This is a genomic window from Glutamicibacter bergerei (assembly GCF_054495185.1).
The window spans coordinates 461,372-518,741 of the sequence record NZ_CM137131.1 but is presented as its reverse complement, the minus strand read 5'-3'; the positions used below and the strand labels follow the sequence as shown (position 1 = coordinate 518,741).

Annotated in this window: 51 protein-coding genes and 5 tRNA genes (2 of these 56 cut by a window edge); 23 read left to right on the top strand and 33 right to left on the bottom strand. The window is 56.4% G+C overall.

The features are described 5' to 3' along the window. On the bottom strand, positions 1-1,427 hold the 5' portion of the coding sequence (locus ACX5K5_RS02450; RefSeq protein WP_229677219.1) for a carbon starvation CstA family protein. 808 nt of this gene lie to the left of the window's left edge; only the first 1,427 of its 2,235 coding nucleotides appear in the window; it begins with the start codon at positions 1,425-1,427; the stop codon falls past the left edge of the window. Between the two features lie 110 nt (positions 1,428-1,537). Beyond that, complete coding sequence (locus ACX5K5_RS02445; protein ID WP_096256220.1) at positions 1,538-2,515, bottom strand: NAD(P)H-quinone oxidoreductase; 978 nt, start codon at positions 2,513-2,515, stop codon at positions 1,538-1,540. 62 nt (positions 2,516-2,577) lie between these two features. On the opposite strand from ACX5K5_RS02445, the gene ACX5K5_RS02440 reads away from it, so the two are divergent. Then, positions 2,578-2,665, top strand: a tRNA-Ser gene (locus tag ACX5K5_RS02440). 49 nt (positions 2,666-2,714) lie between these two features. On the opposite strand, the gene ACX5K5_RS02435 is transcribed toward ACX5K5_RS02440, so the two are convergent. Next, complete coding sequence (locus ACX5K5_RS02435; RefSeq protein WP_459174988.1) at positions 2,715-4,724, bottom strand: FAD/NAD(P)-binding protein; 2,010 nt, start codon at positions 4,722-4,724, stop codon at positions 2,715-2,717. 138 nt (positions 4,725-4,862) lie between these two features. Here ACX5K5_RS02435 and ACX5K5_RS02430 point away from each other — a divergent pair, with 138 nt between their 5' ends. Further along, positions 4,863-6,953: a prolyl oligopeptidase family serine peptidase gene (locus ACX5K5_RS02430; RefSeq protein ID WP_346059174.1), complete on the top strand. Its 2,091-nt coding sequence runs from the start codon at positions 4,863-4,865 to the stop codon at positions 6,951-6,953. 63 nt (positions 6,954-7,016) lie between these two features. Next, positions 7,017-7,108 (top strand) — tRNA-Ser (locus tag ACX5K5_RS02425). 132 nt (positions 7,109-7,240) lie between these two features. Here the strand turns inward: ACX5K5_RS02425 and ACX5K5_RS02420 are convergent. From ACX5K5_RS02420 to ACX5K5_RS02410, 3 genes are all read right to left on the bottom strand, one after another. Further along, a complete protein-coding gene (locus ACX5K5_RS02420) occupies positions 7,241-7,399 on the bottom strand; it encodes a hypothetical protein (protein ID WP_170947847.1) in 159 nt (52 codons plus the stop codon). Positions 7,400-7,490: 91 nt separating this feature from the next. After that, the gene (locus ACX5K5_RS02415; RefSeq protein ID WP_459174987.1) at positions 7,491-8,417 is read right to left on the bottom strand and encodes a hypothetical protein; all 927 of its coding nucleotides are present in this window, start codon (positions 8,415-8,417) and stop codon (positions 7,491-7,493) included. A 30-nt stretch (positions 8,418-8,447) separates the two neighbouring features. Beyond that, positions 8,448-10,568 (bottom strand): RecQ family ATP-dependent DNA helicase, encoded by a 2,121-nt coding sequence (locus ACX5K5_RS02410; RefSeq protein ID WP_459175416.1) that lies wholly within the window; start codon positions 10,566-10,568, stop codon positions 8,448-8,450. A gap of 145 nt (positions 10,569-10,713) precedes the next feature. On the opposite strand from ACX5K5_RS02410, the gene ACX5K5_RS02405 reads away from it, so the two are divergent. The 4 genes from ACX5K5_RS02405 to ACX5K5_RS02390 all read left to right on the top strand — a co-directional run bounded on the left by ACX5K5_RS02405 (position 10,714) and on the right by ACX5K5_RS02390 (position 14,383). Continuing rightward, positions 10,714-12,138 (top strand): phosphomannomutase/phosphoglucomutase, encoded by a 1,425-nt coding sequence (locus tag ACX5K5_RS02405; RefSeq protein WP_346059175.1) that lies wholly within the window; start codon positions 10,714-10,716, stop codon positions 12,136-12,138. Between the two features lie 12 nt (positions 12,139-12,150). Next, entirely contained in the window at positions 12,151-12,624 is a 474-nt protein-coding gene (locus ACX5K5_RS02400; protein WP_096256211.1) for a hypothetical protein, read from the top strand. A gap of 9 nt (positions 12,625-12,633) precedes the next feature. Beyond that, entirely contained in the window at positions 12,634-13,086 is a 453-nt protein-coding gene (locus ACX5K5_RS02395) for an RrF2 family transcriptional regulator (protein WP_096256212.1), read from the top strand. 121 nt (positions 13,087-13,207) lie between these two features. After that, positions 13,208-14,383 (top strand): globin domain-containing protein, encoded by a 1,176-nt coding sequence (locus tag ACX5K5_RS02390; protein ID WP_096256213.1) that lies wholly within the window; start codon positions 13,208-13,210, stop codon positions 14,381-14,383. Positions 14,384-14,456: 73 nt separating this feature from the next. On the opposite strand, the gene ACX5K5_RS02385 is transcribed toward ACX5K5_RS02390, so the two are convergent. Together ACX5K5_RS02385 and ACX5K5_RS02380 are read right to left on the bottom strand one after the other, a co-directional pair. Continuing rightward, positions 14,457-15,443: an alpha/beta fold hydrolase gene (locus tag ACX5K5_RS02385; RefSeq protein ID WP_443459348.1), complete on the bottom strand. Its 987-nt coding sequence runs from the start codon at positions 15,441-15,443 to the stop codon at positions 14,457-14,459. Then, positions 15,440-15,967, bottom strand: coding sequence for a PadR family transcriptional regulator (locus ACX5K5_RS02380; RefSeq protein ID WP_096256215.1), 528 nt, complete (start codon positions 15,965-15,967; stop codon positions 15,440-15,442). Before ACX5K5_RS02380 ends, ACX5K5_RS02385 begins: the two co-directional genes overlap by 4 nt. Before the next feature lie 161 nt (positions 15,968-16,128). Here ACX5K5_RS02380 and ACX5K5_RS02375 point away from each other — a divergent pair, with 161 nt between their 5' ends. Both ACX5K5_RS02375 and ACX5K5_RS02370 read left to right on the top strand, forming a co-directional pair. Next, complete coding sequence (locus ACX5K5_RS02375) at positions 16,129-17,052, top strand: EamA family transporter (RefSeq protein WP_188687318.1); 924 nt, start codon at positions 16,129-16,131, stop codon at positions 17,050-17,052. Between the two features lie 30 nt (positions 17,053-17,082). Further along, positions 17,083-18,291: a multidrug effflux MFS transporter gene (locus tag ACX5K5_RS02370; protein WP_459174986.1), complete on the top strand. Its 1,209-nt coding sequence runs from the start codon at positions 17,083-17,085 to the stop codon at positions 18,289-18,291. 69 nt (positions 18,292-18,360) lie between these two features. On the opposite strand, the gene ACX5K5_RS02365 is transcribed toward ACX5K5_RS02370, so the two are convergent. Next, entirely contained in the window at positions 18,361-20,193 is a 1,833-nt protein-coding gene (locus ACX5K5_RS02365; protein ID WP_096254175.1) for a phosphoenolpyruvate carboxykinase (GTP), read from the bottom strand. 319 nt (positions 20,194-20,512) lie between these two features. Between ACX5K5_RS02365 and ACX5K5_RS02360 the strand changes: the two genes are divergently transcribed. Both ACX5K5_RS02360 and ACX5K5_RS02355 read left to right on the top strand, forming a co-directional pair. Beyond that, positions 20,513-20,586 (top strand) — tRNA-Arg (locus ACX5K5_RS02360). Positions 20,587-20,861: 275 nt separating this feature from the next. Next, a tRNA-Arg gene (locus tag ACX5K5_RS02355) sits at positions 20,862-20,938 on the top strand. Positions 20,939-20,992: 54 nt separating this feature from the next. Here ACX5K5_RS02355 and ACX5K5_RS02350 read toward each other — a convergent pair. The 6 genes from ACX5K5_RS02350 to ACX5K5_RS02325 form a co-directional block, all read right to left on the bottom strand. Continuing rightward, a complete protein-coding gene (locus ACX5K5_RS02350) occupies positions 20,993-22,015 on the bottom strand; it encodes a LacI family DNA-binding transcriptional regulator (protein ID WP_459174985.1) in 1,023 nt (340 codons plus the stop codon). A 79-nt stretch (positions 22,016-22,094) separates the two neighbouring features. After that, on the bottom strand, positions 22,095-23,513 hold the full coding sequence (locus ACX5K5_RS02345; protein WP_188687316.1) for a GH1 family beta-glucosidase: 1,419 nt from the start codon (positions 23,511-23,513) through the stop codon (positions 22,095-22,097). Next, entirely contained in the window at positions 23,513-24,328 is an 816-nt protein-coding gene (locus ACX5K5_RS02340; RefSeq protein WP_229677221.1) for a carbohydrate ABC transporter permease, read from the bottom strand. The genes ACX5K5_RS02345 and ACX5K5_RS02340 overlap by 1 nt, the downstream gene beginning before the upstream one ends. Positions 24,329-24,389: 61 nt before the next feature. Beyond that, on the bottom strand, positions 24,390-25,439 hold the full coding sequence (locus ACX5K5_RS02335; RefSeq protein ID WP_096254184.1) for a carbohydrate ABC transporter permease: 1,050 nt from the start codon (positions 25,437-25,439) through the stop codon (positions 24,390-24,392). Positions 25,440-25,608: 169 nt separating this feature from the next. Continuing rightward, the gene (locus ACX5K5_RS02330; RefSeq protein WP_096254167.1) at positions 25,609-26,940 is read right to left on the bottom strand and encodes an ABC transporter substrate-binding protein; all 1,332 of its coding nucleotides are present in this window, start codon (positions 26,938-26,940) and stop codon (positions 25,609-25,611) included. A gap of 381 nt (positions 26,941-27,321) precedes the next feature. After that, positions 27,322-29,247, bottom strand: a complete 1,926-nt coding sequence (locus ACX5K5_RS02325) for an ExeM/NucH family extracellular endonuclease (protein ID WP_459174984.1) — start codon at positions 29,245-29,247, stop codon at positions 27,322-27,324. Between the two features lie 219 nt (positions 29,248-29,466). Here ACX5K5_RS02325 and ACX5K5_RS02320 point away from each other — a divergent pair, with 219 nt between their 5' ends. Genes ACX5K5_RS02320 through ACX5K5_RS02310 form a run of 3 tightly spaced genes read left to right on the top strand, consistent with a single transcriptional unit; the run spans position 29,467 to position 33,401 of the window. Further along, positions 29,467-30,456: an ABC transporter ATP-binding protein gene (locus ACX5K5_RS02320; protein ID WP_441664453.1), complete on the top strand. Its 990-nt coding sequence runs from the start codon at positions 29,467-29,469 to the stop codon at positions 30,454-30,456. Positions 30,457-30,459: 3 nt separating this feature from the next. Then, a complete protein-coding gene (locus ACX5K5_RS02315; RefSeq protein ID WP_459174983.1) occupies positions 30,460-32,790 on the top strand; it encodes a YhgE/Pip family protein in 2,331 nt (776 codons plus the stop codon). Then, on the top strand, positions 32,787-33,401 hold the full coding sequence (locus ACX5K5_RS02310; protein WP_459174982.1) for a TetR/AcrR family transcriptional regulator: 615 nt from the start codon (positions 32,787-32,789) through the stop codon (positions 33,399-33,401). The genes ACX5K5_RS02315 and ACX5K5_RS02310 overlap by 4 nt, the downstream gene beginning before the upstream one ends. Positions 33,402-33,428: 27 nt before the next feature. On the opposite strand, the gene ACX5K5_RS02305 is transcribed toward ACX5K5_RS02310, so the two are convergent. From ACX5K5_RS02305 to ACX5K5_RS02290, 4 genes are all read right to left on the bottom strand, one after another. Continuing rightward, positions 33,429-35,084, bottom strand: coding sequence for an ABC transporter transmembrane domain-containing protein (locus ACX5K5_RS02305; RefSeq protein ID WP_459174981.1), 1,656 nt, complete (start codon positions 35,082-35,084; stop codon positions 33,429-33,431). Positions 35,085-35,092: 8 nt separating this feature from the next. After that, positions 35,093-36,229 carry a P-loop NTPase family protein gene (locus ACX5K5_RS02300; protein WP_229677218.1) on the bottom strand — a complete coding sequence of 379 codons (1,137 nt, stop codon included), beginning with the start codon at positions 36,227-36,229 and terminating at the stop codon, positions 35,093-35,095. Positions 36,230-36,464: 235 nt separating this feature from the next. Beyond that, complete coding sequence (locus ACX5K5_RS02295; RefSeq protein ID WP_459174980.1) at positions 36,465-36,986, bottom strand: SixA phosphatase family protein; 522 nt, start codon at positions 36,984-36,986, stop codon at positions 36,465-36,467. 83 nt (positions 36,987-37,069) lie between these two features. Continuing rightward, on the bottom strand, positions 37,070-37,861 hold the full coding sequence (locus tag ACX5K5_RS02290) for a winged helix-turn-helix domain-containing protein (protein WP_096254155.1): 792 nt from the start codon (positions 37,859-37,861) through the stop codon (positions 37,070-37,072). 614 nt (positions 37,862-38,475) lie between these two features. Between ACX5K5_RS02290 and ACX5K5_RS02285 the strand changes: the two genes are divergently transcribed. Next, complete coding sequence (locus ACX5K5_RS02285; protein WP_096254153.1) at positions 38,476-39,216, top strand: response regulator transcription factor; 741 nt, start codon at positions 38,476-38,478, stop codon at positions 39,214-39,216. Beyond that, positions 39,213-40,700: a sensor histidine kinase gene (locus ACX5K5_RS02280; RefSeq protein ID WP_096254151.1), complete on the top strand. Its 1,488-nt coding sequence runs from the start codon at positions 39,213-39,215 to the stop codon at positions 40,698-40,700. The genes ACX5K5_RS02285 and ACX5K5_RS02280 overlap by 4 nt, the downstream gene beginning before the upstream one ends. 11 nt (positions 40,701-40,711) lie before the next feature. Here the strand turns inward: ACX5K5_RS02280 and upp are convergent, their stop codons facing one another. After that, positions 40,712-41,359: a uracil phosphoribosyltransferase gene (upp, locus tag ACX5K5_RS02275; RefSeq protein WP_459174979.1), complete on the bottom strand. Its 648-nt coding sequence runs from the start codon at positions 41,357-41,359 to the stop codon at positions 40,712-40,714. 199 nt (positions 41,360-41,558) lie between these two features. Between upp and ACX5K5_RS02270 the strand changes: the two genes are divergently transcribed. After that, positions 41,559-42,035, top strand: coding sequence for a nucleoside deaminase (locus ACX5K5_RS02270; RefSeq protein WP_096254147.1), 477 nt, complete (start codon positions 41,559-41,561; stop codon positions 42,033-42,035). A 94-nt stretch (positions 42,036-42,129) separates the two neighbouring features. Beyond that, positions 42,130-42,220: transfer RNA gene (locus ACX5K5_RS02265), tRNA-Ser, on the top strand. A gap of 154 nt (positions 42,221-42,374) precedes the next feature. Here ACX5K5_RS02265 and ACX5K5_RS02260 read toward each other — a convergent pair. Both ACX5K5_RS02260 and ACX5K5_RS02255 read right to left on the bottom strand, forming a co-directional pair. After that, positions 42,375-42,920: a YaeQ family protein gene (locus ACX5K5_RS02260; protein WP_459174978.1), complete on the bottom strand. Its 546-nt coding sequence runs from the start codon at positions 42,918-42,920 to the stop codon at positions 42,375-42,377. 54 nt (positions 42,921-42,974) lie between these two features. After that, positions 42,975-43,130 carry a hypothetical protein gene (locus ACX5K5_RS02255; protein ID WP_459174977.1) on the bottom strand — a complete coding sequence of 52 codons (156 nt, stop codon included), beginning with the start codon at positions 43,128-43,130 and terminating at the stop codon, positions 42,975-42,977. A gap of 48 nt (positions 43,131-43,178) precedes the next feature. Between ACX5K5_RS02255 and ACX5K5_RS02250 the strand changes: the two genes are divergently transcribed. From ACX5K5_RS02250 to ACX5K5_RS02240, 3 genes are all read left to right on the top strand, one after another. Next, positions 43,179-44,480 carry a sensor histidine kinase gene (locus tag ACX5K5_RS02250; RefSeq protein WP_459174976.1) on the top strand — a complete coding sequence of 434 codons (1,302 nt, stop codon included), beginning with the start codon at positions 43,179-43,181 and terminating at the stop codon, positions 44,478-44,480. Beyond that, complete coding sequence (locus ACX5K5_RS02245; protein ID WP_459174975.1) at positions 44,477-45,160, top strand: response regulator; 684 nt, start codon at positions 44,477-44,479, stop codon at positions 45,158-45,160. Before ACX5K5_RS02250 ends, ACX5K5_RS02245 begins: the two co-directional genes overlap by 4 nt. A 142-nt stretch (positions 45,161-45,302) precedes the next feature. Further along, on the top strand, positions 45,303-46,169 hold the full coding sequence (locus tag ACX5K5_RS02240; protein ID WP_459174974.1) for a CPBP family intramembrane glutamic endopeptidase: 867 nt from the start codon (positions 45,303-45,305) through the stop codon (positions 46,167-46,169). A 51-nt stretch (positions 46,170-46,220) separates the two neighbouring features. On the opposite strand, the gene ACX5K5_RS02235 is transcribed toward ACX5K5_RS02240, so the two are convergent. From ACX5K5_RS02235 to modA, 5 genes are read right to left on the bottom strand one after another with little or no spacing between them, the layout of a single operon-like run. After that, positions 46,221-47,099, bottom strand: coding sequence for an NTP transferase domain-containing protein (locus ACX5K5_RS02235; protein ID WP_459174973.1), 879 nt, complete (start codon positions 47,097-47,099; stop codon positions 46,221-46,223). After that, complete coding sequence (locus ACX5K5_RS02230) at positions 47,096-48,346, bottom strand: molybdopterin molybdotransferase MoeA (protein WP_459174972.1); 1,251 nt, start codon at positions 48,344-48,346, stop codon at positions 47,096-47,098. The genes ACX5K5_RS02235 and ACX5K5_RS02230 overlap by 4 nt, the downstream gene beginning before the upstream one ends. Next, positions 48,343-49,092: an ATP-binding cassette domain-containing protein gene (locus tag ACX5K5_RS02225; RefSeq protein WP_459174971.1), complete on the bottom strand. Its 750-nt coding sequence runs from the start codon at positions 49,090-49,092 to the stop codon at positions 48,343-48,345. Before ACX5K5_RS02225 ends, ACX5K5_RS02230 begins: the two co-directional genes overlap by 4 nt. Beyond that, on the bottom strand, positions 49,089-49,895 hold the full coding sequence (locus tag ACX5K5_RS02220) for an ABC transporter permease (RefSeq protein WP_096254133.1): 807 nt from the start codon (positions 49,893-49,895) through the stop codon (positions 49,089-49,091). The genes ACX5K5_RS02225 and ACX5K5_RS02220 overlap by 4 nt, the downstream gene beginning before the upstream one ends. After that, positions 49,888-50,667 carry a molybdate ABC transporter substrate-binding protein gene (modA, locus tag ACX5K5_RS02215; RefSeq protein ID WP_459174970.1) on the bottom strand — a complete coding sequence of 260 codons (780 nt, stop codon included), beginning with the start codon at positions 50,665-50,667 and terminating at the stop codon, positions 49,888-49,890. Before modA ends, ACX5K5_RS02220 begins: the two co-directional genes overlap by 8 nt. A gap of 136 nt (positions 50,668-50,803) precedes the next feature. On the opposite strand from modA, the gene moaA reads away from it, so the two are divergent. Then, positions 50,804-51,844 carry a GTP 3',8-cyclase MoaA gene (moaA, locus tag ACX5K5_RS02210; RefSeq protein WP_441664467.1) on the top strand — a complete coding sequence of 347 codons (1,041 nt, stop codon included), beginning with the start codon at positions 50,804-50,806 and terminating at the stop codon, positions 51,842-51,844. On the opposite strand, the gene ACX5K5_RS02205 is transcribed toward moaA, so the two are convergent. After that, positions 51,841-52,386, bottom strand: coding sequence for a DinB family protein (locus ACX5K5_RS02205; protein WP_459174969.1), 546 nt, complete (start codon positions 52,384-52,386; stop codon positions 51,841-51,843). The two genes, moaA and ACX5K5_RS02205, sit on opposite strands and share 4 nt — an antisense overlap. Before the next feature lie 103 nt (positions 52,387-52,489). Here ACX5K5_RS02205 and ACX5K5_RS02200 point away from each other — a divergent pair, with 103 nt between their 5' ends. Continuing rightward, positions 52,490-53,446, top strand: coding sequence for a helix-turn-helix transcriptional regulator (locus tag ACX5K5_RS02200; protein ID WP_459174968.1), 957 nt, complete (start codon positions 52,490-52,492; stop codon positions 53,444-53,446). 334 nt (positions 53,447-53,780) lie between these two features. On the opposite strand, the gene ACX5K5_RS02195 is transcribed toward ACX5K5_RS02200, so the two are convergent. From ACX5K5_RS02195 to ACX5K5_RS02175, 5 genes are all read right to left on the bottom strand, one after another. Continuing rightward, on the bottom strand, positions 53,781-54,197 hold the full coding sequence (locus ACX5K5_RS02195; protein ID WP_459174967.1) for a hypothetical protein: 417 nt from the start codon (positions 54,195-54,197) through the stop codon (positions 53,781-53,783). Next, entirely contained in the window at positions 54,175-54,432 is a 258-nt protein-coding gene (locus ACX5K5_RS02190) for a hypothetical protein (RefSeq protein ID WP_459174966.1), read from the bottom strand. The genes ACX5K5_RS02195 and ACX5K5_RS02190 overlap by 23 nt, the downstream gene beginning before the upstream one ends. 593 nt (positions 54,433-55,025) lie before the next feature. After that, a complete protein-coding gene (locus ACX5K5_RS02185) occupies positions 55,026-55,304 on the bottom strand; it encodes a hypothetical protein (RefSeq protein ID WP_459174965.1) in 279 nt (92 codons plus the stop codon). Between the two features lie 972 nt (positions 55,305-56,276). After that, positions 56,277-56,477 carry a hypothetical protein gene (locus ACX5K5_RS02180; protein ID WP_459174964.1) on the bottom strand — a complete coding sequence of 67 codons (201 nt, stop codon included), beginning with the start codon at positions 56,475-56,477 and terminating at the stop codon, positions 56,277-56,279. Positions 56,478-57,264: 787 nt separating this feature from the next. Further along, positions 57,265-57,370, bottom strand: partial view of an NAD-dependent succinate-semialdehyde dehydrogenase gene (locus ACX5K5_RS02175; RefSeq protein WP_459174963.1) — the 3' portion only. 1,268 nt of this gene lie beyond the right edge of the window; the window shows 106 of its 1,374 coding nt (coding positions 1,269-1,374); its start codon lies beyond the right edge, outside the window; its stop codon occupies positions 57,265-57,267.

The following is a 57,370-nucleotide window of genomic DNA, read 5'->3' as shown; positions in this document are numbered from 1 at the left end:
GCAATGCCCACGGCGAGCGTTGGCGCGCCACCGGTGCGCGATACCACCGATGGTTCGCCCACATTTGCTGCGAGTTCGGTCAGCTGGCTTGGAATCAAGTCGACACCTGCCAGACCCAAGGAGTTCACGAACGCGACAGCAGTTTCTACGGTGCCACCGGTAGCCGCAGCCGAGGAGTTCATGGCGAAGTAAATTCCACGGTCAATAGAGATCGCGGCGACCAGCGCCATGATGGCCACCATCGATTCCATGAGCATGCCACCGTAACCGAGAAAGCGGGTTTGGCGTTCCTTCTGGACCAGTTTCGGGGTGGTTCCCGAAGCGATAAGCGCATGGAAGCCGGAGAGCGCACCACAGGCGATGGTGACAAACAAGAATGGGAACAAGGAGCCCGATACTACCGGGCCGTCAGAACGCGAGGCGTACTCGGAGAATGCCGGAACGTCGATCTCTGGTCGGACCACGATGATGGCCGCGGCTAACAGACCGATGACGCCGATCTTCATGAAGGTCGAGAGGTAGTCACGCGGAGCAAGCAGCAACCAGACCGGTAGCACGGCCGCGATCACACCGTAAATGATGATCGCCCACGCGATGGTGGTGCGTTCTAGGTGGAAGAATTCTGCTCCCCAAGCCGATTCGGCGATCCAGCGACCCGAGACGATGGCAAACATCAGCAAGGCAAAACCGATAAGCGAAATCTCTAGGATCTTGCCTGGGCGTATAAAGCGCAGGTAGATGCCCATGAAGAGGGCGATGGGGATCGTTAGACCCACGGAGTAGACGCCCCAAGCCGATTCACCCAGCGCGTTCACAACCACCAGAGCCAAAATCGCCACGATGATGATCATGATAGCCAGAGTCGCAATCAGTGCCGCGGTACCACCAATTAGTCCCAACTCTTCGCGAGCCATCTGACCCAGCGAACGTCCTCCACGACGCATGGAGAAGAACAAGACCAGATAGTCCTGGACGGCACCGGCAAGAATAACACCCAAGATGATCCAGATGGTTCCCGGCAGGTAACCCATCTGGGCAGCGAGGATCGGACCGACCAGCGGCCCGGCTCCGGCGATCGCTGCGAAGTGGTGCCCGAACAGCACCCGACGGTCGGTTGGGATAAAGTCTCGACCGTTGTTCATGTATTCGCCCGGCGTGGCCCGGAAGTCATCTGGCTTAGCAATCTTGCGCTCAATGTATTTCGCGTAGAAGCGGTAGGCAATGAGATAGGTTGCTACGGCAGCGAACACAAACCAGATCGCGTTGATAGTCTCGCCACGGGAAAAGGCCAGCATGGACCAGGCCACGGCGCCAATCAAAGCGATGACAACCCAGATTGCGATACGCAACGGAGTCCAACGCTTATCCTCGCGTTCGGCGACTTCTGGGTCCACACCAGATGGCGGAAGTGCTTGTTGGGTACTCACTAAGAGCAGCCTCCTCGGAAAGTTTCAAGTGATGTTGATGACCAGCCCCTGTGGAACGAGTCACGTGGTACTACCACAGGGTCACTTTACGCGAAGAGGGCACTAGTAAATCAAGCCCTAACTACAATTTTTCCCACATGCGTTCCCGAATCAAAATATTCATGCGCCGAGATCAGATCCTCAAAATCGAATTTTTTGGTGACGTTCAGGTGTAGTTTCCCCGAGCCCAAAAGCGGTGCGATACGTTGCGCGGTTTCGGCAACTATTGCGGTCTTTTCCGCTGCCGGGCGGGCACGAAGTGTCGTACCAATAACCCGAGCTCGCTTACCCATCAACGTGCCCAGGTCCAGCTCGGCCTTTGCTCCACCTTGCAATCCGATGATTACAAGGCGCCCACCGACGGCGAGCGCCTTGAGGTTCATCGCCAAGTATTTGGCTCCCACCACGTCAAGAATGAGGTCTGCTCCCTTTGCATCGGTCAGTTCGCGAATTCGTTGAAGTACGTCTTCTTCGCGATAATTGATCCCCTCGTCGGCACCCAACGATTTGCAATAGTCGATCTTCTCTTCTGAGGAGGCGGTGACGATCACCGTCGCCCCGGCATCCTTAGCTAATTGAATGGCCATCGAACCAATACCTCCGGAGCCACCGTGAATCAGCAACGTTTCGCCTGCTTGGAGCTGGCCTTCAAGGAAAATATTTGAAACAACAGTGGAAGCCACTTCAGGCAGTCCGGCCGCTTCGACTAAGTCCAGCTGTTCTGGAATATCCAGTAAGTGGGATGCATCCACGCTGACGTACTGGGCATATCCGCCGCTGGCCAACAGTGCCGCCACGTGGTCACCTTCTGCGAACCCGGTAACTTGCTTTCCGACCCTAGCGATAACGCCTGAAACTTCGAGTCCTGGAATATCGCTTTCCCCTGGAGGCGGCGGGTACACACCCTTGCGTTGCTGCACATCAGCACGGTTCAATCCGAACGCGGCCACCTTGATCAATACCTCGTGGTCAGCGGGCTCTGGAATAGGGCGAGTTTGGCTTTCAAGCACCTCCGGACCACCTGCGCTGGCGTAGATGTAGGACTTCATCGTGTTGCTCATCTGAGTCGATTCCTCTCTTGGCTTGTTCATAGCGTATAATTTTTCGGGTTGGATGGTTGTCCGAGCGGCCTAAGGAGCTGGTCTTGAAAACCAGTGTGCGGTAACCCCGTACCAAGAGTTCAAATCTCTTACCATCCGCGTAACAGTCTGGGCGGGTAGATCAAATGATCTACCCGCCCAGACTTTCTTATTTAGCGCTTCCTGCCAAGAGCTCTTCCAAATTAACTCCGGCCATGCGCGCAATTTCTATGACTATTTGCTCCGCATCGCGCAAGGTTTGCGCCGCCGGGTCTGTGGTGTCTCCCGCCTGAGCTGCAATGGCGGTGCCCCACTGTGCGGATGATAGTTGCAGCCCGAGGACAAAGACTCCGCGGTGGGCCAAACCCTCTCCGTTGATGAGCCGATATGGCTCCCCAACAACATCAAATCCAGACCCTGTCATCCGCTCACCTTCCGCGTTGCGCCAGGTATGCGCACGTGCAACCTTTTCCGCTAGAAGTTGAGTAATCAGCGCCGTGTTGTTTTGCAATACTCGGTTGGCTGGCATCATTGCTTCACATAACACTTTGGCCTCGTAGACGTCAGTGTCGACCCATGGTGAGGAGGCGGTGAATTTGCCGCTCAGATCATTAAAACCAAATTCCGGCTCCGGCCCAATGAAGTGCACCAGTGAGGCGCGGGACAACGCCAGTAGCTGTTCGATCCGTTCTAGGGGCGGACCGGAAGACAACCCCTCGACCAGTGGTTCGAAGTGTGCCTGTACCTCTTCAATTCGCGACTGTTCGTCCAAGATCCCCTTAGTGACCAAATCCTTGATCACCATGCGCCCTGCGTTCATAGTCATGATCGCTCGTGACAGTGGGTCTGACAGTCCCCCAGTGCTATGCCGAGCGTTGCCAGCCAGATACTCTCGCACTGTATGTTGATACTCCTCGTGGGAGCCAAAACCAATCTGGTCAAACGGTCGAGCTAGTGACGGAATATCTAACCAGCTTAGATGCGGGAATTGCTCAATGTAGGTCCGCAATTCGCTAAGCCATACTTGGTTTCCTTCGTGGTGCTCGGCTTCGAGGATATCTTCCACTCCAACTAGGAATGCCGTGGGGTCCTCGATCGGGTTGGCGGCTTCGATACTCGCACATTGTGAGTAATACGCCCACAAAATATCGCGGTGCAGCTGCGGCCAAATATGTCGGGCGAAACTTAGGGCTGCTTCTGGGTTTGAGCGACGGGCTTCGACGACTTTAATAATCAGATCCTCGGCATGGAAAAAGCGCAAGCTGATTTCGGCTGGGATGAATTCATCGACTACAGGTTTGCCCCAATACGGTGTTCCTCGACGCGAGGCTGCAATGAGTTGCGGTTCTTGTCCCGAGGCAATGTATTCAAAGCGTTGCCCGGGCTGGTCACTGACTTCCTTGAAGATTCCGCCACGGCCTAGGGTCAGCTCTGCCATTGCGTCAAAGAAATTAAGTCCCATGCCACGAAGGAGTGCGGGCTCGCCTGCGTGGAAATTCGAGTAATCGACGTCAGCCGGCACAGCGGGGGGCAGATAGATAGCTTCTGCCTGTTCCGCAGCGCGTTGTAACTGCTTTTGCCAGGGGTTCAATTCAGAGCTTTGGTGGCCTAAGGCCAGGACTACCGTATCGACTGTTACTTGTTCCGTACCGTGATTGGCAGGGCCCGAAACCTCGTACTCGAGTTGGTATCCAATACCTTGTGGTCGAACCGCGATAACTTCGGCAGGAACGTAATTCACCACAATGTTTGGATGTGCATCGAGTACCTGAACACAGGAGTCGTATACATGCTCTAGGTAGCATCCGTAGATTGCTCGTGGCGGATAGGTGCCGCGGCGAGTGTTGCGTAAGGTTGTAGCTTCCCGTTCATCTAGTGGATGTCCGTCGCCATGGTTGTCAACAAACTGCTGGAAGCTAAGTCCAGGCTCGGTCACGACTCGTTCTGGAGCCACCGTAGGGAATGAGGCTGGTGTATTCATCAGAAAGTGCGGAGACTGTTTAGGGCTCCATACGTGCCCGGAACCCGGGCGGTACGGGTCAAATACGGTCACACGCACCATCGTTGCTAGTTCAGGCACTTTGATGGCCAGTTTGGCAAGGCGTTCAATGACGCTGGTACCGCGCGGGCCAGCACCAATGATAGCGATGTTGTACTGCGGCTGGGTTTCTTCCGACAAGATGCTCACCTTCCAAGATTATTACCTCCTAGCAAATTCATGGGTCTGCTCTGGGGCCATCTCTGCAGCAACCGATCGGAACCTGCCGCCTACCACGTGACCGGTTCACTTCCGCGGTCCAATGCATAGACTGTGTTTATGACTTCATTCTCCTCCGATTCTCTGGCAACGACAGATCAATACGCTTGGCTCGAGGGCATCCATGATGCTGCCGCTTTAGATTGGGTACGCACTCAAACTCAGCGAACGGAGGCTGAGCTTCACGATGAAGATTACGCCCAGAGTGTTGTGGCCATCCGTAAGGTTTTGGACTCGACGGACCGCATTGCGATGGTTACCAAACGTGGCGACTTCTACTACAACTTTTGGCGTGATGCCGAGCATCGGTTAGGAATCTGGCGTCGCACCACCTGGGACTCCTACTGCAGTGAGAGCCCTGTTTGGGAGCTACTACTCGATATGGATCAGTACGCCACTACACAGGGTGCACAGTGGCATTTCGCTGGGTCTTCATTCCTGCGCCCCACACCCGGTGAACCCCACCGTAAGGCGCTGATCAGGTTGAGCCCCGATGGTGGAGACCAGGTGAGAATTCGTGAATTCGACCTGGAAAATCTACGCTTCATCGAGGACGGATTTGACCTAGCAGTTGCTAAAACCTCGGCTAGCTGGATCGACGAAGACACCTTACTTGTCACCTCGGCCACCGACGAAACCAATACGACGCGTTCCACCTACGCTTCCACAGCACGAGAGCTAACCCGCGGCGCATCCTTAGCTGACGCCGACGTTGTTTTTGAAGTTGATCAGGAGCATGTGGCGGCATTTTGTTATTACGACTCAACTCCGGGTTTTGAACGTATCGTCACCACTGATGCCATCGATTTTTACAACTCCCACACCGGCATCATTGTCGACGGAACCCACCATAAAATTGACGTGCCCACCGATGTTCAGGTCAGTCTGCACCGCCAATGGGTACTCTTTGCGCCACAGACCGATTGGACGCATCAGGGCCAGCTGATCCCGGCAGGCTCCCTAGCGCTGAGCCACCTTGCTGATTTCTTAGACGATGGACGCATTGCACAAGTGGTGTTCGTTCCTGACGCAAAGACTTCCTTACAAGGGCTGGACTTTACCGCTAACTATTTACTCGTCTCGGTGCTGCACGATGTCGCCGCCCAGATTTTAGTCTTTGACCTGCGCAATAATTTTGCGCAGTCCACGTTGCCTGTGGAAGACCCGATGCTCAGCGTATCGGTGAGCGCGGTGGACGATGAGGACACGGCAACGGCCGACGACTACTGGATGACTATTACCGGTTTCACCACCCCGACCACGCTGCTTCGCGGTTCTGTCGGCGAACCGGCTACTGTGCTGAAGCGTTCACCAGAACGATTTGATGCCAGTGGTTTCGCGGTGACCCAACACTTTGCGCGTTCAAAGGATGGTACGCGTGTTCCATATTTTCAGATAGCCGATGCGCAGCTGGAACTCGACGGTGAAAATTCGGTATTGATGGACGGCTACGGAGGCTTCCAACACAGCATGACTCCTGGGTACTCCCCTGCAATGGGAGTTGGCTGGTTGAGCAAACGCTCAGCCAACGGGCGGCGTCCAGTTTATGTCATGACGAATATTCGCGGCGGCGGGGAATACGGGCCCGGGTGGCACCGGGCGGCATTACGCGAAAAGCGACACCGTGCTTATGAGGACTTTGCTGCCATTGCCGAAGACCTCGTGACCCGCGGTGTGACCAAACGTGAACGTCTCGCGGCCACCGGTCGCTCCAATGGTGGTTTGTTGATGGGCAATATGATCACCGGCTACCCACAGCTGTTTGGTGCCATCTCCTGCGGGGTACCGCTGCTAGATATGCGCCGCTATACCCAGCTCGCTGCCGGGCATTCCTGGATTGCTGAGTATGGAGACCCAGATGTTCCCGAAGACTGGGAGTTCGTGCGCACCTTTTCCCCGCTACACCGTTTGACCGATCAACCGCACCCCATCGGGGACTACCCTGCATCGCTGATCTGGACTACCACCACCGATGACCGTGTGGGTCCGTCACAAGCGCGGAAGATGGCCGCAAAGATGATGGACCTAGGAATCTCCAATGTTCGTTACCATGAGCCTGAGAATGGCGGCCACGCCGGATCCACAGATAATGATTCCACTGCGCGAATGCTAGCTACTAGCTACGAATTCCTGTGGCGACAGGTACGTTAACACCCTCGTTTTGGAACACTCGGCTATGTTCAGGTAGGCTAGATTCTGCTGGAAACAGCGGATGGATACGTGCCAGAGCGGCCGAATGGGCTTCACTGCTAATGAAGTGTCGGGGTTAAACTCGACCGGGAGTTCGAATCTCCCCGTGTCCGCCAAAACCCCCTAGGAAACTAGGGGGTTTTACTTTTTCTCTTGGCAGTTCATACAACATAGTTCCGGGATGCGGTTTAACGCACTAACCCCCAAACTTCGGCATTTATTGCCATCAGTTCAGGGGTTTTCAAACTTTATTTCAGACCGCGTTCCACATCATGAGCGACCTCTTTGATGCGTTCTTCCGCTTCGCGCAGCTTCTGCGCTATATCTGCATTATGTTGTTCGTTCTGACGTTCATCGTCACCGATGGGCGGTACAGTCTGGTCCGTATTCTTATTACTCGGTTCCATCGTCAGGTTCCTTTCGTGAGCGAAGACACAAGGCCGGTAGTCCCTCACGATAGCCAACTGTCTCTACCGAAGCAACGTTCAAATGCGAAACCTAGTCTTTGCGTTTCACGAAGGTGCGCAGCATATTCTGCACAATATCTTCGGGTAGTTGCGTGTGCCGCACGATAATCTCTGACATCCGTTCTAGATCAGTATCGGCGATAGCATCAAAGAGTGCTTCACGCTCCAGTTCGGGAAGATCTGCTGCGTCGAAGTGCACAGGACCTTCTGGGCCCTGACCTTCAAAACGGAAATCCGCAACGTTTCCGTGCGAACTTTGTCCCGCCATCGGCGAGGTCGAGATCATTCGTTCAAGGTCTTCGACGGGTAGTCCGGTGTGTCCATGAAGGATTTGCGCGGCACCGGAGAAATTCTCGTCGCGCAGCATCGAAAACAGTTGATCGTACTCGTTCGGAGGCAACTGTTCACTGGAGAACTCGTGCGATTCTCCCTCAACTTCAAATGCCATTTTAAAATGTGTGGCATTCTGTTCCTGCTCCGAGCCGAACTGGTTACTCCACTCTTCGGGCACCACCCAGAGGTCATCAGACTTTTCCAGGTCGACGTCCGGCGCTACAGCACCAGAAGTCGCTACCCCTGAGTCGTCGTCAGAATCGGTGATCTGCGCTTCGAGTTTGTCACGAAGCGCCTGAATCTCGGCTTCGTCTACCGGTAGTTCTTTGGCCTGAGCAGTCTGCGGGTAAGCGTCAAGGCTACGCACGGCAATCACACAGTTTTTGACGGTGTCACCGGTGACGGCACGGTAGTTCTGAACAGCACCCATTACGTCGCCTTTAGCGAGGTTGCGGTAAATCGCCTTGCGGGAGGTGTCATCCAACTTCGCATTTGCTTCCTGCGCCGCCTCGCGGTTAATGGCTTGTGAAATCTGTGCCGTATTTTTCTTCCGGACAGACTGAAGCCACACGTATCCGAGGGCAACAACAGCAATAGCAACAACGAGCCAGATGACGATCTCCATATCTCCAGACTACTTTGTTTAACTGTGCGATTATCCTGCTATGCCCAGAGTGAAAGGCAAAACACCCGGTGCCCCAGCAATCCGTACTGCCCGACCGGCCATTGCCAAGGACCAACGCGAGTCAGCCAAATCATCAACGAGCATCACCGGTCCCGGTGCTGTCGCCAGCATTTGATCGATTTGTGCAGGGATTTCAAATGCATCAGCCACCGCGGCAATGCGGAAGGCCGAATTGCCGCCAGGACCACCCTGTGGAGGTGCCCCACGGTACTCAAGCTGGCCCAAATAGCGAAGCTGACCAATCTGGGCCAGCCCCTGCGCTAGCGAAGTAATCAGCTGTGGGCGCTTGGTTGAAGGCATCGCCAAGACTGCTACTGGTCGTTGTTCCCAATTCCATTCGGCCAGCACCCTGGTGCAGGCTTCAAGCATCGCCGGGTCAACTGGATTATCCACCGGGTCAGCGAATAGTTGACGCAGTCTGTTGCCCCACCCCAAATCTGTCAGTCGCGCCAACGCACGTCCGGTGGATAATTGCTCATCTACCGGGATTTTCCCTTTTAGAGAATGTCCCAGGCGTTGTAGGCCAGACGGATAGAGCTTGCGAGGTTCAATTTGGACACCAGCCCGAACCAGAGCTGCTTGGGCGTTGTCTTTTGACTCGTCTGGAATGTGGTCATCGAACCATGTTCCGGCACAATTGTCGCAACGTCCGCAGGGCGCCGACTTTGGGTCATCCAGTGCCTTCGTAAGAAATTCCATGCGACAGCCACGAGTATTCTCATAATCGATCATCAGTGTCTGTTCGTGCACCCGACTCTGTGCCACACGCTTGTAGCGTTCTGCATCGTAGGCCCAAGGCATGTCGGTGCGCATCCAACCTCCGGCTACGCGTTCCACCGCCCCGTCGACAGCCAGGACTTTCAGCAGCAGTTCTAACGGCGACCTGCGCAGGTTAACGGCACTTTCAAGTGCTGGAACGCTCATTGCTCCGTCGGTTTGCCCTAGAGCTTCCAGTACTTGATTCGCGCGTTGCTGATCGGGCATGGAACTGGTGGCGAAGTACTCCCAGATTTCGGAATCATCTTGTCCTGGTAGCAAGAGGACGTCGGCATCGATACTTCCACGACCTGCACGGCCCACCTGTTGGTAGTAGGCCACCGGTGAACTGGGCGCCCCGACATGGATAACAAATCCTAGGTCTGGCTTATCAAATCCCATTCCCAACGCACTAGTAGCGATCAAGGCTTTTACTTCATTGGCTTTCAGCGCTTGTTCTAGCTTTTCGCGTTCTTCTAGGTCGGTACGTCCGGTATAGGCGGCGACCGGATGACCGGCATCGCGTAGCAACCGTGCGATATCTTCCGCAGCCGAGACGGTCAGCGTGTAAATAATACCCGAACCGTGGAAATCATTGATGTGGCTGAGCAACCAAGCCAATTGCATACGTGGCGAGGGCAGACGCAGTACGCCTAACCGCAACGAGTCACGGGCCAGTGTGCCACTTAAGGTGAAGACTTCCTGAGTTCCGCCGGAGAGCTGCTCTGCGACGTCTTGCACTACGCGTGTGTTCGCAGTTGCGGTGGTAGCGAGCACCGGAAGTCCCTGTGGCAGACGATTTATCAAATCGCGGATGCGTCGGTAATCGGGGCGGAAGTCGTGACCCCAATCGGAGATGCAATGCGCTTCATCGATCACCAGAAGTCCCAGACGCTTCATCAGCATTGGAAGTTGGTGCTCACGGAAAGAGGGATTGTTCAGTCTTTCTGGGGATACCAGCAATACGTCAATTTCATCGCGTTCCAGCTTTGAAAGAATTTCGCGCCATTCAAGCACGTTGGCCGAGTTGATGGCAGCTGCCCGTACTCCGGCACGTTCGGCCGCGGCCACCTGGTCACGCATCAGAGCTAGCAACGGAGACACGATGAGGGTCGGTCCATAGCCTTGCTGACGGAGCAACAACGACGAAATGAAATAGACCGCGGATTTGCCCCAGCCGGTACGTTGCACCACCAGCGCCCGACGGCGTTCTTGGACCAGCGCGCTAATCGCTTCAAACTGGCCGTCGTGAAACTGCGCCTCTGGGTGCTGAACCAGGGCACGCAACTTCTGCAGCGCGAGATTCTTCAGATCGTTGTGCTCGTTGGCTTCCATGGTCATAGTATTTCAGTATCGGCCGACGTTTGGCTTGCCTCACGGCACGCATTGGGGACAACCGCGGGTAAGTGTAAGCCATTTCCCATGTACTAACTGGCCATTCGCCACCATCTCGTAGCAGCAAACCGGTAGTCTGAATGCTGTGAGTGAAGAAATTGACCTGAACCAAAGTTTCAAGGCCTATGACGTGCGTGGCGTAGTTGGCGAAAGCATCAACGCCGAAGCAGTCGAGGCCATTGGCGCCGCTTTTGTCGACGTGTTGTCCCTGGCTGGGAAGGACGTCCTAGTTGGTGGCGATATGCGCCCGACCAGTACGACCTTCGCGCAGGCGTTCGCCCGCGGCGCCACCTACCGTGGCGCGAACGTGGTGATGCTAGGACTAATTTCCACCGACGAACTTTATTTTGCTTCTGGCAAGCACAATGCTGCCGGGGTGGTGTTTACCGCCAGCCACAACCCGGCCCAGTACAACGGCATTAAGATGTCTAAGGCCGGCGCCCGTCCGGTCTCTTCGGACACCGGACTATTTGATATTCGCGACCTGGCTCAGCAGTACCTCGATGAGGGATTGCCGGTGTCGGGCGACGGTGAGCAGGGGCGCATCAGCGAGCGCGACGTCTTGGCAGATTATGCAGCGTACCTGCGTGAATTAGTTGACTTATCGACTATTCGTCCGCTGAAGCTTGTAGTGGATGCGGGCAACGGCATGGGTGGTTTGACCACTCCTGCGGTGCTTGGCGATACTGTTCTCCCCGGATTACCGCTGGATATTGTGCCGTTGTATTTTGAACTTGATGGTACTTTCCCGAATCACCCGGCGAATCCGCTGGAACCAGAAAATCTCAAAGATTTGCAGGCCGCGGTGCTGGCTCATGGAGCGGACCTGGGTCTGGCATTTGATGGGGACGCGGATCGTTGCTTCGTGATCGATGAGCGTGGTTTGCCGTTGTCGCCAAGTGCGATCACCGCATTGGTTGCGGTGCGTGAAATCGCTCGGGTACAGGCCGAGGGCGAGGAACATCCGGTGATCATTCACAACTTGATCACGTCCAAGGCCGTGCCTGAATTTGTTGAGAAGTCTGGTGGCATGGCGGTGATGACCCGTGTGGGTCACTCATTTATCAAGGCTGAAATGGCTGCACAGGGCGCGGTGTTCGGTGGTGAGCATTCGGCACACTATTACTTCCGTGATTTTTACAATGCGGATACCGGCATGCTTGCCGCGATGCATGTGCTGGCCGCGCTGGGTGGTCAGGATCTTCCGTTGTCGGAACTGGGCCGAGAATTTGAGCCGTATGTTGCTACCGGTGAGATTAACTCCGAGGTTGAAGATAAGGCTGGGGCTGTTGCCCGCGTTGTCGAGCATTTTGCTGGTCAGCCGGTGGATGTCACGACGCTGGATGGCACCACATTTACTGCCAAGGATGGTAGCTGGTGGATCAACTTGCGTCCGTCGAATACCGAACCTTTCCTGCGCTTTAACGGCGAAGGTGCCACGGCACAGATTATCGAACCAATTCGCGATACGGTTTTAGCAATCGTGCGTGAAGCACACATCACCAACTAAGGGGTTAGCACCGTGAATCTCGAAGATCTCGACGAGTCCGTTAAGGACGCATTGAACAAAGTTTTGGGCACCGCACTAGGTGTGGCCCGCGAACAGCTTGAGGAACAGGGTGTCTTCCTGCCTTTCGCCATCGCTTTGGAACCTAAGGAAGCCGATGGCGAGCCTGAACTGCGTTTGATCGCCGTTCCGCCCACGGACAATCCTGAAGATCCGGATGCTGACATTGATACCGAGGCGATGGCTGCGGATCTAGTACAGGTACTGAACGAGCAAGGAACTCACTTCGAAGCGATCGCTATCGCCTCGGATGTCTTGCTCGAAGCCGATGACCGCGACGCTATTCATGTGGTCGCTGAGCACAAGGTCGGTGCCGCACTAGCGATCGTCCAGCCATACTCGATGCCAGCCGAGCCTGGTGGCGATTGGACCTTCGAGGAGCCTTCGGCGGAGTCCGCCGAATCTATCTGGGCCAACACACAGCAGTAGACTGGGTTTATGAAACTCAGTGCCTTCGCCGACGTGTGCCTACGAACCGTGATGGTTCTAGGCGCACCCGGTGTCGGCCAATTGACCAGTCGTGAGATTTCCGAACTGGTCGGTGTCCCCTATAACCATGTGGCCAAGGCAGTCGTAGAATTACGTACTTTGGGACTCCTGGAGGTCACTCGCGGTCGCCATGGCGGTGCGCAAATCACCGAACGTGGTTTGGCCTATTCAGTCGGTACACTCTTGCGCTCGCTGGACTGGCGCGAAGATGTGGTCGACTGCACCACCCATGACGCAGTGGGAAATTGTCCGCTCTCGGCAGGGTGCCGTTTACGTTCGGCATTGAAGAGCGCCAGAGAGGCTTTTTACGCTTCACTAGACTCTTTAACGGTCACAGATATTTGTGAGAACTCTCCTGCGATCACGTTGTTGCCCTTCCCCACCGTGCGTCATAACGCGTAATCAACGCCTAAAATCCCGATAGCGGGACCTTCGATTTGCATTCTTCTTCTACGGGGCGTAGAACTTAACTCATAATCTTGCATTTCAAATACAAGATACATTTACCCTCTAAGGAGACAAGATGCTTTCAACCCAGTCCCGCCCAGTCATCGAAGCGACTCTGCCGATCATTGGCGCTCGCATCTCCAGCATTACCCCAAACTTCTATGACCGTCTCTTTGCCGCTCACCCACAGCTGCTCGACGGAATCTTCTCCCGCTCAAACCAGAAAAACGGAACCCAGCAGCAAGCACTGGCCGGCTCCATCGCGGTGTTCGCCACCCACCTGATCAATTCACCAGAAACTCTGCCAGAAACGATGTTGGCACGCATCGCCCACAAGCACACCTCACTGGGTGTCGTCGAAGAGCAGTACCCCATCGTGTACGAGCACCTCTTCGCCGCCATCGCCGAAGACCTAGGCGACGCGCTGACCCAAGAGATCGCAGATGCCTGGAGCGAGGTCTACTGGCTGATGGCTCACGCACTGATCAAGATCGAAAAGGGCCTCTACTCACAGCAGGCAAACGACGTCGTTTACAGCCAGTGGAAGCTCGCCGAGCGTACCGAAGAAGCCAACAACTCGGTCACCTTCAGCTTCGAACCAGCCGACGATATTGTCGCTTCGACCGCCAAGGCAGGACAGTTCGTTTCGGTTCGCATGCCGATGACCGATGGTTTGCGCCAGGTGCGCCAATACACCCTCAGCGGGGATGTCGAGAACACCGCACGCCGTACCGTAACCGTGAAGCTTGATGTGGATGGCGAGTTCACTCCGGTCATGCACAATTCGCTGAAAGTTGGCGACATCGTTGAACTTTCAAACCCCTACGGTGACCTGACCATCGATGAGTCCGGAGCACCACTGGTGATCGCTACCGCAGGTATTGGTTGCACCCCAAGTGCCGCAGCGCTGAGCACCCTGGCAGCACGTGGCTCCACCCGCAAACTCACCGTATTGCACGCCGACCAGGAATACACTGCCTGGCCACTACGTGAGCAAATGATCGAGTCGCTGAGCAAGCTGCCACAGGCCACGCTGAGCACCTGGTTCGAACGCGGCGAACTGCCAGAGCACATCGAGGCCAAGTCCGGTTACATGGATCTCAGCGATACCTTGACCGCCGACAGCCACGTCTACCTGTGTGGCCCGCTGCCGTTCATGCACGCGGTACGCGGCCAGGCTCTAGCCGCCGGTGTCCCTGCCCAGCACATCCACTATGAGGTCTTCGGCCCAGATGTATGGCTAGCAGCCTAACCATAAACTAGCTAAGCGCGACGCAGATTCGAATTATGGGGGAATCTGCATCGCGCTTAGCTATATTTAATGGCTATTTATTTTTGTTCGGCTTCGGTATTTCTGGCTTACGCTTGGGAACCGCAGGTTTAGGATCAACCTGGCGCGGCTGACTTTCAGCCGATTCTGGCTGTGCACCTGACAGCTTCGTCGGCTTAGCTGGCTTCTCCTGTTTTGCCGCCTGTGGGTCCACTAAAATCTGATGAATCCTCGCGTCGCTGATCCACCGCCGCACTACCGAGTTGAACAGTAGCGGGTTCTCAATATTCCACTGGTGGTGCATGCCTGGCACGACCCGAGTTACCGCCTGCGGAAGGCCATGGCGTAACGCTTCAAAAGACTTCTGCACATGCTTAGGTTCCTTGCCCCCTGCCAATGCCAGCACCGGCCCACGATAGTTTGCCAGCTTGTCGGGAAGTCCGCCGGGATCCAGATCATCCATGATGGCGCGTAAATTCTCTGACTTCAGCAGCACACCATGTTCTGCGAACAACTCCCGTTCGTCATCCACCATGCCATAGGCGCCGGCCTGGAAACGCCAGTACCATTCACTGCCAATCAGTTTCAGCGCCATCCGGTTCATTGCGCGTGCGGCTGCCGGCACGCCGGTGACCGGGGTACCTGTCAGCAGCAAGGAATCGACCAGTTCTGGATGTCGCGCAGCCACATGCAGGGCAATCACCCCGCCTAAGGAAATACCTACCAGGTGCACCCCACCTTCGGAGACCTCATCGGCGATAAGCGCCGCCACGTCATCGGCGGCCGAGTCTAAACCCTGCCAAGTCTCTTCGCTGCGCGCGCCGAAAGCGGGAAGATGCAAGGTCAGCACATTGAAGTCGCCAAAGGCTAGAACCTGCGGATCCCAGCTCCAATTACCAACATTTCCGCCATGTAAAAAAACCAGCGTTTGGGCGGGTTTATCTCTTCCGGACGCACGACGTGCTGGATGTAGTTCGGGATAGTCGGTTGCGTCCCTGCTGAACTTCTTCTCAGTGGAACCGGCGTCTTTGCCTGGTGTCATGGCAGATGCTCCATTACTGCGTCAAGCCATTCCAGCTCGGCGGCCTGCTGTCGAATTGCATGGTCCAAGGTGGCGGCCATGAGGAAGCTGCGGCGATCCGCCGCCGCTCGCATGTCGATGCCTTCACGTTGGGAGAGATAGTCATCTAAAACGGCCTGAGTTTTGACCCGACGTTCGGTCAGAAGCTGATCAATATCCTCACGGGGTAGCTCGGCCGCGAAAAATACCTGTCCCATGAAGGGGTCCCGCTCAGTGCCCTGGGCCGCTCCGTCGGAAAGCCATCCAACCAGGGCCTGCCGACCGGCATCGGTAATGTGATGCTCTTGGCGGTCAGGATAGTTTGACTGCGCCACAGTGGTCACCGTCGCGTAGCCCTTATCAACTAGCTGAGCCAACGTGCGGTAGATCTGCGCTTTATCTGCGTTCCAAAAGTGATTAATGGAGGAGTCAAAATGTTTCTTGAGCTCATAACCAGTCATCGGTGCCAAACAGAGCAACCCTAGGATCAATCGTGCCAAAACCATGGATTCATCTTTTCATATTTAGTTGATTTTGCACCCACTTACTTGGCCGTAGCCACGAACTGAACCCAGATTGTGACAATTTTCCGCCGTATTCTTGGCTAACTGACCTGCATACTCTTCAATCAGAGAGTTCCCCAAACTCAAAAAGGTCGCCTCACGCCATGAATTCTCAGCCCGCAAAACAAATTGCCAGCCTCCCACCAGCAGGTGGGCGAGCAGCATTATTTGTGCTGGTTGGTTCCATCGGGGTGCAAAGCTCTTCGGCAATCTCGGCTTCCATGTTTGCTTCTCTAGGCTCCCCCGCAGTCAGCTCGTTACGACTAGCTTTGGCTGCCGTAGTCTTATGGCTTTTCTTGCGGCCAACCTTGCGCGGAAGGAACCGCGCAAATTGGTCCGCAATCATTTTCTACGGCGTCGTGATGGCCGCGATGAATCTGCTGCTTTATAAGGCAATCGAACACCTGCCCCTAGGGATTGCCGTGACGCTGGACTTCCTGGGTCCGGCGGTAGTCGCTTTGGTGTTCTCTCGGCGCTTGCGTGAAGCCGCCTGGGCTTTGCTCGCCTTGGCTGGAGTGATTCTCATCGCCGGACCCGGAGGTCACTTTGATGCGGTGGGCTTTGCCTTTGGACTCGGTGCGGGCCTTTGCTTTGCGCTCTACACACTGCTGGCAGAAAAAGTAGGTAAAGCCGACGATTCTTCGGTCAGTTCCTTAGCATTGTCCGTGTCCATTGCCGCCCTCGTTTCACTACCTTTTGGTACCCCTAAAGTGGCCGAAGTTTCCGCGCCTCAATGGGGTTTATTGGCGCTGAGCGGCGTTATAGGTGTAGCAATCCCCTATCTGGTCGATACGTTGGCGGCCCGAATTTCCTCGGCTCGTGTGGTGGGCACCTTATTTGCCATCGATCCGGCGATGGGGACACTCATCGGATGGCTGATTCTTGGCGAACAGCTGGGCTGGTTGTCGTTGCTCGGTATTCTTTGCGTAGCGCTGGCCGGTGCCGGGGTGACCTGGTTTGCGGCCAAACCAGCGGGACCGTTACAAGAGGTGTCCGACGATAATCAGGTGACACCCCCGGAGAGCTAAGAATACTTGTCAGACTCATAGACTAGTTTCATGCCTTCAGCACCCGAACGTTCGCGGCTAACTCCGCCGCTCTTTGCGCTCCTGATCATTCTTGGCACCACCGGCCCGCTAGCCACGGATATGTATCTTCCATCATTTCCAGAAATGACGGCGGAATTCTCCGCCTCTGCCTCCGCCATCCAACTCACGCTGACTTTCTTCTTAGTCGGTATGGGTATGGGACAGTTCTTATGGGGCGCCCTCTCGGATCGTTTAGGTCGAGCTCGGCCATTGCGATGGGGAACGATATTATTTGTGCTTGCCTCGGTGGCCGCCGCGCTCGCTCCGACGTTGGAAACACTGAGTATTGCACGAGCATTGCAGGGGTTTGGTGGGGCAGCCGGAGTGGTGATTTCTAAGGCGATCGTTGCCGATACGACCAAGGGCGTGCAGACCGCAAGAATCTTCAGCATCCTCATGACCATCGGCGCGGTGGCCCCTGCCGTGGCACCGCTTCTAGGAGCGAATTTGGGCGCACTGGGAGGATTCCGCCTGGTGTTATGGGTGTTGGCCGTCGCAGCACTGCTGATGGTTGTTGGTGCGTTAGTTATCTATCGCGAAACACACGCTATATCGGCGCGCTCCACCGGTAACTTTTTTGCGCCACTGAAGGTAGCTCTGGGTCGCCGTCGTTTTGTCGGTTATTTGGTCCAGTTCGGCTTCACATTTGGTGCCATGATGGCCTACGTTTCCGCTTCGCCTTTCCTTTATCAGACGGTGATGGGGTTGAGCGCCCAAGACTACGCGCTGTGCTTTGGCATCAACGCGGTGGGCCTAATACTCTCCGGGCTGGTCTCCGCACGGCTGGTGGGCCGTGTTCCGTTGCGCCAGACCATTACGGTGGCCTTGAGCGTACTGCTCAGCTCGGCTGTCCTGCTGTTAGTACTGGCGCTGCTACAGGTGAGCAGTCTGCTTCTCGCCGCGGTGATTTTTGTGTTCGTCTCTGCCATCGGTTTCACCATGGGTAATACCACCGGGCTGGCGCTAAATGAGGTCCGCGAAGTTTCCGGCTCTGGCTCTGCACTGCTAGGCGCCGCGCAGTTTCTCATTGGCGCTTTAGCCACGCCGTTAGTGGGCCTGTCCGGGGCCGATTCGGCGCTAGCCTTTGCACTGACCGCGCTGGTCAGCGCTTTGCTCGCATTTGGCGCACTGATTTACACTTCGGATCGATTCCATCCCGGCAGCACAGCATCTGTTTAGTGCTGAACGACAAAAAGATCCTTTGGGAACCGAAAGTGCGGTTCCCAAAGGATCTTTAGTGAGTCAGACTTAGGCGTTCAGGCGAGCCTTCAAGCCATCAAGCTCTGCACGCAGCGAGACTGGCAGCGCGTCACCGAAGTTTGCGTACCATTCTTCGATGCCTTCGACCTCGGTGGCCCATTCGTCCTTGTTGACCGCTACCGCGGCTTCAACGTCTGCCGGGGTGAAGTTCTCCAGACCACTGATGTCCAGGGCTTCACCGGTCGGCACGTTGCCGATGATGGTTTCCTTGGCATCTGCGGTGCCTTCAATACGCTCGATGGCCCACTTGAGTACGCGCGAGTTATCGCCGAACCCTGGCCATGCGAATCCGCCTTCTGCGTTGCGACGGAACCAGTTGACCAAGAAGATTTTTGGCATTTGCTCTGGGTTGAGCTTCGCCGAAATCTTGTCCCAGTGGTTGAGGTAATCGCCAGCGTTGTAACCGATGAATGGCAACATTGCCATTGGGTCGCGGCGGATCACACCGGTGGCACCGGAGGCAGCAGCGGTGGTCTCCGAGGACAGAGTTGAGCCCATGAAGATACCGTTGGTCCAGCTGCGCGCCTCGGTGACCAATGGAATGGTGGTCTTGCGGCGTCCGCCGAAGAGGATCGCGTCGATCTTCACACCGTTAGGCGAGAAGTAATCCTCGGAGAGCATGTCAACCTGGTCGATTGGAGTGCAGAAGCGCGAGTTAGGGTGCGCTGCCGGACGGCCGGACTCAGGAGTCCAGTCATTGCCCAACCAGTCGATCAGGTGTGCCGGAGTTTCATCGGTCATACCTTCCCACCACACGCCACCTTCGTCGGTCAACGCAACGTTGGTGAAGATTGAGTTGCCCTTGGTGATCGCGCGCATGGCGTTCGGGTTGGTGGACCAACCGGTGCCAGGTGCAACACCGAATAGGCCGTACTCCGGGTTCACACCGCGCAGCTCGCCGTCCTTGCCAATACGCATCCAGTTGATGTCATCGCCCAGGGTTTCGGTCTTCCAGCCTTCAATGGTTGGATCCAGCAGAGCCAGGTTGGTCTTACCGCAAGCCGATGGGAAGGCCGCAGCAATATGGTAGGCCTTATTCTGTGGGCTGATCAGCTTCAAAATGAGCATGTGCTCGGCAAGCCAGCCTTCGTCACGAGCCATCACAGAGGCGATACGTAGCGAGTAGCACTTTTTACCCAGTAGTGCGTTGCCGCCGTAGCCCGAACCGTAGGACATGATGGCGCGCTCTTCAGGGAAGTGTACGATCCACTTGTCTTCGTTGCATGGCCAGGTAACATCTTCCTGCCCTGGCTCAAGCGGTGCACCGACCGAGTGCAATGCTGGAACGAAGAACGCTTCTTCGGCTTCCATCTTGCGCAGCACTTCGTTACCGATCTTGGCCATGATGCGCATCGAGGCGACAACGTAAGCCGAGTCGCTGATTTCGACACCGTAGGCCGGCTCATCGGCGTTCAATGGGCCCATGACGAATGGGATGACGTACATGGTGCGTCCGCGCATCGAACCGTCAAACAGCCCGTTGAGCATCGACTTCATCTTTTCTGGGTCTTCCCAGTTATTAGTGAAGCCTGCGTCTTCTTCCTTCTTCGAGCAGATGAAGGTGCGCTCTTCGACTCGGGCCACATCTTTGGGATCCGAAGCGCCAGCGTAAGAATTTGGGAAGTTCGGGTCGGTCAATTTGACCAGCGTGCCTGCCTCAACCAGTTCGGCGGTCAGACGGTCGTTCTCTTCAACGGACCCGTCGACCCAATAAACACGATCGGGCTTCGTCAGCGCGGCAACTTCTTCAACCCAGGCTGCCAACTTTGCGTGCGTGGTTGGTGCTGCGTTGATAACGTTCTGATCGGAGCTCGTGCTCATTATCCATTCCCTCCATTGGGCTGAATTTGTCAATAAATCAAGGCTAGGGGTTGAGAACCAATCAATTTGTGTGATCCAATCCTCAGCAAGGACTAAATGCTAGAATTGGTAAGATAAATTTCCCGAAATTTCGGGGGTTTTAGTATGAACAATACCCTTTTTCTGTGATCAAGGTCACGTATACCGGTACCCTTTTGAATTCTTCACATAACCTTCTGTTCATCTACCTCCGATAGGTTCCGGTGTCGATTTGTCGGGATTCAAATTCCTCTGTATAGTTATTTGAGGTTCGTGAGAGCGAAACAAACTAACTAAATATGCGCCCATAGCTCAGCTGGATAGAGCGCCTGTCTACGGAACAGGAGGCCGGGGGTTCGAATCCCTCTGGGCGCACAAAAATCAAAGGCTCCACTTCGGTGGGGCCTTTGCTCGTTAACTTTCTCGCTCCTGGGTATGCACTTTGACGGCCTGCACCAATCCACCCAATGATGACTAGCAGTTGACCAAAAGTCACCGCTTCACGTTTCTCCCTTTGCCGGTCAGCCTCCGCTTAAAGGGCCAGCGGGACGTTTTTGTGAATCACCGCACTTTACTATCAAATGGTTTTTTCTGGCAGAAAATCTGGTGTAAAGTTACTGGAGTCGTCAAGGCGACAAGTAATTGAATATGCGCCCATAGCTCAGCTGGATAGAGCGCCTGTCTACGGAACAGGAGGCCGGGGGTTCGAATCCCTCTGGGCGCACCAAAGAAAATTCCCACTCAATCGAGTGGGAATTTTTGTTTAAGTATGTGAACTTATTTAGACACCGTGGGATCCACGCAAAATAAGTTTCGTGGGCATGATAATTCGCTCGGGCACAGATTCCCCATTGATTCGTTGGACAACTACCTCTGCCATTTTCGCTCCCTGCTCCTCTGCATTCTGCGCCACGGTGGTCAGTGCAGGCGAAGCATTTCGCGCAAATGAGTCATCATCGATGGTGGCAATAGCAATGTCACTCGGCACCATCAGCCCGGCATCAGCGATCACTTTCATCGCACCAAAGGCCATCTGCGCGCTGGCAGCAAATAGCGAATCGATTTTTGCTCCGCTTGCCAACAATTCGCGCATGGCACTTTCTCCACTATCGGGGGTGAAATCACCGACTGCTACTGGGCCAGCAGGCAAACCCGCTTCATGAACCGCTTGCTCAAAACCTCGTTGGCGATCAATGGCGGCGCCCATATTTTGTGGTCCGGAAATCGTAACTGGATGTTTGCGCCCGGTTTTTAACATCGCCTCGGTTGCCTTGCGGGCAGCTGCAGCATTATCCACGTCCACAACGAAGACGTTTCCATTTTCGTTACTCATCGGGCGGCCACCAAAAACCAGCGGCAATGAGCCGGCCAATTCGCTATAGGAACTATCGTCGGCATGATGCGAAAGTATCAACGCACCATCAACATTTCCGCCACGCAAATACCGGCTGGTTTTTGTCGGATCTGACTCCGTGGCAATGAGCAAAGAAAGCGTGAATTCTGTAGTGCTCAGGTACATTGCAGCACCTTGGATCACCGAGGCGAAATATGGGTCTGCGAAAAATTTGGCTGTGCTCTCCGGGATCACCAAAGCAATGGAATTAGTCCGTCCCTGTGCCAAAGAACGAGCCGCCCTATTGGGAACGTAGTTTAGTTCCGCGATGGCTTTCTCTACGGCGCGCACGACATCTGCTTTGACCTTGTCAGAACCGTTGACCACGCGTGAAACGGTTGCTCGTGAAACTCCTGCGCGTTCTGCGACGAGTTCCAGCGTTGGCTGTTGTTTACGTGGTTCGGGCATCATGACTTCTTCGCGGTAGCTGGGTTATTCCTTATTACTTGTGTGTGGCGCGTGGCGCTTGAGTAAACGCCACGCACCGATGCTATGCCATTGTACGGTTGGCTGCGATCAGTCCTGCGTAGGCCCGACCACTGTCCTTAATAATGCGCTCCTGCGTTTCATAATCCACATAGATAATGCCAAATCTCTTCTGATATCCCCAAGCCCATTCGAAGTTATCTAACAAGGACCATACGAAATACCCACGAACGCTCACGCCGTCTTCGATAGCACCAGCGACGGCGTCGAGATGGTCAAAGATGTACTCGCTGCGTTCCGTGTCTGCCACTGTTCCATCCGGCGACAACTCATCGGTGTAAGAAGCTCCGTTTTCGGTGATATATAGCGCTGGAAGATCCGAATAATCTGCCTTCAACCGGTTCAGCAGCACCCGCAGGCCCTGCGGGTTTACCTCCCAGCCCATAGCTGTACGCGGTAAGTCCCGGCTCGGGAACGTGACGTATTCACTGCCAACAAAGGGTGAGGATTTAGGAGCGTCGGTGGGCACGACAGCTTCAGGTCCATCGCCTGCCAATGGATGTCCCGAGACATTGTCATCGTGATAGTGGTTCACACCCAAAAAATCGATGGGCTGGTGGATGATTTCCAAGTCACCTGGCTGAATAACTTCGGCCAGTCCCAGCCCGGAGACATCTTGTAAAAGATCCTCAGGATATGAACCACGGAGCAACGGATCTAAGAACATCCGATTCCATAGTGCGTCAATCCGACGTGCCGCTTCTAAATCCACGGGATCAGTAGGATCGTTGGGCACCGCGTTGGTGAGGTTCAAGGTGATACCAAGTTCTTGAGCACCAAGTTCACGCAATCGCTGCGTCGCTAGCCCATGGCCCAGATGCTGATGATGCACCGCTGCCAGGGCCGCCGCCGGTTCTTGGCGTCCAGGTGCGTGCTCGCCTGCAGCGTATCCAATGAGCGAAGAACATAAAGGTTCATTAAACGTCGTCCAGTGGTTCACCCGGTCACCGAGCTTTGCATAGATCGCTTCCGCATACTCGACAAACTTATAGGCGGTATCTCGGTTGGTCCAACCACCTTGGTCTTCAAGTGCTTGTGGCATATCCCAGTGGTAAAGGGTCAGCCACGGCAGGATCCCGTTCTCCAACAGTTCGTCTACTAACCTTGAATAGAAATCGAGACCTTCCCTGTTAACGCTTCGCCCTCCTGGAACGACTCGGGCCCAGCTGGTAGAGAATCGGTAGGAGTCTAGACCGAGTTCACGCATCAGCCCCACGTCTTCTTGATACCGGTGGTAATGATCCACTGCTACTTTGAGATTGTCCCCTCCTGCGATCACCCCTTCTTTACGTGCGAATGCATCCCAGACGGAGTCTTCCTTACCGTAGCTGTGACTCGCTCCCTCAATTTGCGCGGCCGCGGTGGCCGAGCCCCAAAGAAATTCTTTAGGCCAAGCAAAGTTTTCAGATAGATGTTTCGTCATTAGCCCTTTACAGCTCCTGCCATAATTCCAGATACAAGTTGTTTGCCCGCCACTACGAATAGCAATAACAGCGGGATGGTGGCCATCAAGGCCCCGGACATCACAATCGTGTAGTCCACATACTTTGCGGATTGCAGTTGGCTCAGTGCCACCTGCAAGGTGGGGTTTTGCGGTGCTACAAGCATTGGCCAGAGATAGTCGGTCCATGCGGTCATGAAAGTGAAGAGAGCCAGAATAGCCATTGCTGGGCGCGCTGCCGGCACGCCTACATGCCAGAAGGTTCCGATCATGCTCGCCCCATCAATACGGGCAGCCTCGATCAATTCATCGGGCACTACATCCACCAAATATTGGCGCATGAAGAACACTCCGAAAGCGGTAACCAAGGTGGGCACCATGACTGCCCCCAGGGAGCCGGTCCAACCGAATTCCTTCATGACCATGAACAGCGGAATAATACCCAGCTGCGTTGGTACAGCCAGAGTCGCGATCACGAAGACTAGTAGTCCCTGACGCCCACGGAAGCGTAGCTTAGCGAACGCGTATCCGGCCAAGGTGGAAAACGTGACCACCGAAAGCGTGATGACCGAGGAAACGAGGACGCTATTTGCTAGAGCACCCCAGAAATCAATGGTGTTAAAAACCTCGGCAACATTCGTCCAGAAAGCGCCGCCAGGTAGTAGCGGTGGGTAGGTGGAGGCGAACACCGCTCCTGTATTTGAACCGATCAACAGCGAATACCACAACGGGTAGGTGCTGCCCAGGAAAAATGCGATCAATAATCCATAAGTAAGAAATCCAGGACGGCGATCCATCGAGAAATTTTTACCTTTGGCACCAGATTTTTTAGCTGCCGTAGTTTTAGCTAACGTTGCGCTACTCATGGGATTCTCCGCCCTTTTCGCCGGCCGTTACATTCGAGCCGGACATACGGTTTGAAGCAATCTTTGACTGAGCCATTTGCACCGCATGTTTGTGCGCTCTGCGTTGCTGGCGACGGTTTTTACGACTTCCCCCTTCGGAAGATGAAGCAATTGAACCCGACAGGAAGAAGTTGATCAGTCCGATCAGGATGATGATCAAGAACAACATCCACGCGACCGCAGAGGCACGGCCAAAGTCGCCACGGTTGAATGCCAGATCCCACAGGTAGAGCACCGTGGTCTGGTATTCGCGTTCGGGGCCACCAGGCACCGAACTACTGGGGTTGAATAGTTTTGGTTCGGTAAAAATTTGTAGTCCACCGATGGTTGCGGTGATGACGACAAAGATCATTGTGGGTCTGATACTTGGCAAAGTAATTGCAAAGAATCTGCGCAGTGAACCGGCCCCGTCGATAGCTGCCGATTCGTGCAGTTCGCGGGGAACTGCCTGCATGGCTGCCAAAAGAATCAGAGCGTTATAGCCGGTCCAACGCCAGTTCACCATGGTCGCGATGGCTAGATGGGAGGGAATTACTTCACTTTTCCAGGCCACCGGATCAATATTGATGGTTTGGAGCAGGTTGTTGATTAGCCCGTATTTCTCATCAAAAGCAGAGGAGAAGATGAGCGTGACTGCAACAGGGGTGACCACGTAGGGAATCAGCACGCTCATTCGCCAGAATGTTTTCGCCCGGATGTTCTGGTCCAGAATGGCCGCGATGAAGGTTGCTACGAGCAACTGCGGAATCGCCGAGAGCAGGAAGATGCTGAACGTATTGAACAGCGAGTTCCAAAAGAGCGGAGAGCTGATTTCGGCCACGTAGTTATCTAGGCCCACCCATTCGCCGGCTCCTCCGAGCAGATCCCAGTCATTGATGGAAACTACGAAGGTGTAGATCAGCGGAAAGAGTCCGACCAGTGCGAACAGAATAAAGAACGGCGAGACATAGAGATAAGGCGAGTATTTGAAATCAAACTGTCCCCAGCGGTGCCGGCGACGCATTTTCTTCTCCTGCACCGGATCACCGGCGCGATAAGTCGCGTCTGGGGTTGGCTCCCCCGGTGGCACAGTATCTCCTGTGGCATCCGAAGCATTGTTGGTCATGATGCTCATTATCGATTTCTCTTTCCCAGAAGGCCGGCCGATGATTCAGCCGGCCTACCGGCGGTGATTACTTGATGTCCAAGTTCTTCATGGTCGACATAGCTTCATCCCATGCGGCTTGTCCATCCTTGCCACCATCCAAAGCGATCGTCGCTGGACCAAAAACCTGCTCTTGGATGACCGAATCATCGGCCCCCTTGAACTGTGCTTTCACACCTTCTGCACGTTCTGCCAGTAGTTGACCAATCGGAGCATCGTTGAAAAATTTGGTCAGTTCGTTGCTTCCAAGGACCTGTTCGGAGCTCTGCGCTTCAAGGTTGCTTGGGAAAGTTCCGGCTGCTTCGAATGCTGCCGCCTGAGACTGTGCGTTGGTCAGCCAAGTAGCGAGTTTGGCTGCTTCGACTGGATTCTTCGAGGTTGTTGGAATGGTGAGGAAGGTTCCTCCCCAGTTCGCTGGTCCACCAGGGAAGACCCCGGCGAAGTCCCAACCCGATGTTGCGTCGCCGCCTGCACCTTCAACTTGACCCTTGACGTTACCTAGCATCCACCCCGGGCAAGGCATGGTAGCGAAAGAACCATCCAAGAAGGCTTGCCCTTTACCCCAGTCCCATTGAGTCTGTCCGGACGACAACCCTGCTTCAGTAGCATCTGCCAACATCTTCCAGCGGTTGCTAAGTTCGGCGTTGCCGTCAATATTCAACGATCCGTCCTTTTTGTAATACCCTTCGTCGAGTTGGTTGACCATGGCGTTCCAGACAAAACCGGACTGATCAAACCAAGCCTTTCCGGTTTTTTCCTCGTATTTTTTACCAGCGGCGAAGTAGTCTTCCCAAGTGGAATCCTGTCCACCGATGAATTCAGCAAATTCGCTACGCTCTGAAGGCATACCGGCTTTTTCAAGGAGCTTCGAGTTAAAGCAAATTCCTTCCGGGCCAATATCGGTACCGTAGCCAATGATGCGTCCGTCTTTGTCAGTTGCCTGCTCAACTTTCCAGTCGACCCACTGGGACTTGAGATCTTCTATTCCGTAGTCACGCAGATCGCTAAAGGAATCAGAGACGGCCATAACCTGTCCTAGCCAACCCTCTTCGACTGCCTGGATGTCAGGAAGACCTGCGCCTGAAGCCTGCTTGGTTTTCCAATCGACCAGCGCATTGCCACCGGTGTCGATGTTGGTTGCCTCAATAGTGACGCCCGGATTTTCCTTTTCATACTTTTCGTACAAGTCATCTAGACCCATGGCGCCGAAAGTCGTGACCGTCAGGGTGACCGGATTGTCTGCGGAGGCCGGGTCCGCCTTCGCGGCATCGTCCGCGTTGCTGCAACCTGTCGCTAGCAAGGCAAGAGTGCCTAGCAGTGCGACCGATTGCGCGAGCTTTGTTTTGCTCGAGGTTTTCATCTTGTCTCCAGTGTGAGTGCGGGTATGAGAGGTCGAGAGGCTCCGTCACATCCAAAATGAGAGCGCTCTCAGGGTAGAACAGGTATCCACCTTTCGGGTTTCTACCGGACTATGAAGCATAAAAGCGCCTAAAATAAACACCGTGTGAGCGCTCTCACACATCATCTTCCCCATATTCTGCCCGATCACAAACCGTTGTCAAGGCCGAGCCCCAGAACGATGCGCAAACGAATACCTTTTGGAGATTCTTTATTTTCAGCTAACGACTAAAAGAAGACAGGTCAAATTGTTCATTCAATCTCGGTCTTCGACTGTTGGCGGTAAATTTTTTCTCCAAAGAAAATCCGGCGAATCAACTTCGATCCGCCGGATTCACCACGTCTACTTCTTGTTCAGCTGAAGCCCAACAAGCACCGGATCATGATCCGAAGAGCGGAACTGGTCAGGGGAGAACAGCTGAGCCACGTTGTTGTTGTAACGGCTGTACTCATAAGCGACGGACTCCGTCGCGTTGATATTCCAGATTGTTTCACCGGTCACCGTCGATGCAATTTCCGCCGATCCAAGTACATGATCCAGCGACCCGGTTCGACCTCCAAAGAGGTAGCTTTGAGTACTCGCCTCGGCGCCCAAATCAACATAACCAGCCCGAGTCATCACCTTGATAGGATCCTCTGCCGAATAGGAATTGAAGTCACCGGCCAATAGCACCTTATTAGTGTTTCGTTTCTTCTTCAGTCCTTCGGCGAAATCTACTAAGGCTTCGGCTTGTTCGACGCGTGCGGCGTTCCATGCTCCTGCACCATCACCCTGATCTGCGTTCTCGGAGCCATCTTTAGGGTCAGAGCCTTTGGACTTGAAGTGATTAGCCACCACAAGGAAACGAGTCTTAGAGTTGCCACCTACGCGTTGGAACGCCTGTGCTAGCGGGTCACGCGCATTATCAAAGGCAGCGTCATCAAGCACTACCGATTCATCAATGAGCTTCACCGCATCACGCTGGTAAATCATGGCAGTACGAATGACATCTTCGTCAGCCGGAATTTCCTCTGGGCTCGGGGCGAAGCTCCAGCGCTTTTCGCCAGCAGCCTTGTTCAACGCATCCACTAAGATTTGCAGGGCTGCGTCTCGGTCTTGACCGAGACGAGCCGAATTTTCAATTTCTTCAAGAACCACCACGTCTGCATCAAATTTGTTCAATGCCGTAACGATCTTGGACTGCTGACGCGCGAGGTTGTCGGCATTTGCAGCACCACGAGCATCACAACCACTGCGTACCGAAATCGGGTTGCCTTCACGATCGGTGTAGTAGGTGCAACCCTGAAGCTGGTCTCCGGTGGTGGTGAAGAAATTCAGCACGTTGAAGCTACCCACACTTACGTTTCCGCCAACTTCAGCCGGGGCTTCGTTCATGACTTGCTCAAAGCTCACCGGAATGTCGGAATCCTGAGCACCTACTACCTGCCCCTGTGGCTGCAGTCGCCACAGGTCGTAGCGGTAATCCATGATGACCGGAGCGGTAAAGGTAGCCCTTTTGCCTACTGTGACATGCTCGGACGCCGAAATATACGGTACTTCAACGAGCTTGTTCGCCGCGGCACCCAAGAAATTCAAAGTGGCACCGTCATCTAGAACCAGTGCGCGAGATTCGTTTTCGGCCTCCAAGGCCTTGGCTTCATCGCTTCCAGGCGTGAAAACGTCGGTGGCCTGGCGCAGGGTGCGCTCTCCGTCGAGTATCGAGCTGGTGCCTTCAGCCAAGGTAATTTCGCCGTACTGATTCAAACTGTAGTTATCAGCAACGGTCCATTGCCCCTGTGGGTCAATCAGCATTCCTTCAAATCGTTCACGTGCAGCATCAGTGTCAGGAATATCGATAGCCAGTGGCTTGATCGCTTCCGCCGGCTCAGTGAGCACTTCAACACCCTGTGCCGTAGCGCTAATTTGAGTCATTCCGTAGTATTCATCAACTTCACCAGAGACCTGAACATGATCACCTACCGCCACCTTTGCGACACCAGCCGAATACACAAAAATCGCTGAGCTGCCGGTCGGAGAGATCTCGCTTCCCGAACCAGCCGTCTGGACGTAGAAACCTCGGATTCCACCTTCTGCGTATGCCCCGGTGACTATTCCTCGAACACTTACCTGTGTGCCGGCCATTTCTGTGGCGCTTCCGGTGCCCTGAATTTCTTCGATCTCGGTCAGCTCATTCCCGGTTCCGGCCGCTGAGGCGGGCGCCATCATTCCAGCAACCAATGCGGTTCCTAGACAGGTAGCCGCAAAGGCTGTCGTGGTGCGTTTCTTCATGGAAAGTCCTAGTTCGTTGTCAGTACCGCAGCGCGGTAGCGCTCGGTTGGCCCGCAATCGATTCAATCAGCCAATAATGAATTCATGATGAATCATCAGATGGTTTCCGGTTGTTGGTCCATGAACCATCCAAGACCATGACGCACGTCACGTCTACTGGTGAGTAAATAAACTTCCGCACTAATTGAACTGACCGGTCAGTTCAATTAGTGTTAAGGGGTGTTAATTGCTAATTCATTGAGCTTCAAAGGGCGCCACGGCCAACTCGTCGACGAGACCTCTCTGGCAGTCGAGCGCGGAGCGCTATTGCTTGTAGTTGCCGATGCGCAGCTTGAGCGCACCGCTCTCGCCCTGATGCTTTCTGGGCGCATGAGCCCCAGCTCGGGGACGGTCCATTGGTCTACAGCGCCTGGCATTAAAACGCTACGCACACACAGCGCGATCGTTGACTCTCCGCAAGTCAATGAACCCGAGGCTCACCTGAAGGTTCGAGACGTAGTCAGCGAGGACCTATCTCTTATACCCGGGCCTTTCTGGCGCCGACCGCAAAGTAAAAAATGGTTAGCCAGACATGGTTTTGACCACCTCGCCGGAGACTGGATCGACACTATCGACCCACAGATCCGTCTAGACCTTCTCACTCGGCTTGCCTTGGAAAACCACGACACCGATTGCCTAGTTTTTGATTCTCCGGATCGCCACGGCATCGATGAACCAACATGGCTGGAATCGTTGGAAGAACTAACCCATACCCGTCGCCAGCTCACCGTCATCGCCGTCGTTTCTAGAGTCCCCGATAGCTGGGAGGGGCCGGTCGTCTTCGCAGGACAAACAGTCACCACCGAAGATTCGGCACCACGGACCGAGGCCGTCCCGCAGATCGAAAACGGTCCGGATGCCCTCGAAGTCGATGTCGAGAACGAGCCAGCCCAGGAACTGCCGGCGAACGAACCCACTAACACCGAGATCGTAGAAACACCTAGCTCAGCGGAGTCTGTGGCGGTGGAAGCTTATACCCCTCCAACGGATACCACCTCTGAAATCGCGAAAGAACCCGAGCCGCCCAATGCTGCCGAGCTCGTGGAACCGTCATCGATCCACCACGAAGCACCTGAAGCTCCCGAACTACCTGAAGCTCCCGAACTACCTGAACCTCCTGCGCAAGACGAAGCCGAGCTTGCAGCAAAATCATCCACCCCAAAGGACTAACTCATGACGACTCTGGGCCTTGCTCTCTCCGAGCTCAAGCGCATGACCCGTGGAACCTTGCCCAAATTGGCACTGATCGCCGTAACCTGTGTACCGCTGCTCTACGGGGCTCTTTACCTCTATGGCAACTGGGATCCGCAATCAAACCTCAGTGGCATCAAAACCGCGTTGGTGAACCTCGATGACGGGGCCGAACGAGACGGGAAAGCCACGAAGGTTGGTGACGAGGTAGTCGATTCCCTCTTGGAAGACTCAACTTTCGATTGGGAAATAGTTGACTCACAGCAAGCTGCCGCTGAGGGTGTTGCCCATGGCGACTATGCCTTCGCCATGACCATCCCCCAAGATTTCTCTGCTTCCCTCACTTCCCCCGCCGAGATGAAAAAAGCCAATGCAGCAAACCTCGAGCTAACCACAAATGATGCCAATAACTTCATGGCCAGTAACTTCGCCAAAACTCTGGCCACCGAGGTACGAGATTCGGTGTCCAAAGAAGTTGGCACCGAAACTGCCGAAGGCATGATTGCGGGCTTTGTCGACATCCACAAATCAATGGGTGAAGCTGCCGATGGGGCCAAGAAACTCTACGACGGCACCATTACACTCTCCGATGGTGTGGTCACAGTACAAGATGGCACCGCGCAATTAGTCACCGGCGGAGCCAAACTTGAAGATGGCGCACGCGCACTCCATGAAGGTACCGGCAGCCTGTCCAGTGGCTTAGGAAAATTGACCGACGGCCAAAAGAAGCTCGTCTCTGGAACCCAGGAGCTGTCCAAGGGCAGCACCGAGCTGAATTCTGGAGCCCAGACACTGAGCAAGGGTCTAAACACCTTGGAATCAAAAACATCTAGCCTGCCTAGCTCGGTGTCTATGCTTAACGACGGAACCCAGAAAGCGGCTTCCTCGGCTGACCAATTAGCAACAGGCTCACGGCAGGTAGCCGACGGGAACGCGAAGCTCAGCGCCACCGCAAACGACGCTATAAGCGTGATCCAAGATTTGCAGACCGATGCCGAAACACGACTGGATCAAGTAGAAAAAGACACCGCTGATTTCCTGAATGCTCAAGTCACAGCCGGCACCCTGACTCAAGAACAGGCAGATCAGATCTCCGCGAAGCTGAAATCCACCGTAAAAAATTCTACGGTTACCCAGCAGCTTGATAGCAAGGTCAAGGATGTCAACGCAAAACTTAGCTCCACACAAGAGGACCTGAACCAGCTCGCCGAGGGGTCCGAGAAAGTTGCCGACGGCAATAAACAGTTAGCAAGCGGATTACACACCCTCGCGCAGGGCACCAAAAAATTGGATGGCTCCGTGCCAGCTCTTGTAGACGGAATCTCCTCCGCAGCAAGCGGTGGTAGCCAGCTTGCCGATGGCTCGCAAAAACTAGCCGCTGGAACCTCGACCCTAGAAGAAGGGCAAAAATCCGCTCTGTCTGGAACCAAAGAAGCCGCAAAAGGTAGCAATAAACTTGATGCAGGTGCCCAGGAACTCGCGACGGGAACAGGTACCTTGCATGACTCGTTGATCAGCCTTGATGAAGGTGTTGGCAAGCTCGGCGACGGCGCTCACGAGCTTACGGATGGCTCCGGCGACCTGTCCAAGGGACTAGACAGCGGCGTGGACCAGGTACCAAATCCTGATTCGACTGCTTCTGATCAATTAGCAAACGTGATTGGCGACCCGCTTCGGGTGAACTCGAACGCCCAGACCAAAGCAGGAGCATACGGCGCAGGGCTGGCACCGTTCTTCATGACCCTAGCCACCTGGATTGGCACATTCATCCTCACCCAGGTCATGCGCCCGGTCAATAATCGTGCGTTGGCATCTAATGGTAAAAGTTGGAAAATCGCCCTCGGGGCGTGGCTTCCCTTTGCTTTCATCTCCCTCATTCAGTGCACAGCCTTGTATGCGGTGGTAGTTTTCGCTGTCGGTTTGGATCCGGTACACCCGTGGCTGACATGGGCTCTGCTGCTGCTAGCTTCGCTTTGCTTCAGTGCATTGATTCAAGGCATCTGCGCCCTATTAGGTGCAGCAGGTAAATTTGTGGTGCTGCTGCTGATGGTTCTCCAGTTGGTGACTGCCGGAGGCACGTTCCCGTGGGAAACACTTCCGACCCCCTTGCAGTTCTTGCACCAGATCCTGCCGATGAGCAATGTGGTGACGGCGTTAAGGCATGTGATCTACGGTGCTGATCTGAGCATGCTTGTTAGTACTATCCTCCCGGTGATCGGATACATGGTTCTGGGGCTATTGTTGAGTTTCTTGGCAGTGCGCAAGCACAAGACCTGGACGCTGAAGACGCTACAACCGGAGCTGACGGTATGACCACCTCACCTAACTCGCGCCCCCGTACCCGGGCTACTGCTTCCAAGAAGCGACTATTTGCGGCATCAATGCAGCTACTCGGGGCACGCGGCCCCAACGCAGTTTCGGTAGACGAGATCGCACAAATTGCTGGTGTCTCCAAGGGAACCGTGTATTACAACTTTGGCTCCAAAGACAAGATGATTGGTCAAGTTTTGGAGTTCGGTGCTGACATGCTGGTTGCCGAGCTAGTCGAGGCATCCACACTTCCCGAGCCTCGGGATGCCTTACGCACCATGGCAAGCATTGCCATTGATTTTGTCGAGAAATATCCTTCATTTGCACAAATCTGGATCAGTGAACAGCTACGCCCCGAAAGCGACTGGGGAGATCAAATCACCCCGGTCTATACCCGGGTGACCTCAACAATTATTGAAGTTATAGACCGGATAGTTGTTTTGGCCCAAGAAGAAAAACAACCGGTGGCTACCGCAATATTTGGTGCGGCGCTATTCTCAGCGCGGCTACGTGCCGCCTCGGAGAACCCAGAGAACCGCGAAACTATCTTGAACTCCGTACTGTTCATTGTTGACGGGCTGATAGCCACTCACGAACCGGTGACGGATCACTAGCCAGCCTTTGAATTGTTCTCATCGGTTCTACTCTTCGTCAACCCCGGCCGTCTGCAATACCGCAACGTCTTGTGCCACTGTTGGTTCCCACGTGCCGGTGGCTTTGATCCCGGTCATTTCACCGTGAAAAATTACCACGCCTGGGTAGTCGTTGAGCCGCGTAGCTAATCTGTCTTGGGCTTCGCGCGGTAACCGGTTAATGACCGAATCGACAATGAGAACTGCCGGTTGTCGCAACAGGGCACGCGCCATGATCAGCGAGGCTCGCTGAGCGGAGTCCAAAGGTTCTCCTCCACGACGCAACATGGTGCTTTCGCCCTCGGGAAGACTAGTCACCTCAAGACCGCACTCATTGGCCATACGTAGCGCCCGTTTGGCCGAGGAGCCGGGGTGTCGATAAGTCAGTGCGCGAAGTACTGTGCCGCGTTCCAGGACCATCGTGTTCAAGGCTGCGCCTACCAGTTTGCGCCGTTCGGTAGCCGGCAAATCCTCGCTTCGGCCTTCGGCAATCCATAGCCCGTCTAGCCGCTGAGCATCAGTTCCAACCCGGCCGGTCGCTAACGCTTCAAGTAGGGCATGAGCTTGTGCCCCAGTGCCCAGAAGCTGTATTCGCTCTCCTCCCTGTGCCCGCAGGGAGGGCCAGTTTTCTAGACCTTCGGCCGTGGGGCGAATCCGCACCGCCAACGTCTCGAGGTTCAAATCTTTGGCCACTCGGGTAGAGGTTAGTTGCTGTTCGGCTTCACGCCAAGATTTTTCCTGCTCAAGCAGTGGGGCAATAATCCGCCGGCCAGCTCGATAGTTTTGCCGATATTCAACAATCCGGCCCCACTCCCCCATAGTTCCAGCACAGATCCCCATCAGCGTTAATGCGCTGGCTAAGAGACCCGGACCTAATCCTGCCCATGAGCCAGCGGCTACGACAAGTGCGGTGCCCACCAGCGGTACGGTCAATGCGCCGGCTCGCAGCGCTCCGGCATATTTTGCCCGGTGCACTGAGGCATGCACAACCTTTTGCGCGCTCTGATCCACACGTTGCACCTCGCGGTGTACCCCGCCGGCCGCGCTAATGGTGGTGGACGCTGACACCGTGTCTGCGATGCGCGCCGCAAGATTGCCCCGGTGCCGACGTAGTACTCGTGCGGTGCGCAAGGCGCCTCGGGCCAGGCCGGCGAGCAAACTTATCTCCAACAGCACTGGAATCACTAGGGCTACGGCCAAGAGCGGAGATAAGAGCCCCAACCCGAAGGCACCAAAAATAATCAGCGGGATTCCCGCAATTAATGGCACGATTCCCTGAGTGACCCAGTTCCGGATGGAGGACAAGTCATTGCTGGAGCGAGCTACGGTAATTCCTACCGATGGTCCCCGGCTCGTCTTAAGCGCGTGGGATATCAAGGACACCCGTAGCTGAGCCACATAGTGCTGACCGAGTTTTTCTGCCTGCACCCGCTCGGCAAATTTTCCACCGAAAAAAACCGCCGACAACACGATCACCCAAAGCAGCGACCCCAGTGAGAAAGCTGCCGCGAGTTGCCCTACCTGCCATGCAATGATCACCGAGAGCACACCGACGGCCAAGGCCAGTAGCAATAGCGTCGCTAGCAGCATGCGCCGCCCGGGTGCTATCAGCGCTGGTAGCGCGGGTTCACGCTCCACTTGGTGTTCGGAATACGTGCCGGACATGGATGCTCCTAACGAGTTGGCAACAGTGCGCTAGCCACCTGGGGGTCACACAGGTCGAAGGTGTCGATGATTTCGCTCTCCATATGTGCACGAGCTTCCGCGGCAGCCAACGGGGATGCTGTGAGCACACCGGAAACTGCGGCGAGGTCAAGGCCTGCGTCAAGAAGAATTTTCTCTCCTGCTTTGGCGCCTAGCGCGTCTTGAGCGCTGAATAGTACCCGGTCAACGTGTTCCTTGAAGATTGGGTCGCATAAGAGACGTGAGGTTTCACCTTGGAAAAGTCCATCGGCGATCTCGATGATTACCGCGTCGGCACCGGTGGCACTTTGCTCTTGGATCATGCTGACTAGTAGCTCGCGCACCGTGTCATAGTCCAGTCGATAGGTGGTTGGGTAACCGAAGTCGGTGAAGTCGCAGACGCTGAAGGCTCCGGCATCGGTGAACAGGTTTGGGTCGTTCCCGGCTCCGGTACCGGTGGCTTTACCGGCAGCAACACGCAGCCCCGCGTTACTCAGACCATTAACCAGGCAGCCTAGAGTCGTTGATTTTCCGGAGTTCATGGAGGTTCCGAGGACCGCGATCACCGGTACACGATGCCCCTGGACTTGGGCGCTGGCATTGACCGAGGGATTGTCTATGCTCAGTGGGGCAAAGTCACTGAGGGTCACGACTTTGCCTCCGCGCATTAGCAGTCCAACTGGCTCCAGCTCGGTGGCCCGATCGATGGACGCGTGCTGCTGCTCGACCAGCGAGGCGACGCCGCCGCCGGCCACCAACTGGCATGGCCCGAGGTTCGCTGGAACGTGTGCCAGGAACTGATCCGGGGCATACCGATCCCCGTACGCGACCATGACTTCTTGACCAACGAAAAGCTTCTGACGCCGCGAGTGTGGTGACTGTAACGCCGTGTGCTTGCCGATTTCGGTGACCTTCGCGATGACCACGTCACCGGCGCGGGGAGCCATGGTTGAGCTGGCCACGATATTGAAGTCCTGGGGGTTGCGGTTTAGCTCGGCCGAAACAAAGCGAGTGGTGTAGGCCGCCTTGATGGTTGTGGCACGCAAAGAGTCGAGAGTCAGCCGGGTATCGCCGACGGTGTAGCTCTCGGTGTTTTCATTAGAGATGATCTGTGTGTCAATGCCCATGGTCTTAACCTTTCTCGCAACGGTTCCCCCGAGAGGAAACTGTGATCTTCATTCGGCCCTGTGCCGCGATGAATCTCAGTCAAGCGAGTGAAGATGAACCAAAGATGAACCGTTCCTAAGCCAATGAGGAGAATTTGATGAGGAGACTCTCATCAACAATTCATAAGGCCAGACCATCGTGGATTATCCACTTGACTTGGATCTTTGAAAATACTTGATGAGAATGTTCTCATGCTTAGCGCGGGACATTAAAATGTGTGACCCGCGCATCACGTGCGTCCAAATTCGAGTAAGAATTCTCGGTCTCTAACACCGTGGTACCCAAGGTGGGATAGTTCATGGCCAATTCATACACTGCTTCCTCGTCGGATTGCGCCGAAGCTAAACGCAGGGCAAGTTCTTGCAAAATTGGTTGATGCCCAATGACTAGCAATGTCGAGACGGTATCTGGCACCTCGTTGACGATGGAACATAGCGCCGACACTCCAGCTCCATAAACTCGTGAGTCGACATATGGGGTGGGCCCCTTTTCCCCCAGCTCCGACAGCACCCAGGCGCAGGTCGAGCGGGCACGCAAGGCGTCTGAACAAATAATGTAATCAGGAATCAGGTCGTTTTCCACCAACCAGGCTCCAGCCAACGGTGCTTCCCGGTGACCGCGAGCCGCCAGCGGTCGGTCATGATCACTGATACCTAAAGGGTAATCAGACTTTCCGTGACGCATGAGTATCAGTCGACGCCGTTGCACAGTATTCATAGCTCAAGCTTAGACGTGTTGCGGTTAAACGACCGAGGCGAGTAAACCTTGCGGTTCACTCGCCTCGGCGATAAAAGATCTACTTAGATGGAGTATTCCGGGGCTGCCCAGACGACAACCTCTGGGTGCTCGTAGAAACGGTAACCCTGGCCGCGTACGGTGCGCACGGTGTTAGCCAGACGGCCCAACTTCGAACGCAGACGGCGGATGTGCACGTCAATGGTTCGCTCGTTTGGGATCTCCTCGGCATTGCGCCACAGGTTTTCCAGCAGTTCTTCACGTCCCACGGTGCGGGTCCCGTTTTCCACCAAGAAGTTCAGTAGTTCAAATTCCTTGAAGGTCAGGTTCAGCGTTTCACCGTCAAGGTAAACCTCGCGACGGGACAGGTCGATCAGTACGCCAGATGGACGAGGTGCGCTTGGGCGCGCTTCGGCACGAGGGCGGCGCGACAAAGTCGGATCACCCAGTGCTTGACGAACTACGTCAATTGGCTCACCCTGTGCACTGGTCGGTGCCAGCGCTACTGCCGCATGGGTCTGCGCCTGTGGAGACAGGGTAGCTAAGAATGCGCGAACCTGAGTTGCGAGCTTGCCTAGTGAAGTACCCTGTGCCTGAGCTGCAGCCTCGTCTAGTCCGACGTAAAGGACAAAGCCGCGAGCGCTGGTGTCTACGCTTGGCGTACCCGCGGTCTGCACTGGCGCACTGGAGGCCTGATGCATCGGTTCACGTGTCTCATGAACGTTGTTGACCGCGCGCAGTGGACGGTAGCCCGCAGGGGCATAGCTTCCGCTACCGGCGGCTGCGCGTTGCGCCGCCGCAGCTCGATTCTGAGCGTTGCGAATTGAAACGTGTACGTATCCGGATCCAGCCGACATGATGACTTCCTTTTTGTGCGAAGGCCAAGTGATTTGGCGTTAATGCTTCGGGTTTTGCTTGCGCCGCCCATGACCTTCATTCACGAACAGCAGTTGGGTTTCCCGTCGATGCCTCTGAGTTAGACAGCTTTTTTTCTTTAGCTTTCCCACTCAACTTCACCGACGCCGAGCATTCGACAACAGCACGCAAGCGTACCGTCAGGGCCTTGACTCTGACTGCTGTTGTTGATCTGCGCCGTACTCACACAACAAGTATTCCCCGTAACATTCGAAACTTGCAAGTAACAAAGGTCACCGCTGTTCACTATGTGAGACGAATGTGTCCAAAAGTGACGGAGCGCACTTTAGTCATTTCTCGGAAATCTAAGCGCTTAACTAAGCGTATTGATCAACTCCAACACAGGAAGTTGGCAGTTTGACTATGTCATTCATGGCTGTGAATAATCATTCAGCCGGTACGGCGGTCCACGGTTCAAACATTCGCAGAAGTTGCCCCTTGACCAAATTATCCGTTTACTGAATGGGTTTTTCCTGCATAAACTCGACTTGGAAGCATAGGATTTGCACAGCTAAAACATAAAGAAGCCCTATGGCAATAGGAGAAGCTGGTTAACATGAACGATTCACGATTTTCTCCCGCCCAACTACCTCGACTCACCCACCCAGATGGCACTCCCATCAAAGTCCTCGTGGTGGACGATGAACCGTCATTGGCGGAACTAGTTGCTATGGGAACCCGCATGCTCGGCTGGGAAGCAACGATGGCGCATGATGGCCCCGAAGCTGTGGCTACCGCGCGTTCGCTATCCCCCGACGTGTTGGTCTTAGACTGGATGCTCCCGGGCTACGACGGACCGGAGGTACTGCGTAAGGTACGCACCTATCTCCCCGAGGTTCCAGTCTTATTCCTTACCGCCAAAGATGCTGTAGAAGATCGCATTGAAGGCCTTGGCGCCGGTGCCGACGACTACGTGGCTAAACCCTTCAGCCTCGAAGAAGTTCTGATCCGTCTTCACCGTCTGGTGGAGCGCTCTGGCGCTTCGACCGCTGACTCTGCAGAACTGGTAGTAGGAGATCTGGTGCTAAACCTTGACTCACACGATGTCTCGCGCGCCGGGCGTTCCATCTCGCTCACCGCCACGGAGTTTGATCTACTGAGCTACCTCATGAATAACGCTCGCCGAGTCGTTTCCAAGTCGCAGATTTTAGATAATGTCTGGCATTACGATTTTGACGGCCAAGCAAATATCGTCGAGCTGTACATCTCCTACCTGCGCAAGAAGATCGATGTTGATGCCGAATCGATGATCCACACGGTGCGTGGCGTGGGCTACGTCCTCAAGCCTGCTGCATGAGTTCGTTTCACACCGGCCTAAGGCCCAGCTCACCCCACGCATTACAGCGAAAGCTGCTGATTATTCTGCTCGGTTCGCTGACTGCCGTCTGCGTGCTACTCGGCTTGCTCTACAACGCCGGCATGCGCCAAACGCTCATGGACCAGCTGCATGAACAACTCAACGCCTCCGTCGAACGCGCCAGCAGCTACTCGGTCGGCCTAGCTCGGCCCGATCAACGCCTGTATGCCCCCGGCCAAGCCGCGGGTACGCTCACCGCCCGATTTGTGGACCGCTATGTTTTCTCCGGCGATGTGCTCGATCAACACGGCGAACGAGTGATGCTCACCCAGGATGATGCGATCCATCTCGTGACCATCGACGTGAACTCTGAGCCCGTGCGACGTTCCTTGTCCGTGGGAGACTATCTACTCTCGGCTGTTCCCGATCCTGGTTCCGGCGGCGTGCTCATCGTTGGCCTACCACTGGACTCCACCGATCGCACTCTGCTTGAAATGGCCTGGCTGACGTTGTTCATCGCGATTAGCTTAGTGCTTGGTACAGGCTTGGTAGGAACCTGGCTAATTAGCCGCTCCTTGGCACCATTAAAACGTGTAGCCGCGGTAGCGTCCTCCGTGGCCGCCGAAGAACTTGATTCAGGCAAAGTGGAGCTGACTCAGCGTGTGGCCATAGCCGATGCGGTGCCAGGCACCGAGGTCGGGAATGTGGGACGTGCGCTCAATGCCATGCTCGACAACGTGTCGACCGCACTGACCGCACGCGAAAAATCCCAAGATCAAATGCGCCAATTTGTGGCCGATGCATCCCACGAGCTGCGTACCCCCCTGTCAGCAATTCGTGGATACACCGAGTTGCTCTCCGCCACCGAACATTTCTCGCCGGACGGTCGTCGCTCCGTGGACCGGGTACTGCAACAAAGCCACCGCATGGGTTCCTTAGTGGAAAACCTATTGCTGTTGGCCCGTTTAGACGAAGAAAACTCGTTCACTATGAAACGTTTAGATCTCTGCGTACTGACTGCGGACATCACCGAGGACTTTAAAGTCACCGCGGATGATCATCAATGGGAATTTGAGTGCCAGGCGCCGGGAACTTTTGTTGACGCCGACTCGTCGTCGCTACGTAGGGTGATTACAAACCTGCTAGCCAACGCCCGCAAACACACTTCGGCGGGTAACAGTGTGACCGTTAGTGTGGGACAAGACGTGGAAAATAATGAAGCTGTCTTGCAAGTACATGACACCGGTGAGGGGATCTCTGAAGACTTCCTACCCAAGGTGTTTGAACGGTTTACCCGCGCAGATAAGGCGCGTTCAGGCTCCGACGGCACCACCGGACTGGGGTTGCCGATTGCTAAAAGTATTGTCGAAGCGCACCACGGCACCATTACGGTGACTTCTCAGCCCGGTAATACGCTCTTCGAGGTGCGGTTGCCGCTGGCCGACGAAATGCCAGCCAGCGACAAACCAGAAACCCTCGGATAAGTGGATTTAGCTTAGCCGATGGGTGCGGTGACACCGTAGAGGCGGTCACCAGCATCTCCCAGACCCGGGATGATGTAAGACTTCTCGTCGAGCTTCTCGTCCATGGCTGCCAGCACGATGTGAACGCGATCGTCGCCGCCGTGGATTTCCTTCAGACGTTCAACGCCTTCCGGAGCTGCGATCAGGCAGATGCAGGTCACCGATTCGGCGCCTCGGGCGAAGATGAACTTAATTGCCTCGGCCAGGGTGCCGCCGGTGGCCAGCATCGGATCCAGCACAAAGACCTGACGACCGGTCAGGTCATTCGGGACGCGGTCTGCGTAGGTGATGATATCCAGGGTTTCTTCGTTACGGGCCATGCCCAAGAAACCAACCTCGGCGGTAGGTACCAAACGGGTCATGCCTTCGAGCATGCCCAAACCCGCACGCAGGATTGGAACCACCAATGGGGTGGGCTTAGCAAAAGTAATACCCGTAGTGGTGGCTACCGGGGTGACGACCTGAACTTCCTCGGTCTTCACCTCACGGGTTGCTTCATAGGCCAGCAGGGTGACCAGTTCGTCGGTCAGCTGACGAAAAATCGGGGACGGAGTGTTTTTGTCTCGAAGAACTGAAACCTTGTGTGCCACCAATGGGTGGTCGACTACCTGTACGCGCATAGGTAGAAATCTATCAGCCCACCGGGCCCGCAAACGAGAGAAAAGCCCGAAATTCCGGCGGAAAAACTCGTTGATGTGCCCAAGTAAACAGGAATCAGCGAATATTTGCTTGCTGGAACTACTCTGCCGGCACATTTTCTTCGTCGCGATCTAGCGAAGTGGTTCCTGCTCCGGCCAGATCACGTAAAGTAAAAGCACTATGGAGCACGTACATAACAGTTGGATGGATCTGGCCTTGGCGGAGGCACGAGCCGCATTAAAGACCGACGATGTCCCTATCGGCGCGATCATCATCTCCCCCGAAGGCAAGCTGCTCTCCACCGGCCGCAACGAACGCGAAGCCGGCTCAGATCCCACGGCGCATGCCGAGGTCCTGGCCATCCGAAATGCGGTAAAGGCGCTACAGGCAGAAGGCAACGCTGACGGGTGGCGACTGGAAGACTGCACCCTCGTAGTCACTTTAGAACCCTGTGCCATGTGTGCCGGGGCAATTGTGCTCGCACGCATCCCGCGTTTGGTCTTCGGAGCCTGGGATGCGAAAGCCGGGGCATGCGGTTCCGTCTTTGACATCGTGAGAGAACCACGACTGAACCACTGGGTTGAGGTCTACCCCCAGGTGAAAGAAGAAGAATGCGCACAACTATTGCGCGATTTTTTCCTTTCCAAACGCACCTAATCCCAACCTACAATGTGTTTCGAACCACTAACTGCGCATTGGACCCCTTTCGTTTTGGTGTTCTCTAAAGGTTCGTTATAGAGTTATCAGGTCTGGTGACGTGTCCGAGCGGCCGAAGGTGCAACACTCGAAATGTTGTGTACGGTAACCCCGTACCGTGGGTTCAAATCCCACCGTCACCGCCAGAAAAACCCCGGGAATCATTGATTCCCGGGGTTTTGCTTTACCTAAAACCTTTTTGGGCTTATAGGCCCCTTTTGCGAAGGTATCTGCGAGCTTGCCTTCACTTTCCCCGAAGGGACTTTAGCCCAAAGGCTGAGTTAAATCTGAGATTAGGCTTTACTTCTGGATTTCGTGCTCACTGATCTGGGTCTCCATACTGGTCCCGTTCAGTTCGAGGTAGATCTGCCCCTCGGTGACCGAGACAGACATGGTGTTGCGGCGGGTCAGCGCCTGCGCTGCCGCGTCAATGAACTTGGGCTCGAAGGAGCGAACCACAATGTCTTCTGACTGGTGGATCGTCTTGCCTCGCCATGCGGACAAGAGCTTGGCAGGATCGCGGTGGGTGTAGACGGCAGTCCGATCGGCACGCTTGCTGCCAAGGTGCAACCGCTGTGCGTCGGGAGCTCCAACTTCAATCCATGCGGTGATGCGGCCGGTCAAATCCTTGACCAAAATGGCAGGTTCTTCACCGGTAGAAACACCACCGGCCGAGAACGTAATACCCTCTTCCAGCTCGAGGCAGTAGGCCAACACCCGGGTGACCATGTACATACCGGTTTCCGATGGATGCTGCGCAACGCGCAGTGAGAGATCCTCGTAAACCCCGCGATCTACATCAGCAAGTTGAACTTCAAAGGTGTGCATTGTCGCGCCGATAGCCATAGTTCACGAGTTTACCGTTAGCGCAGTGCCCTTACTTACGCGCCGCTAGCTCTTTCAAGCTTTCGCTTCCGCTTTTCGCGCAATGAAGTAACCGGCCAGCGAGCTGAGGCTGGCCAGGCTCGCTAGGATTCCCACTGCTAGGTTATTGCCCAAGGAAAGCCCGGCAACAGACAGAAACAGGAGGAATGAAACCATATAAAGATTCTTCATGGCCACAGTCTATTTGATACAGGAAGCAGATAAAAGACGTACTGGATTATGTGCAAGTGCATGCAGGTGCTCCTCGGCGTCCTGGCGACGCTGGATTGCCACGCCTTCGGTGAAACGAATTCGCCAAGGGCTCGCAAGCTGATCAGTTTCCGGGCTGAAAGGAAAGTGCTGGCGGAAGTTCCGCTCTTTGTCCAGCAGCATGTTGCTACTGCCTGCCTGCTGTGTGCGCTATGGCCATTCACCCGCTTGTTTGCCTCATCCATGTACGATTCTGGAATGAAGCTTGCCCGTTTTCCGCTGGCTCGATCCCGGTGGGACGCAGTCACCGCCGCCGTGCTCATCGGCTTGTCCTTCGTACCGGGGCTAGCGCAGCAAGGACTTGAACTGGCCGCGTCGCCCGATCGCCCGCTGAACCTGCTCGGCATAACGCTGATCGTGCTCCAGGGCGGCTCGGTTGCGATACTGCGCCGGTGGCCGCAGTGGTCCTTGGCGCTGGCCTTTTCGGCTTTCTCGGCGTACCAATTGTTCGGGTTCCCGACGACGTTTGCTGCGCTCGGCCTACTTGTCGCCGTGGTAGGCGCAGGGGCAATGCTCCAGCGGCACCGGATGCTGGTTTCGATACTCGCCTTAGGCTGCTACGCAACTCTTGTCGCGGCACTGATACCGATCGACGCCACACTCACCGTGCCCGACGCATTGGCTTTCGGTGCGCTTCTGGCGGCGCTGTGGATCTTCGGCTCATGGCTCCGAACGCAGGCCACCATGCGCCGCGACCGCGCCGGGCAGGCTGAGCGGGAAGCGATCTCGGCCGAACGGGCACGCATCGCGCACGAGCTGCACGACGTGGTCACCCACCATGTGACGGCGATTCTCGTGCAGGCCGAAGCCGGGCAGTACCATCCGGATCTTGATCGGCGGACGCTGGACCTGCTGGCATCCATCGCCGACGGGGGCCGGAAAACGCTCGCGGACTTGCGCAGCCTGCTCGGGGCGCTGGATGGGAAAGCAGAAAACACGCGTGCTCCCGCCGAGCAACAGGCGGCCGAGGTCATTGCCCGAGCCCAGGCTGCCGGCCAACGGGTGAAATTTGTGGAGCAAGGCCAGCGCTACCCGCTCACCGGCGCTACGGGACTGGTAGTGGTTCGGGTAGTCCAAGAAGGCCTCACCAACGCGCTGAAGTATGCACGCGAAGGCGCCGCAACGGTGGCCATCAGCTACGGCAAGCGTGAGATTATGATCGAGGTGGCCAGTTCCGGGCGCAGTGCCAAGGGCTCGGCATCAAAATCAGGAGGTCGAGGGATCATCGGGATGCGAGAACGGGTGGAACTGCGAGCAAGGATTCCCCGATGACCACGACCCCAACGAACACGCCAATCCGCGTGCTCATCTGCGATGACCAGGAGCTGGTGCGCACCGGATTCTCCACCATCATCAATGCCCAACCCGATCTTGTGGTTGTCGGCGAGGCGGCGGACGGCGAAGAAGCCGTGCGGGTCACCCGACGCGAGCGCCCAGATGTTGTGGTGATGGATATCCGCATGCCACTGCTGGACGGAATCGAAGCGACCAGAAAAATCGCAGGGCCACAAGCCAGCGATGCGGCGCGAGTCCTGGTGGTGACGACCTTTTCTCTGGACGGCCTGGTGTATGACGCACTGCGCGCCGGCGCGAGCGGCTTCCTGCTCAAAGATGCCAGGCCCGCCGAGCTGGCATCGGCCATCCGGAGCATTGCCGCCGGGGACTCGCTGATCGCACCGGCGCTGACCCGCTCCTTGATCGGCCGCTTCGGCGACCGGCTGCGGCCCTCGGCAAAAGATTCTGCAATCTTCGACGCGCTGACCGCGCGGGAACGTGAAGTGCTGCGGCTGATCGCCGAGGGGCTGTCCAACGCGGAGATCGCTGGGTTACTTGTCATCAGCCACGAGACGGTGAAAACCTACGTGTCCCGCATTCTGGCCAAGCTGGGCGTGCGCGACCGGGTGCAGGCCGTAGTTCTCGCGCACAGATTGGGATTCGCCGCCGGGTTCTGAACCCCCGCGGTTCACCGGTCACCGGCCGGCCCAGGTCCCCCGAGCGAGGGATCCCAAGTGTCTGCCCGCGGGTGATTTGCCGGAACCGCAATCCCCGTAACGTCATGCTCACACCCCGAAAAAGTAGTGAAAAGGAGCAAAAATGACAAAGTCCACGCAGCATCTCACGCCGTCAGCCAGACAAGGTACCCCCGCCTCCGGACAAGGATCCTGGATCAAAATGACCATGATGGTCACCGGATTAGCCGTGGCAATGCTGGCTACTAACGCCATCGCCGCCTGGCCGCGCAGCCCAGTGGCCGCGCTGGCCATCGGTCCCATATTGGCGGCCGCCATGATCTGCCTGTACATCTTCACGGGTCGACGAGTCGAACGCCGCAAGGTAGAAGAATTCCCAGCGCACCACGCAGTGCGCCATCTGCTTCTCGGAACAGGGCTCGGGGTGCTGATGTCCGGCGCGACGGTGGGCATCCTCGCCCTCTTCGGCGCGTACACGATCACCGGCTGGGGGTCCATTGCCGGCATGCTGGCCGTCGCCGGAATGATGTGCGCGATCGCCGTTTCGGAGGAAGTATTCTTCCGCGGTGTCGTGTTCCGCCTGCTGCGCGGCCGTTGGGGCACACCCGTGGCGCTCGGCGTTTCGGCGATCATCTTTGGGCTCGTTCACCTCGTGAATCCGGATGCTTCGCTGTGGGGCGCTTTTGCCATCATGATCGAAGCCGGAATCATGCTGGGTGCCGCATACCTCGCCACCGGATCGCTGTGGCTGGCGATCGGAGTGCACTTCGGCTGGAACTTTGCGACAACGGGCCTTTTCGGATCGATCACCTCGGGTTCCGAGGCCCGCGATTCGCTGGTCACCGCGGTGACCAGCGGATCTGACTGGCTTTCCGGAGGAAGGTTTGGGCCGGAAGCCAGCATCATCGCCATCTTGGTGTGCTCGATAGCCACAGTGGTATTCCTGGTTATTGCACGGCGACGCAACCGGCAGTTGCCGCAACGCAGCTGACGGCGGAAGGCAATGAGATATCCCGAGCCACGCGGCTCGGGATATCACCGCTTAATCGGTACCTTCAGGATGTTCCTCGGCCCAGAGATGGGCACGCGAAACCAACTGCTCTGACAGCCCGGATAAGTTTCCCTTGCCGCTGCCCATGGCCAGGCCAAGCAGGAAAGTGCTCAAGGGTGCTGCCGGGCGGGCCACCTCGTGAGCTACATGCTTGGCAACATCAAGCACGGTAGCGATATCCACTTCGCCGGGGTCCAAACCCAACTCCTTGGTGGCTGCTTCAAGCCAATCGTTCAGTGCCTCCGGCGGCAGATGCTGTGCCATGGCTTTCCTTTCATTTTGGCGGGCGCTTTCCAGCGCCTGCGGGGTATCAATGTCTTTGCTAATTTCGTCGAGAACCGGTACCCGCGCCAGCTGAAGCTGATTCAGGGCCCGGCGCACCGGGGCGTTGACCAGGTTCTCCCCTAATTCTTCGCAGACCGAAGCCAGTGCCGAAGTGCGGTAGATTCCTGCCAGCCACTGGGTATGGCCTTCAGCGTCAACCAGCAACAGGCCGTCGGCCGCGCGTTGTCCAAAGTTATTGATCAACGCGGTCGCAACGGCGAGGGGCCGTTGCAGGTCGCACGCCAGGACCATGGACCATTCGCTGTTTTCACTGCCAATTAGCTCACCAAGTCCGGCGGAGATAGCCGCCAAAGGGCCGGCAAAGGGTGGATCCTCTCGAATGACGGCATCGGCCTTGGAGCCAGCGGATTGCGGACCGAGAACAACTACCCGCTGCGCGCCGACCTTTCGGGCCGCGGCGACCACCCGGTCAACCAGGCGCTGGCCATGCAGCACTATTTCGGCTTTGCCTTCGCCACCAAGGCGAGTGCCTCGGCCACCGGCCAGGATCAGTGCGTTAAAACCGCCGAGTTTCGGCGCACTCATGGGAGCATCCTCAGTACTTCAACCTCGTCACCGGGGTTGACCTGATTGATGCCAGCCGGGATCAATCCATAACCTTGGGCCGCACCGAACCCACCGACCGAGTGGGAGATGCTCTGTGCCTGCACCGCAGGGGCACAGCGCAGCTGGTCACCATGTTCAAAGACCACCGGGATGACCTGCATGCGTCCAGCCGCGGCTTTCCAGCCCACTGCGGCAATGGCGCGCAAAGTGGGACGAAGCACCTCGCGGTGGCCTTGCATGGATCTCAGGCACGGGCGCACGAACAGCTCAAAACTGACCGCTGCGCTCACCGGATTGCCGGGCAGTGCAAAGACCATCGCGCCGGCCTCCAAGCGGCCTGCGCACTGCGGCTGGCCGGGGCGGATCTTCACCCGGGCTGCCTGCACTGCCGGTTCTGCTTCCAGCACCTGGCGCATCACGTCATAGGCCCCAGGGCCTACTCCCCCGGTGCTCAGCACGACGTCATGTGTGGAGCCAAGCAGATCCAGCTGCTCGCGCACGGCTTCGATGTCATCCACGCAGTGCACCACGGTGGCGGCCTGAATTCCGGATTCAGCAAGCAGCCCGGCCATCAACAAGGAATTGGTTTCCGGGATTTGCCCACGCGACAGCTGATCACCGGGCGTACGCAATTCTGCCCCGGTGATCAGCACGGCCACCTTGGGCATGGTGCGCACCGTCAACGTGCTGGCACCGGCTGCAGCCAATGCAGAAAGTAGGGCAGCGGTGAGCTGCTCACCGGCGTAGGCCATCAGGTCACCGGCATTCTTGTCTTCCCCGCTGCGGCGGATATCCTTACCCGCTGGCACCTGCACGTTGATCTGCACGGTACTGGCATCCCAACCATCTACCGCAGCCGACGTATCTTCGATACGCACCACGGCATCAGCATCAGTGGGAATTGGGGCACCGGTCATGATCTTCACGCACTGGCCAGGCTTCAACGCCGGATCCCAGCCACTTCCGGCCGGAACCTCGCCAATGACCTGCAGGCTCTTCGGAGCATCAGCGATATCAGCCGAACGTACCGCATAACCATCCATGGCCGAGTTATCCCACAGCGGCAGCGGGTGCGAGGAGGTGACATCTTCTGCGAGTACCGCACCATGCAAAGTACTGAAACCACCAGCCACCTCAATGCGCTGCGGCGCCAAAGGCAACACCTGCGACAGCAACTGTTCGCGGTGCACTTCAAAATCTACGGGTTCATTGCCGGTGTTCATCATTGCTCTTCCTGAATACTTCTCGGATGCTGTGCTGGCAACGTCGCCACCACGGCACGCACAAAGCGGTTGGCCGGGTCAGCAAAGACCTGCGAAACGGTCCCCTGCGCAATAATCTGTCCACGTTCCAGCACCAGCAAATCGTCGGCGAGCGCCAAGGTATCGGCGGCCGAATGCGAAACGACAATCGCGCTGGTGCCGGTGCGTTCCAGCTCTTCGCGCACCAGGGCACGCATATCCATGGCGGCCTCGACATCCAGCGAGGCAAAGGGCTCGTCAATCAGCAAGATCTTCGGCTTGGCAGCCAGTGCACGGGCCAAGGCGATGCGCTGGCGCTGGCCCCCGGAGAGCGCTTCGGGACGGTGCGTGGCAATCTCTTCGAGCCCCAAACGCTGAATCCATTCGGAGGCCGCAGCCTTAGCCGTATGCAGATCTTGTCCCCCGGCACGGGCACCAAAGGCGATATTCTTCGCCGCATCCAGGTGCGGGAACAGGTGCGGATCTTGGCCCAGCAATCCGACCTCTCGCAGGTGCGGCGGGCGGTGCTGTTTCGCGTCAGCCAGAACCGTTCCTGAAAGCTCTATACGGCCCTCGGCAATCTTTTGGATCCCGGCAATGGCATGCACAATCGTGGACTTGCCTGAACCGCTGGGACCCATCATTGCCAGCGTGCTGCCAGCGGGGACCTCGAATGAAACATCTACGTCGAATCCGGTGCGCGGTACGCGCAGCGCTACCTTGAGCGTCATTTCAGTGCCCCCGGACGCCAGGCACGCACCAGCAACAACACCAGAACGGCGGTAGCCAGCAGGAGCAGGGACAGTGCGACGGCCGAGTCCCGCCCAGCACCCGCGCCATTAAATGCGGTGTAGATGGCCAGCGGCATCGTCTGGGTGACCCCCGGAGCGTTGCCGGCAAACAGGGCGGTAGCCCCGAATTCTCCGATGGCCCGGGCGAAGCACAAGATGATTCCGGCGACCAGACCGGGTGTGGCCAGCGGCAGGGTGATGCGGGTGAGCACCATCCAGCGTCCGGCGCCCAGGGTTGCGGCGGCTTGCTCGTAGCCGGCCCCGGCCGCACGCAGCGAGCCTTCCACCGCGAGCACCAGAAACGGCAGGGCGACGAAGCTCTGGGCAATGACTACCGCGGCGGTGGAGAAGGGCAGGGTAATCCCCCACAGCGAATCAATGAACTGGCCAATCGGGCTGGTGCGTCCGAAGAGGAACAGCAGTGCGACGCCGCCGACCATTGGCGGCAGCACCAGCGGAACCGCGATCAGCGCCCGCAACAGCTGGGCGACGCGGGCGGAGCTGCGGGCGATTAATACCGCCAGGGGAACTCCGAGCACTACGCACAGCGCGGTGGCAGCCACCCCGGTACGCAAGCTCAGCCACAGTGCGGACAGCGCCTCTTCGCTGGTGGCATCGGCCAGCAGCGTGGACCAGCTCGCCCGGGCGATGAGCGCGAGCAGGGGCAGAACGAGCAACGCAATGCCCAGCAGTGCCGGGGCGATGGCGAACCCCGGAACCCGTACCCCGGTATCGCTAGCCATTGACGTGCCCGGTCCCGGTGCCAAAACCGTGCTCGGCCAGGATCTGCTGGCCGCGCTCGCTAATCACAAAGTCAACGAAGGCCTGGGCGCCGGGATTCTCACCCAGGGTGGCAATCGGGTAGCTGTTGACGATTTTTTCGGCGCCTTCGGGCACGATCGCTGCAACGCTGGCATCATCTTGGACATCGGTGGCATAAACCAGTCCTGCGTCTGCCTCCCCGGCAGCAACCTTTTGCAATACGGCGGTGACGTTCTGCTCCTCGCTGGCGGCAATGACTTTCACGTCCTGGGCTTCGAGCAGCCGTAACGAAGCCGCTCCGCATGGCACCTGTTGCGCACACAGTACGGTGGTGGCATCAGCTAAGTCTTCAAGGGAATCAATATTCGCCGGGTTGTCCTGCGGCACCGCAATCACCAGGGTGTTGCTGGCAAAGATGACTGGTTCATCGCCAATGCCGGCCTCGGTCACCTCGGACATATTGCGCTCGTCAGCCGAGGCGAAAACATCCACGTTGGCGCCTTCAAGGATTTGTGTGGCCAGGGTCGAAGAGCCGTCGTAGGAGATGGCGTTGATCTGTACTTCCGGGTTCTCAGTGGTGAATTCTTCGGAGATCTGTTCGAAGGATCCCTGCAGGGAGGCCGCCGCGGAAATGGTGATTGGCTCCGCGGATTCTTCTGCAGAAGTACCGGTGGCCGAACAGCCTGCCAAAGCCAGCACGGTCACCACTGCCCCGGTAAGGGCTCGGAACCGCAAAAACGGGCGGTGCTGCATTGGTTCTCCTTAGATTTACTGCTGGAGCCAATGCTACCTGCGTGCTCACTCGGCCTAACCCATTTTACGTACCTGATTTGTTACTTTCTAGTTAACCGTCTTTCCAGCGAGAGTACTGGGGTCTACTGTGGAGAGTATGAAAGCTCCATTAGCAGGGGACGTCCTTGATGCCCGTTCACGCCCCCTGCATGACTTGCGGATTTCGGTCACGGACCGCTGCAATTTCCGGTGCGTGTACTGCATGCCCAAGGAAATTTTCGGCCGTGACTTCGTCTTCCGTGAGCGCTCAGAGCTGCTCAGTTTCGAGGAGATTGAACGTCTGGCTCGCGTTTCGGTGTCCCTTGGTGTCACCAAGCTGCGTTTGACCGGTGGTGAACCATTGCTGCGTCGCGGCATCGTGGACCTGGTGGCGATGCTGTCCAAGCTGCGCACCCCCGAGGGCCAGCCGGTGGATCTGGCGATGACTACCAACGGCTCTGCTTTGCCGGTGCTCGCCCCCGCATTAAAAGCAGCCGGCCTGAACCGCGTCACCATCTCCCTGGATTCCTTGGATGATGAAAAGTTCAAGGCCATCAACGACGTGGATTTCCCGGTCTCCAAGGTTCTGCAAGCGATTGAGGTGGCCCGCGAAGTCGGCCTGGGACCGGTCAAGGTTAACACTGTCATCAAACGCGGTGTCAACGACGGTGAAATCCTTTCCCTGGCGGAGCACTTCCGTGGCACCGGAACCATCCTGCGCTTCATTGAATTCATGGATGTGGGCACCACCAACGGCTGGAAGCTCGATGAGGTGCTGCCCTCGGCAGAAGTCGTCTCCATGATCAACGAGCGCTGGGCGCTGGAGCCGGTGACAAAGAGTGAACCGGGCGAAACCGCCAACCGCTGGCGCTACGCAGACGGCGCCGGAGAGATCGGCGTGATCTCCAGCGTCACCAATGCCTTCTGCGGCAACTGCTCACGCGCCCGGGTTTCGGCCGAGGGCCAGCTATACACCTGCCTTTTTGCCGGCTCCGGCTATGACTTGCGCCAACTGATGCGCGACGGGATCAGCGATGAAGATCTTGCTGCCGCGTTGACCGGACACTGGCGCAAGCGCGATGACAACTACTCGGAGCTGCGTGCCGCGCTGAGCCCGGGCAACCGCAAGCGCATCGAGATGTCCTACATCGGCGGCTAGCCCATCGTTTTCTGCCCGTCCAAGGATTCGCGGATGATGTCCGCATGCCCGGAATGCTGGGTGGTTTCGGCGATGATGTGCAGCAGCGTACGGCGTACCGACCAGTGGGTGTCGACAAACCACGGAGCTACGGGCAGTTCGTGGACCGTATCCAGATCCACGTCGGCTAGCAACGCATCGGTGCGGTTAGCTACCTGCGTATAGTTTTCCAGCAGCTCGTCCAGGCGTTCTCCGGGCAACATCCGCAATTCGTCCTGGAAGGACTCAATTGCTTCAGGTGGCATCTTGCTGAAGTCTGTCCCGTCCCAAGCCATGGCGGCCCGTCCCTTGACGATGAATTCCTGCCACTGCTTCTCCACTGCGGTTACATGCTTGACCAATCCTCCGAGGGTCAGTTCGCTGTCGGTGGTGCGCTGCGCCGCCTGCTCGTCGCTGAGTCCGCGGACGGTGAAGCGCAGGAAATGACGGGCGTTGGCTAGCGCCTGGAACAGGTCCGCGCGTTCCCCTGTCAGGACGGTTTCGGTGATGGCCATGGTGTTCATAGTTGCCTCCTGGCATAAGCTGCTGCCGGTATTTCCGGCTGTTATTACCAGAGTAGAAACAATAAGTGCCAGTTTTTGTCCGCAATTGAGGCAGACTTGTTGCATGAGTACCAGCACCAGATTTTTGCGTTTGCTCTCCTTGCTGCAGACCCACCGCTACTGGTCCGGCGACGAGCTGGCGCAGCGGCTGGACGTCAGCTTGCGCACCGTACGCCGGGACATCGACCGGCTGCGCGATCTGGGCTATCCAGTACAGGCAGATCGTGGGGTGGGCGGCGGCTATCAGCTGGCGTCCGGCGCTGCCCTGCCCCCACTGGTGCTTGATGATGAAGAGGCCGTGGCGCTGGTGGCCGCGTTGCAATCCACCGTTCACTCAGGTTCTTCCGTACTGGCCGAGGCCGCGCTGCGGGCGATGGGCAAAGTTGTGCCGGTGCTTCCGGCCAGGTTGAGACAGCGGGCGCAGGCACTGACTGCGAGCACAGTCCCGCTGGATTCGCAGTCACCCGCACCCGATCCTGTGGATCCCGCGGTGCTGGTGGCCTTTGCCCAAGCATGCCGCGACCATGAACGAATCGCGTTCGACTACCGGGATGCCAAAGGAGCCCCCAGCTCGCGCAGGGTCGAGCCGGTACAGCTGGTGAATGTGGGCAACCGCTATTATCTGGTGGCTTTTGATCTGGATCGCGATGATTGGCGCAGCTTCCGAGTAGACCGTGCACAGAACCCCTCACCCAGGGCGTTGCGGTTTACGCCCAAACAGGTGCCTGGTGGCGATGCTGCTGGTTTTGTCCGAGCTGGACTGCGCGGGAGCGGCCATCCCGAGGTGAGTGCTCGGATTCACGCCAGCGTCGAAAAGCTGGAGCCCTTGATCGGCCGGTGGTTCGAGATCCAGCAGATCGATGCGGATAGTTGCCTAGTGCGCACCGAGAATATGGATCTGCGCTGGGCGTCGTTCGGACTGGCAATGAGTGAGGCGCGGATCAGCGATGTTCAGCCGAAGGAACTGCGCGATCTGCTGAACTCGTGGTCAAAGAATTTGGTACAGGGCTCCGAAGAGTAACGGTGGAATGCCATGCTCAAAGTTGTTGAAGATAAGCAGGTCCGCCATTCGCGGAGCAACAAGCCTTTGTCCTACTGAGTCTGGCGATCCCGAGTTGCCGACCGTGGATGACTGACGTGGTTTCCTCTATCAAGGCCGGGAAATAATGTCCAAGTAACCCAAGAAACGAGCCTGCACCGTGAATATAGTGGATAGTGCCGTAGTTTCTCTCTGAAGAGTGAACTAATTGCCGGACTTAGGGGACCAGAGTTCCATGAGCATTTGCTGTGCTTGCTGGTCAGTGAACCTTAAGATCTCGTGCGCAGGATGATGGAGTTGCTATGAAGGGCTGGTCTCACTCGAGCCTGACAGCTGGGGAGGCGCTCTTCGGCAACCCGCCTGCAGACGCTTCTCGCACCGTAGGCAACCAGATGACCATCTGGTCAGTCACTTGCCCTCCCTCTTGGTACTCGGTGACCAGTGCGACGAATTCTATGCGCAGTTTTTCACGGTGTTCATCGCCTTCGAAGCCGAACGCCTGCAGTTTTCCGGCTTGCTCGTCGGCTTCGCGCTCGAGCCGGTCATCATAGGCGGGAATATCTGCCGCGTTCATCGTTGGCTTCTGCATGTGGAAGTGCGCTTCCAACCCAACAGGCGAGACATCCACGGTGCTCCAGTGCCCTGCATCGGTGACCAGAAACGACCTGCGGATCGGCGTGCCGATGCGTGCCAGCTGGTAACCGAGCTCCTCATACTGTCGTGGCTTTGTCATCTTCGAAGCTGATCAGAATCACGCCGGTGACATTTTCGATGCGTTCAACGATGCTGACGACTTGATGAACCCATAGTGCTGTGCCCCCGGTTTCGGCGACGTCCACCCGCAACGAGGTGAGAAGCTTCCACTCGTCCAGCAGTTGCAAGGCTAATGAGGAGGTCGGGGTGAAGCCCAAGGAGGTGATCAGGTGGGCGACGAGGTCGGTCTGGTTGGTGATTTTTGCGTGAGACATGGTGGTGTCCTTTCGTGGGGTGAGGGGGACGTGTTGCCAGCCACCGTCCCAAGCCCTCCCCCAGTTGTTTTTTGCCTGCTGGCGAAATGAAATGAAGCGGGGCCAGCCGCAAAACCCATCAACCCGTCAGGGGTGCGAAATCCACGAAAATCTTTGACCGGAATAAGCGACGCAGGAGCGCGGGCCAAGAATTTCTGGGTGCAGCACGCCCGAAGCGCAGCGAGTGGCTTGTGGGTTTGGAGGTGGACCGTACACTCCGAAGGACAGCAGCAAAAAACAGAAAAGAAGAACGGACGGAGTCCGGGCAACAGCCGGCCGCGCCAGCGGACGCCGATTACTCTGTGTGCGAGCTTGCGAGGATGCAGAGCTCTGTGGGTCAAGACTGCGGGGCAACGTCCGGTTCTCAAGATTTGTTACTGCGTTGATCCGTGGTATTGGCCCACCGCGAGTAAAAGATAGCAGGGCAGGCGGTGCTCTGGGCGCCTCATCACGAGGCACCCAGAGAACATGATGTATCGGCCTAATGACCTACTTGCCGAAATCTGGGTTGAACGGTTCGCAGAGTCCATCGATCGGCCGGAATTCCTGTGGGTTCAGCCCTTCCAGAGCGCTTCCCGGTTCCGGTACCAGCGCGCGGCCACATCCCCTTCAACATAGGTGCAGTAGCCGAACAGTTCCCCCGCCTCATCTTCCGTCTTCGTGACGGCGAAGATAATGTACGGCCACGACCCTAGATCCCACCCGTCACGTCCCCACGAGGACAGCTCGTGCCAACCGGTACCGGTCAACCTGGCCATCCAGTCATACCCTTCACCATAGATATCCCGATGGGGCGTATCCAAGACAGTGACGGTTTCCTTGGTGCTAACCACCTGCCCAACGTCTCCCCCAGTTGTTTTTTGCCTGCTGGCGAAATGAAATGAAGCGGGGCCAGCCGCAAAACCCATCAACCCGACAGGGGTGCGGAAACCAGAAAATCTTTGGCCGGAAGAAGCGACGAAGGAGCGCGGACCTAAGAATTTGTGGGTGGAGCACGCCCGAAGCGCAGCGAGTGGCTTGTGGGTTTGGAGGTGGCCCGTACACTCCGAAGGACAGCAGCAAAAACAGAAAATAAGACCGGACGAAGTCCGGGCAACAGCCGGCCGCGCCAGCGGACGCCCGATTCAGGAAAATGAGCAACAAGGTAAAATGAAGAATCAGGGCGGCGAGCGGAACCCTTTAGCTCAGTCTCGCCGCCCCTTTCCAACCTATGAGACCGTTCACACCTTGCACAACGCCTGTGCTGATCCAATAGATACATGCAGCAACCCCGTTCTTGCATGTGCTGCAATCATTATCCTGTGTAATCCCTGAACCTCCCGAATAGGCCTGTATTGCTCCACCTGCTCGGTTTATGATCGAAGTGCGAACTCACAATGCGCACACAACTGAATAACCTTTTCGCGAGGTCGAGCAAGACGTTCCGGGATATCCTGGAACGTCTTCTCACATTGTTGGCACCCGGCAACGGAACCGATGAAAAGGAACCCACGATCGGATTCAGAGCTTTGACGCAAAAGCTCTCCGGCTCGCGTTATGATTCCCCTCCCGCTGATGAATAAAAGCGCGATTCGCCTACCAACACCGCAGCCCGAAAGCATTATTGCGGTTCAGAAACGCAGCATTGCAAGTATTTCCGACTCGCCCAAACGGTACACCGTAGAGCTCCATCTGCGAAGATCGCACTGCTCCTGCCCGCTCGAGACTTTCAAGTACTCACAGTGCGCTGCTCATCGCCGCTACAAACGGGCGAAAGCCGATCCCGGTCCTCGAAACCGAGCTGTTAACGACGATCGGCTAGTGACTCAAGGGTTAGTGACGAGGCATTCGGTTGGCTTGTGACTGGTAGTAGTGTCGATTGAAATCTTTTTGCCATCGATGGAGATGCTGCAAGCAATCTCGTCTGTCTGCCCGTCCGTGTATTTTGCCAACACCAGGATCTTCGTAATGCTCTCCCCTGCAGTAAGCTCGATAGTTTCCTCGAAAGGAAGGGATTGCGAAGTCATATTCCCGCTGCTCTTCTTGCCAGCGGAGGTAATGACCAGAGTCTTGACTAGGGCTTGTGCCTTGGCACCGTTCACTTGTAGTGCGACACTTTGAGTCTTTGCCGTTGGGCTACTCGATGAGCTGGGGTTGCTCGAGATGGCCTTGGGTGCTTGCGTAGGCTGTATCGGGGAAGGGCTAGCAGATGTGGAGGTCAGGGACGTCTGCGCAGGGGGTTGCTCTGACGTAGTGCAGGCGCTCAGTCCGAGGCCGGCGGCAAGGAGCATAATGCTGATGGCGAGAGATTTTGTCTTAGAACTCTTCAGATGAATCACCTGTTAACATTTTCAGAATGGCCGATGGAATGCGAGTCAGATCGGTGAGTTTTTTGACTCCTAGGAAAACTTCTTATCCACAAGGCAACAGATAACAACCTCACGTGGCACTCTGGCTGCTTCAGGATGCACTGTGACTGCGGTTTCATCGCGCGCCACACAGGAAGATAGCGCTGCTTCCCGCGTATGACCTTCGCGTCCTAGTGATGAACGAACCACACTCTTCGTGTAAGTCGCCAACTAAGAACCGCGTATACGAATACTATGGCAGTCCTAATCGCGGCGGCGATCCGCGCCCTGGAATAAATGATGGGGGTCGACGCTGATGATCGGTCCACCCACGGTTAGCTAAGGGTGTTGTGGGATTTTCCGGAGGAGAAAATGGCAAAAGACGAGGTGGAAAACAGCACAACGCGCAGTGCCCGATGAGACTAGAACCTCATCGAGTACTGCGCGTCGTGATGTGATCATGCGGTTACTTCGCGTACTTCACCAACTTGCGGTTCACGAATTCCTCCATACCGTACTTACCTAGTTCACGACCGATGCCTGAACGTTTCACGCCACCGAAAGGTAGCTCC

Coding starts and splice junctions, on each gene's coding strand:
- ACX5K5_RS02255 (WP_459174977.1), bottom strand. CDS start 43,130: ATGAAGAATCTTTATATGGTTTCATTCCTCCTGTTTCTGTCTGTTGCC.
- ACX5K5_RS02390 (WP_096256213.1), top strand. CDS start 13,208: ATGCTTTCAACCCAGTCCCGCCCAGTCATCGAAGCGACTCTGCCGATC.
- ACX5K5_RS02445 (WP_096256220.1), bottom strand. CDS start 2,515: ATGAAGTCCTACATCTACGCCAGCGCAGGTGGTCCGGAGGTGCTTGAA.
- ACX5K5_RS02370 (WP_459174986.1), top strand. CDS start 17,083: ATGCCTTCAGCACCCGAACGTTCGCGGCTAACTCCGCCGCTCTTTGCG.
- ACX5K5_RS02325 (WP_459174984.1), bottom strand. CDS start 29,247: ATGAAGAAACGCACCACGACAGCCTTTGCGGCTACCTGTCTAGGAACC.
- ACX5K5_RS02430 (WP_346059174.1), top strand. CDS start 4,863: ATGACTTCATTCTCCTCCGATTCTCTGGCAACGACAGATCAATACGCT.
- ACX5K5_RS02385 (WP_443459348.1), bottom strand. CDS start 15,443: ATGACACCAGGCAAAGACGCCGGTTCCACTGAGAAGAAGTTCAGCAGG.
- ACX5K5_RS02335 (WP_096254184.1), bottom strand. CDS start 25,439: ATGCGTCGCCGGCACCGCTGGGGACAGTTTGATTTCAAATACTCGCCT.
- ACX5K5_RS02250 (WP_459174976.1), top strand. CDS start 43,179: ATGTGCAAGTGCATGCAGGTGCTCCTCGGCGTCCTGGCGACGCTGGAT.
- ACX5K5_RS02225 (WP_459174971.1), bottom strand. CDS start 49,092: ATGACGCTCAAGGTAGCGCTGCGCGTACCGCGCACCGGATTCGACGTA.
- ACX5K5_RS02365 (WP_096254175.1), bottom strand. CDS start 20,193: ATGAGCACGAGCTCCGATCAGAACGTTATCAACGCAGCACCAACCACG.
- moaA (WP_441664467.1), top strand. CDS start 50,804: ATGAAAGCTCCATTAGCAGGGGACGTCCTTGATGCCCGTTCACGCCCC.
- ACX5K5_RS02310 (WP_459174982.1), top strand. CDS start 32,787: ATGACCACCTCACCTAACTCGCGCCCCCGTACCCGGGCTACTGCTTCC.
- ACX5K5_RS02380 (WP_096256215.1), bottom strand. CDS start 15,967: ATGGTTTTGGCACGATTGATCCTAGGGTTGCTCTGTTTGGCACCGATG.
- ACX5K5_RS02305 (WP_459174981.1), bottom strand. CDS start 35,084: ATGTCCGGCACGTATTCCGAACACCAAGTGGAGCGTGAACCCGCGCTA.
- ACX5K5_RS02195 (WP_459174967.1), bottom strand. CDS start 54,197: ATGACAAAGCCACGACAGTATGAGGAGCTCGGTTACCAGCTGGCACGC.
- ACX5K5_RS02345 (WP_188687316.1), bottom strand. CDS start 23,513: ATGACGAAACATCTATCTGAAAACTTTGCTTGGCCTAAAGAATTTCTT.
- ACX5K5_RS02290 (WP_096254155.1), bottom strand. CDS start 37,861: ATGTCGGCTGGATCCGGATACGTACACGTTTCAATTCGCAACGCTCAG.
- ACX5K5_RS02285 (WP_096254153.1), top strand. CDS start 38,476: ATGAACGATTCACGATTTTCTCCCGCCCAACTACCTCGACTCACCCAC.
- ACX5K5_RS02190 (WP_459174966.1), bottom strand. CDS start 54,432: ATGTCTCACGCAAAAATCACCAACCAGACCGACCTCGTCGCCCACCTG.
- ACX5K5_RS02420 (WP_170947847.1), bottom strand. CDS start 7,399: ATGGAACCGAGTAATAAGAATACGGACCAGACTGTACCGCCCATCGGT.
- ACX5K5_RS02245 (WP_459174975.1), top strand. CDS start 44,477: ATGACCACGACCCCAACGAACACGCCAATCCGCGTGCTCATCTGCGAT.
- ACX5K5_RS02395 (WP_096256212.1), top strand. CDS start 12,634: ATGAAACTCAGTGCCTTCGCCGACGTGTGCCTACGAACCGTGATGGTT.
- ACX5K5_RS02415 (WP_459174987.1), bottom strand. CDS start 8,417: ATGGAGATCGTCATCTGGCTCGTTGTTGCTATTGCTGTTGTTGCCCTC.
- ACX5K5_RS02260 (WP_459174978.1), bottom strand. CDS start 42,920: ATGGCTATCGGCGCGACAATGCACACCTTTGAAGTTCAACTTGCTGAT.
- ACX5K5_RS02240 (WP_459174974.1), top strand. CDS start 45,303: ATGACAAAGTCCACGCAGCATCTCACGCCGTCAGCCAGACAAGGTACC.
- ACX5K5_RS02220 (WP_096254133.1), bottom strand. CDS start 49,895: ATGGCTAGCGATACCGGGGTACGGGTTCCGGGGTTCGCCATCGCCCCG.
- ACX5K5_RS02230 (WP_459174972.1), bottom strand. CDS start 48,346: ATGATGAACACCGGCAATGAACCCGTAGATTTTGAAGTGCACCGCGAA.
- ACX5K5_RS02410 (WP_459175416.1), bottom strand. CDS start 10,568: ATGGAAGCCAACGAGCACAACGATCTGAAGAATCTCGCGCTGCAGAAG.
- upp (WP_459174979.1), bottom strand. CDS start 41,359: ATGCGCGTACAGGTAGTCGACCACCCATTGGTGGCACACAAGGTTTCA.
- ACX5K5_RS02315 (WP_459174983.1), top strand. CDS start 30,460: ATGACGACTCTGGGCCTTGCTCTCTCCGAGCTCAAGCGCATGACCCGT.
- ACX5K5_RS02200 (WP_459174968.1), top strand. CDS start 52,490: ATGAGTACCAGCACCAGATTTTTGCGTTTGCTCTCCTTGCTGCAGACC.
- ACX5K5_RS02375 (WP_188687318.1), top strand. CDS start 16,129: ATGAATTCTCAGCCCGCAAAACAAATTGCCAGCCTCCCACCAGCAGGT.
- ACX5K5_RS02205 (WP_459174969.1), bottom strand. CDS start 52,386: ATGAACACCATGGCCATCACCGAAACCGTCCTGACAGGGGAACGCGCG.
- ACX5K5_RS02340 (WP_229677221.1), bottom strand. CDS start 24,328: ATGGATCGCCGTCCTGGATTTCTTACTTATGGATTATTGATCGCATTT.
- ACX5K5_RS02270 (WP_096254147.1), top strand. CDS start 41,559: ATGGAGCACGTACATAACAGTTGGATGGATCTGGCCTTGGCGGAGGCA.
- ACX5K5_RS02180 (WP_459174964.1), bottom strand. CDS start 56,477: ATGACTTCGCAATCCCTTCCTTTCGAGGAAACTATCGAGCTTACTGCA.
- ACX5K5_RS02300 (WP_229677218.1), bottom strand. CDS start 36,229: ATGGGCATTGACACACAGATCATCTCTAATGAAAACACCGAGAGCTAC.
- ACX5K5_RS02235 (WP_459174973.1), bottom strand. CDS start 47,099: ATGAGTGCGCCGAAACTCGGCGGTTTTAACGCACTGATCCTGGCCGGT.
- modA (WP_459174970.1), bottom strand. CDS start 50,667: ATGCAGCACCGCCCGTTTTTGCGGTTCCGAGCCCTTACCGGGGCAGTG.
- ACX5K5_RS02295 (WP_459174980.1), bottom strand. CDS start 36,986: ATGAATACTGTGCAACGGCGTCGACTGATACTCATGCGTCACGGAAAG.
- ACX5K5_RS02330 (WP_096254167.1), bottom strand. CDS start 26,940: ATGAAAACCTCGAGCAAAACAAAGCTCGCGCAATCGGTCGCACTGCTA.
- ACX5K5_RS02350 (WP_459174985.1), bottom strand. CDS start 22,015: ATGATGCCCGAACCACGTAAACAACAGCCAACGCTGGAACTCGTCGCA.
- ACX5K5_RS02280 (WP_096254151.1), top strand. CDS start 39,213: ATGAGTTCGTTTCACACCGGCCTAAGGCCCAGCTCACCCCACGCATTA.